This window comes from Geothrix oryzisoli, from assembly GCF_022808865.1.
GTDB classification, from domain to species: Bacteria; Acidobacteriota; Holophagae; order Holophagales; family Holophagaceae; genus Geothrix; species Geothrix oryzisoli.
Genome location: NZ_JAKZLB010000002.1, coordinates 76,019 through 132,177 on the forward strand (window position 1 = coordinate 76,019; position 56,159 = coordinate 132,177).

At 69.8% G+C, this 56,159-nt stretch carries 49 protein-coding genes (1 of these 49 cut by a window edge); 13 read left to right on the plus strand and 36 right to left on the minus strand.

Going from position 1 to position 56,159, the window contains the following annotated elements; translation table 11 throughout:
• Window positions 1–107: 107 nt before the first annotated feature.
• From MLE43_RS05060 to MLE43_RS05075, 4 genes are all read right to left on the minus strand, one after another.
• Window positions 108–803, minus strand: a complete 696-nt coding sequence (locus MLE43_RS05060) for a DUF4339 domain-containing protein (protein WP_243302388.1) — start codon at window positions 801–803, stop codon at window positions 108–110.
• Window positions 804–944: 141 nt separating this feature from the next.
• Window positions 945–1,415 carry a 2-amino-4-hydroxy-6-hydroxymethyldihydropteridine diphosphokinase gene (folK, locus tag MLE43_RS05065; RefSeq protein WP_243302389.1) on the minus strand — a complete coding sequence of 157 codons (471 nt, stop codon included), beginning with the start codon at window positions 1,413–1,415 and terminating at the stop codon, window positions 945–947.
• Window positions 1,416–1,419: 4 nt separating this feature from the next.
• A complete protein-coding gene (gene queF / locus MLE43_RS05070; protein WP_420843175.1) occupies window positions 1,420–1,779 on the minus strand; it encodes a preQ(1) synthase in 360 nt (119 codons plus the stop codon).
• A gap of 97 nt (window positions 1,780–1,876) precedes the next feature.
• A complete protein-coding gene (locus tag MLE43_RS05075) occupies window positions 1,877–3,382 on the minus strand; it encodes a B12-binding domain-containing radical SAM protein (RefSeq protein ID WP_243302391.1) in 1,506 nt (501 codons plus the stop codon).
• A gap of 103 nt (window positions 3,383–3,485) precedes the next feature.
• Between MLE43_RS05075 and MLE43_RS05080 the strand changes: the two genes are divergently transcribed.
• Window positions 3,486–5,237 carry a carbamoyltransferase family protein gene (locus MLE43_RS05080; RefSeq protein WP_243302392.1) on the plus strand — a complete coding sequence of 584 codons (1,752 nt, stop codon included), beginning with the start codon at window positions 3,486–3,488 and terminating at the stop codon, window positions 5,235–5,237.
• Here MLE43_RS05080 and queC read toward each other — a convergent pair.
• From queC to MLE43_RS05110, 6 genes are read right to left on the minus strand one after another with little or no spacing between them, the layout of a single operon-like run.
• Window positions 5,234–5,932, minus strand: coding sequence for a 7-cyano-7-deazaguanine synthase QueC (gene queC / locus MLE43_RS05085; protein ID WP_243302393.1), 699 nt, complete (start codon window positions 5,930–5,932; stop codon window positions 5,234–5,236). The genes MLE43_RS05080 and queC overlap by 4 nt on opposite strands.
• The gene (locus MLE43_RS05090) at window positions 5,925–6,644 is read right to left on the minus strand and encodes a lysophospholipid acyltransferase family protein (protein WP_243302394.1); all 720 of its coding nucleotides are present in this window, start codon (window positions 6,642–6,644) and stop codon (window positions 5,925–5,927) included. The genes queC and MLE43_RS05090 overlap by 8 nt, the downstream gene beginning before the upstream one ends.
• Window positions 6,644–7,480: an Hsp33 family molecular chaperone HslO gene (locus tag MLE43_RS05095; protein ID WP_243302395.1), complete on the minus strand. Its 837-nt coding sequence runs from the start codon at window positions 7,478–7,480 to the stop codon at window positions 6,644–6,646. The genes MLE43_RS05090 and MLE43_RS05095 overlap by 1 nt, the downstream gene beginning before the upstream one ends.
• A gap of 4 nt (window positions 7,481–7,484) precedes the next feature.
• Window positions 7,485–9,260, minus strand: coding sequence for a M2 family metallopeptidase (locus tag MLE43_RS05100; protein ID WP_243302396.1), 1,776 nt, complete (start codon window positions 9,258–9,260; stop codon window positions 7,485–7,487).
• A 47-nt stretch (window positions 9,261–9,307) separates the two neighbouring features.
• The gene (locus MLE43_RS05105; protein WP_243302397.1) at window positions 9,308–10,441 is read right to left on the minus strand and encodes a hybrid sensor histidine kinase/response regulator; all 1,134 of its coding nucleotides are present in this window, start codon (window positions 10,439–10,441) and stop codon (window positions 9,308–9,310) included.
• Between the two features lie 14 nt (window positions 10,442–10,455).
• Window positions 10,456–13,047, minus strand: a complete 2,592-nt coding sequence (locus tag MLE43_RS05110; RefSeq protein ID WP_243302398.1) for an ATP-binding protein — start codon at window positions 13,045–13,047, stop codon at window positions 10,456–10,458.
• Between the two features lie 184 nt (window positions 13,048–13,231).
• On the opposite strand from MLE43_RS05110, the gene modA reads away from it, so the two are divergent.
• Genes modA through MLE43_RS05125 form a run of 3 tightly spaced genes read left to right on the plus strand, consistent with a single transcriptional unit; the run spans window position 13,232 to window position 15,791 of the window.
• Window positions 13,232–14,017, plus strand: a complete 786-nt coding sequence (gene modA, locus MLE43_RS05115; protein WP_243302399.1) for a molybdate ABC transporter substrate-binding protein — start codon at window positions 13,232–13,234, stop codon at window positions 14,015–14,017.
• On the plus strand, window positions 14,017–14,691 hold the full coding sequence (modB, locus tag MLE43_RS05120) for a molybdate ABC transporter permease subunit (protein WP_243302400.1): 675 nt from the start codon (window positions 14,017–14,019) through the stop codon (window positions 14,689–14,691). The genes modA and modB overlap by 1 nt, the downstream gene beginning before the upstream one ends.
• Entirely contained in the window at window positions 14,676–15,791 is a 1,116-nt protein-coding gene (locus tag MLE43_RS05125) for an ABC transporter ATP-binding protein (protein WP_243302401.1), read from the plus strand. The genes modB and MLE43_RS05125 overlap by 16 nt, the downstream gene beginning before the upstream one ends.
• On the opposite strand, the gene MLE43_RS14780 is transcribed toward MLE43_RS05125, so the two are convergent.
• From MLE43_RS14780 to MLE43_RS05155, 6 genes are all read right to left on the minus strand, one after another.
• Window positions 15,792–16,550, minus strand: a complete 759-nt coding sequence (locus tag MLE43_RS14780) for a nuclear transport factor 2 family protein (protein ID WP_338029071.1) — start codon at window positions 16,548–16,550, stop codon at window positions 15,792–15,794.
• Window positions 16,551–16,748: 198 nt separating this feature from the next.
• Window positions 16,749–18,278: an aminomethyl-transferring glycine dehydrogenase subunit GcvPB gene (gcvPB, locus tag MLE43_RS05135; RefSeq protein WP_243302402.1), complete on the minus strand. Its 1,530-nt coding sequence runs from the start codon at window positions 18,276–18,278 to the stop codon at window positions 16,749–16,751.
• Window positions 18,279–18,288: 10 nt separating this feature from the next.
• Window positions 18,289–19,641, minus strand: coding sequence for an aminomethyl-transferring glycine dehydrogenase subunit GcvPA (gcvPA, locus tag MLE43_RS05140; RefSeq protein ID WP_243302403.1), 1,353 nt, complete (start codon window positions 19,639–19,641; stop codon window positions 18,289–18,291).
• Between the two features lie 297 nt (window positions 19,642–19,938).
• Window positions 19,939–22,674, minus strand: coding sequence for a patatin-like phospholipase family protein (locus tag MLE43_RS05145; protein WP_243302404.1), 2,736 nt, complete (start codon window positions 22,672–22,674; stop codon window positions 19,939–19,941).
• Window positions 22,671–23,393: a ribonuclease PH gene (gene rph / locus MLE43_RS05150; RefSeq protein WP_243302405.1), complete on the minus strand. Its 723-nt coding sequence runs from the start codon at window positions 23,391–23,393 to the stop codon at window positions 22,671–22,673. Before rph ends, MLE43_RS05145 begins: the two co-directional genes overlap by 4 nt.
• On the minus strand, window positions 23,393–23,824 hold the full coding sequence (locus tag MLE43_RS05155; RefSeq protein ID WP_243302406.1) for an RpiB/LacA/LacB family sugar-phosphate isomerase: 432 nt from the start codon (window positions 23,822–23,824) through the stop codon (window positions 23,393–23,395). The genes rph and MLE43_RS05155 overlap by 1 nt, the downstream gene beginning before the upstream one ends.
• Window positions 23,825–23,907: 83 nt before the next feature.
• Between MLE43_RS05155 and MLE43_RS05160 the strand changes: the two genes are divergently transcribed.
• From MLE43_RS05160 to MLE43_RS05170, 3 genes are read left to right on the plus strand one after another with little or no spacing between them, the layout of a single operon-like run.
• A complete protein-coding gene (locus MLE43_RS05160) occupies window positions 23,908–27,036 on the plus strand; it encodes a DEAD/DEAH box helicase (protein WP_243302407.1) in 3,129 nt (1,042 codons plus the stop codon).
• Window positions 27,033–28,007 (plus strand): SWIM zinc finger family protein, encoded by a 975-nt coding sequence (locus MLE43_RS05165; protein WP_243302408.1) that lies wholly within the window; start codon window positions 27,033–27,035, stop codon window positions 28,005–28,007. Before MLE43_RS05160 ends, MLE43_RS05165 begins: the two co-directional genes overlap by 4 nt.
• A gap of 18 nt (window positions 28,008–28,025) precedes the next feature.
• The gene (locus MLE43_RS05170) at window positions 28,026–28,400 is read left to right on the plus strand and encodes a RidA family protein (protein WP_243302409.1); all 375 of its coding nucleotides are present in this window, start codon (window positions 28,026–28,028) and stop codon (window positions 28,398–28,400) included.
• Between the two features lie 224 nt (window positions 28,401–28,624).
• Here the strand turns inward: MLE43_RS05170 and MLE43_RS05175 are convergent, their stop codons facing one another.
• The 6 genes from MLE43_RS05175 to MLE43_RS05200 form a co-directional block, all read right to left on the minus strand.
• Window positions 28,625–29,605, minus strand: coding sequence for a PstS family phosphate ABC transporter substrate-binding protein (locus MLE43_RS05175; protein WP_243302410.1), 981 nt, complete (start codon window positions 29,603–29,605; stop codon window positions 28,625–28,627).
• 197 nt (window positions 29,606–29,802) lie between these two features.
• Complete coding sequence (locus MLE43_RS05180; RefSeq protein ID WP_243302411.1) at window positions 29,803–30,786, minus strand: PstS family phosphate ABC transporter substrate-binding protein; 984 nt, start codon at window positions 30,784–30,786, stop codon at window positions 29,803–29,805.
• A 148-nt stretch (window positions 30,787–30,934) separates the two neighbouring features.
• Window positions 30,935–31,666: a LytR/AlgR family response regulator transcription factor gene (locus tag MLE43_RS05185; protein ID WP_243302412.1), complete on the minus strand. Its 732-nt coding sequence runs from the start codon at window positions 31,664–31,666 to the stop codon at window positions 30,935–30,937.
• The gene (locus MLE43_RS05190) at window positions 31,663–32,775 is read right to left on the minus strand and encodes a sensor histidine kinase (protein WP_243302413.1); all 1,113 of its coding nucleotides are present in this window, start codon (window positions 32,773–32,775) and stop codon (window positions 31,663–31,665) included. The genes MLE43_RS05185 and MLE43_RS05190 overlap by 4 nt, the downstream gene beginning before the upstream one ends.
• A 21-nt stretch (window positions 32,776–32,796) precedes the next feature.
• On the minus strand, window positions 32,797–33,306 hold the full coding sequence (locus tag MLE43_RS05195; RefSeq protein WP_243302414.1) for a Spy/CpxP family protein refolding chaperone: 510 nt from the start codon (window positions 33,304–33,306) through the stop codon (window positions 32,797–32,799).
• A gap of 147 nt (window positions 33,307–33,453) precedes the next feature.
• On the minus strand, window positions 33,454–33,927 hold the full coding sequence (locus tag MLE43_RS05200; protein ID WP_243302415.1) for a hypothetical protein: 474 nt from the start codon (window positions 33,925–33,927) through the stop codon (window positions 33,454–33,456).
• Window positions 33,928–34,012: 85 nt separating this feature from the next.
• Between MLE43_RS05200 and MLE43_RS05205 the strand changes: the two genes are divergently transcribed.
• Window positions 34,013–34,387 carry an Hpt domain-containing protein gene (locus tag MLE43_RS05205; protein WP_243302416.1) on the plus strand — a complete coding sequence of 125 codons (375 nt, stop codon included), beginning with the start codon at window positions 34,013–34,015 and terminating at the stop codon, window positions 34,385–34,387.
• Between the two features lie 6 nt (window positions 34,388–34,393).
• On the opposite strand, the gene MLE43_RS14785 is transcribed toward MLE43_RS05205, so the two are convergent.
• The 3 genes from MLE43_RS14785 to MLE43_RS05225 form a co-directional block, all read right to left on the minus strand.
• Window positions 34,394–35,239: a transglycosylase SLT domain-containing protein gene (locus tag MLE43_RS14785; protein WP_275976081.1), complete on the minus strand. Its 846-nt coding sequence runs from the start codon at window positions 35,237–35,239 to the stop codon at window positions 34,394–34,396.
• 258 nt (window positions 35,240–35,497) lie between these two features.
• The gene (locus MLE43_RS05220) at window positions 35,498–38,914 is read right to left on the minus strand and encodes a methylmalonyl-CoA mutase family protein (RefSeq protein WP_243302417.1); all 3,417 of its coding nucleotides are present in this window, start codon (window positions 38,912–38,914) and stop codon (window positions 35,498–35,500) included.
• 72 nt (window positions 38,915–38,986) lie between these two features.
• Window positions 38,987–40,504 carry a tetratricopeptide repeat protein gene (locus tag MLE43_RS05225; RefSeq protein ID WP_243302418.1) on the minus strand — a complete coding sequence of 506 codons (1,518 nt, stop codon included), beginning with the start codon at window positions 40,502–40,504 and terminating at the stop codon, window positions 38,987–38,989.
• Window positions 40,505–40,632: 128 nt separating this feature from the next.
• Between MLE43_RS05225 and MLE43_RS05230 the strand changes: the two genes are divergently transcribed.
• Window positions 40,633–41,814 (plus strand): S1C family serine protease, encoded by a 1,182-nt coding sequence (locus MLE43_RS05230; RefSeq protein ID WP_243302419.1) that lies wholly within the window; start codon window positions 40,633–40,635, stop codon window positions 41,812–41,814.
• Window positions 41,815–41,828: 14 nt separating this feature from the next.
• Here the strand turns inward: MLE43_RS05230 and MLE43_RS05235 are convergent, their stop codons facing one another.
• Window positions 41,829–42,860 (minus strand): hypothetical protein, encoded by a 1,032-nt coding sequence (locus tag MLE43_RS05235; RefSeq protein WP_243302420.1) that lies wholly within the window; start codon window positions 42,858–42,860, stop codon window positions 41,829–41,831.
• A gap of 146 nt (window positions 42,861–43,006) precedes the next feature.
• On the opposite strand from MLE43_RS05235, the gene MLE43_RS05240 reads away from it, so the two are divergent.
• The 3 genes from MLE43_RS05240 to MLE43_RS05250 are packed head-to-tail and all read left to right on the plus strand — an operon-like array spanning window position 43,007 to window position 45,968.
• Entirely contained in the window at window positions 43,007–44,854 is a 1,848-nt protein-coding gene (locus MLE43_RS05240) for a PKD domain-containing protein (protein ID WP_243302421.1), read from the plus strand.
• Window positions 44,855–44,913: 59 nt separating this feature from the next.
• The gene (locus MLE43_RS05245; RefSeq protein ID WP_243302422.1) at window positions 44,914–45,348 is read left to right on the plus strand and encodes a secondary thiamine-phosphate synthase enzyme YjbQ; all 435 of its coding nucleotides are present in this window, start codon (window positions 44,914–44,916) and stop codon (window positions 45,346–45,348) included.
• 2 nt (window positions 45,349–45,350) lie between these two features.
• Window positions 45,351–45,968: a flavin reductase family protein gene (locus MLE43_RS05250; protein ID WP_243302423.1), complete on the plus strand. Its 618-nt coding sequence runs from the start codon at window positions 45,351–45,353 to the stop codon at window positions 45,966–45,968.
• Here the strand turns inward: MLE43_RS05250 and MLE43_RS05255 are convergent, their stop codons facing one another.
• The 9 genes from MLE43_RS05255 to MLE43_RS05295 form a co-directional block, all read right to left on the minus strand.
• Window positions 45,969–46,871, minus strand: coding sequence for a cation diffusion facilitator family transporter (locus MLE43_RS05255; protein ID WP_243302424.1), 903 nt, complete (start codon window positions 46,869–46,871; stop codon window positions 45,969–45,971).
• A gap of 23 nt (window positions 46,872–46,894) precedes the next feature.
• Window positions 46,895–48,124, minus strand: a complete 1,230-nt coding sequence (locus tag MLE43_RS05260) for a bifunctional folylpolyglutamate synthase/dihydrofolate synthase (RefSeq protein ID WP_243302425.1) — start codon at window positions 48,122–48,124, stop codon at window positions 46,895–46,897.
• Complete coding sequence (gene accD / locus MLE43_RS05265) at window positions 48,124–48,978, minus strand: acetyl-CoA carboxylase, carboxyltransferase subunit beta (protein WP_243302426.1); 855 nt, start codon at window positions 48,976–48,978, stop codon at window positions 48,124–48,126. The genes MLE43_RS05260 and accD overlap by 1 nt, the downstream gene beginning before the upstream one ends.
• Window positions 48,979–48,986: 8 nt before the next feature.
• Window positions 48,987–49,856, minus strand: a complete 870-nt coding sequence (locus tag MLE43_RS05270) for a ParB/RepB/Spo0J family partition protein (protein WP_243302427.1) — start codon at window positions 49,854–49,856, stop codon at window positions 48,987–48,989.
• Complete coding sequence (locus MLE43_RS05275) at window positions 49,856–50,635, minus strand: ParA family protein (RefSeq protein ID WP_243302428.1); 780 nt, start codon at window positions 50,633–50,635, stop codon at window positions 49,856–49,858. The genes MLE43_RS05270 and MLE43_RS05275 overlap by 1 nt, the downstream gene beginning before the upstream one ends.
• 114 nt (window positions 50,636–50,749) lie before the next feature.
• Window positions 50,750–51,385, minus strand: a complete 636-nt coding sequence (locus MLE43_RS05280) for a diaminopimelate epimerase (protein WP_243302429.1) — start codon at window positions 51,383–51,385, stop codon at window positions 50,750–50,752.
• 157 nt (window positions 51,386–51,542) lie between these two features.
• Window positions 51,543–51,845, minus strand: coding sequence for an FtsB family cell division protein (locus MLE43_RS05285; protein WP_243302430.1), 303 nt, complete (start codon window positions 51,843–51,845; stop codon window positions 51,543–51,545).
• Between the two features lie 12 nt (window positions 51,846–51,857).
• Complete coding sequence (eno, locus tag MLE43_RS05290) at window positions 51,858–53,138, minus strand: phosphopyruvate hydratase (protein ID WP_243302431.1); 1,281 nt, start codon at window positions 53,136–53,138, stop codon at window positions 51,858–51,860.
• A gap of 82 nt (window positions 53,139–53,220) precedes the next feature.
• Window positions 53,221–54,678 (minus strand): indole-3-glycerol phosphate synthase TrpC, encoded by a 1,458-nt coding sequence (locus MLE43_RS05295; RefSeq protein WP_243302432.1) that lies wholly within the window; start codon window positions 54,676–54,678, stop codon window positions 53,221–53,223.
• 490 nt (window positions 54,679–55,168) lie between these two features.
• Here MLE43_RS05295 and upp point away from each other — a divergent pair, with 490 nt between their 5' ends.
• The gene (gene upp / locus MLE43_RS05300; protein ID WP_243302433.1) at window positions 55,169–55,795 is read left to right on the plus strand and encodes a uracil phosphoribosyltransferase; all 627 of its coding nucleotides are present in this window, start codon (window positions 55,169–55,171) and stop codon (window positions 55,793–55,795) included.
• A gap of 24 nt (window positions 55,796–55,819) precedes the next feature.
• On the opposite strand, the gene MLE43_RS14975 is transcribed toward upp, so the two are convergent.
• Window positions 55,820–56,159 carry the final stretch of a tetratricopeptide repeat protein gene (locus tag MLE43_RS14975; RefSeq protein ID WP_243302434.1) on the minus strand. The gene runs 1,079 nt beyond the window's last position, so the window shows 340 of its 1,419 coding nt (coding positions 1,080–1,419); the start codon falls outside the window, past its right edge; the stop codon is at window positions 55,820–55,822.

A 56,159-nucleotide genomic window follows, 5' to 3' on the forward strand; every position in this document is an offset into this window, starting at 1 on the left:
CCTGGGCTGGGGCGTGCGCGGCACAACTTCCCCCCCCCCGCCCACGAGCAGGGCCCCCGACCGGGGGCCCTGCTCGTGGACGGGCGACGCCTTCCCCGCGGCCCTGGCTAGTGCCCAGCCCGGAAGACGGTGGCGACGACGATGGCGATGGCGATGCCCGCGAGGTAGAGGCACACGAAGAGAAGGGTCAGGATGCCCACATACCGCCAGAAGGCCTTCTGGGCGGCCAGCGCCGCCTGCAGGTCCCCCTGGGACGGGTTCGCCACCAGGTCCCCGATGCGGCTGGCATAGCGGTTGAGGAAGAGGGCCGCCGGAAACTGGAGGCCCGCCATCACCAGGTAGAGGAGCATCATGCCCACGCCGAGGCCCGCCGGCATCCCGCCGCGGGCGAAGGAGCCCATGGCCAGCATGGCCACGGAGGCGAGGAGCATGAACCCGATCCCGACGAAGCCCAGCACCCCCAGCAGCCGCGCCCAGGGCTTGGTCTGACGCAGAACCTCCACCACTTCGGCCGCTACCCCGTCCCCCGGAGCCCCGCCCCCCAGCGCCTCGAGCAGGGCCGCCCGCGGAGGGGAGAACGGGTTCTGGGGCGCGGCCGGCACGGGAGGAAGGTCCAGGGCGATGGGCGCCGGCCCCTGCGACAGGCCCGGCGCCAGGCGGGCGGTGGCCCAATCCGGCATCCCCTCACGCCACACCAGGTCCTCCCAGCTCAGGGATCCCGAGGCCAGCAGGGCCTTCAACTGGTCCTCGGAGACCGGGCCCATCGCCTGTCCCTGCTGGATGTACTTCCACTGGGTCGCCATGCCGTTCCTTTCTGGAACGCCCCGGGTTTGGATTCGGCGGTTCCGGGCCATTCCGATGGGCCGGGCGCGGGGACTGAGGACGGGGCTTCCCGGAATGATCCCACAGAGGCGGCCCCCGGCGGGCGCCCGAGGAGCGCCCGCTCAGCTCCGGGGGATCACTCCGCCGCAGGCTCCGGGGTCGGACAGGGCGCGCCAGGGCTCGAGGACGAAGGCGCGGGCGAAGGCCCGGGGATGGGGCAGCTCCAGGGTCAGCTCGGACCCCAGGGCCCGCAGGTCGGCCGGAGCCTCCCAGGTCCAGCTTCCGGGCGGGCCATCCGTGGTGATGAGGTCGAGATCCAGGGTGCGGGGGGCGTTCCGTCCGGCGTTCCGATCGCGGCCCTCCGCCAGTTCCAGGCGCAGCAGGGCCTCCAGCAGGCGGCGGGGGTCCGCCTCCTCCGTCACCAGGATGGCCACCGTGTTGAGGTAGGCCGGTCCCCGGCCCGATTCGTCCGGCGTCTCCATCACCAGCGGCGAGGGCACCACGGCCCCCAGCGTGCGCAGGGCGGCCAGCCCTCCATCCAGGTGGGCCCGGCGGTCGCCGAGGTTCGAGCCGAGGGCGATGACGGCCTTCATGGGATCACTGCTTCTTCCCGTGCTCCGCCACCACCAGCGTCCGGATGCCGCCGCGGATGAGGAAGTCCCCCTCGATGCGCATCCACTGGGGCTTCGTCGCCTTCACCAGGTCGTCGAGGATCTGGTTGGTGACGGCCTCGTGGAAGGCGCCCTGGTCGCGGAAGCTCCAGAGGTAGAGCTTGAGGGACTTGGATTCGACGCAGAGCTGGTCGGGCTGGTAGAGGATGCGCAGCTTGGCGAAGTCCGGCTGACCCGTCAGCGGGCAGAGGCAGGTGAACTCCTCCGTCTCGAAGGTGATGGTGAAGGGCCGCCCGGGCCGGGGGCTGGCGAAGGTGTCGAGCTGCCCCGTGGGGCGGGTCACCACATACTTCGGCAGCTGGTCGGGGAGCGTGGGCTTCGTGGGCTTCTTGGTGGCCATGGGTCATCCGGGGAAAGGGGTCGCGCGCCTTTCCAGGTTACCCTCACCGGCCCAGGGGCATGGGCTTCAGGCCCACGGGCTGCCGGGGGTGGCGGGTGTAGGTTCCGGCTCCGGCGTCCCCCTTCGAGCCGAAGTAGCGCTTGGCGGCGAGGGCCTGGGGCAGGTGGCGGAGCAGGTGCCAGAGGCTCCACCGGTGCTCCCACAGGCGCCGCCCGAAGCGGTGGCGGTAGCCCTGGCTGCTGTAGAAGCGCGTGATGTGCCTGTTGTAGAGCTCCTCCATCTGGGCCCGCGACGCGAACCCTTCGGGGCGGAAGACCGGGTTGACGCAGTTGAGCAGCCGCCAGTCCTCGATGAAGTCGCCCTCCGCGCCGGAGACGCACTCGGACCAGAGGGGGGCGCCGTGGAGGGGGCTGAACTTGGTGAGGTTCATGTCGTCCAGGTCCAGCGACAGGATGAAATCGCTGGTGCGCTGGAAGGTCTCCGGCGTCTCCCCGGGCAGGCCGAAGATGAACAACCCCTTGGCCCGCAGGCCGGCGGCGTGGACCTTCTCCACGGTGTCGCGCACCGATTCGAGGGTGACGCCCGCCTTGTGGCGCGCCATCATGCCGGGATCGGCGCTTTCCACCCCCAGGCTCACCATGATGCAGCCGGCCCGTTTCAGCAGCCGCAGCAGCTCCACCGAGGTGTGGCCCGTGCGGATGATGCAGTTGAAGTCCATGCCCAGGGGCTCGTCGAGGAGGCGCTGGCACAACTCGGTGATGCGGCCCTGGTGGGCCGTGAAGAGGTCATCGTAGAAGTTGACGTGCCGGACTCCGAAGCGGTCCCGCAGGTGCTTCATGTGGGCGTGGATGTAGGCCGGGCTGTGGAACCGGTACTGGTGCTCGAAGACCGTGCGGTCGCAGAAGGAGCAGGTGTAGGGGCAGCCCCGCGAGGTGATCATCGTGGCCCCGTGCCGCTTCACATAGCTGAAGAGCGGCAGGTGGTAGCCCTGGGGAAAGCCCGCCAGCTTCTCGTAGGCCGGGAACGGCAGGTCATCCAGGTCCAGGAGGCGGGGGCGCCGGGGGTTGGTGACGATGCGCGCCCCGTCGCGCCAGACCAGGTTCGGGATCTCGGCCGGGGGCTTGCCCTCCGCCAGGTCCAGCAGCGGACCCTCGCCTTCTCCGAGGCAGAGGAAGTCGAGCTCGGGGAAGCTCTCCAGCAGCGGCGCCCCGAGGCTCGAGGCGTGCGCGTTCCCCACCACGATGGGGAGGCCGGGCCGGGCGGCCTTCAGCAGCGCAGCCATGTCCACCGCATCCATGAACCCCGAGGTGGTGGCCGAGAAGCCCACGAGATCGGGCTGCGTGGCCAGAATCCGGACCACCTGGTCCTCCAGGCGGGTCGGGGCCTGAGGCCCGAGGCAGTCGTGGACCGCCGTGGGATGGCCATGCCGCTCCAGCCAGGCCGCCAGGGACAGGATGCCCACGGGCGCCAGGCGATTCGCCAGCACCGAGAAATCCGGTTGGCCGGGAACGAAGTTGAACCCCGAGGGGTGGACGAGGGTGACGCGCATGGGTGGTCATGGTCGCAGCACCCTTCCGTGTCCGGGATCACGGTGGAGCTGCCTCGCCAAACGATACCATTGGCCTGGCGACAGCCCTTCCTTCGCGGTGTCCATGCCCTTTCAGCTCGGCCTCAGCGGCCTTCCCGGCCATGACCTCCATCCCTTCCGGCACATCCAGGAGAATGCCCGCCTGCACCCGGATGTCCCCCTGCCCATCGGCGACATCGGCCACGACGCCGCGGCGGTGCTGGTGCGGGGAGGCCAGGCGGTCTTCGCCGTGGAAGAGGAGCGCCTCAGCCGCTTCAAGCACACCATGGGCGTGCCCCGGCGCGCGGCCCAGGCCTGCGCCGAGGCCGCCGGCCTGCCCCTGGCGCAGCTGCCCGCGGCCCACTACCTCGACCTGCACGACGAGCACCTGGACCGCCACCTCCAGGCCACCGGCCGAGGCGATGCCCGGGTGGAGGGGGCCATCCGGGCCGAGTACCAGCGGGCCCGGGAGGCCACCAGCGGCTTCCGCGAAGCCTTCCCGTGCCTGGAGGCCGTGGATCACCACCTGGCCCACGCTGCCAGCGCCTACTACCTCTCCGGCTTCGAGCGCAGCCTCGTCCTCGTCATGGACGGCAACGGGGAATCCGCCTCCCTCAGCCTCTACCTGGGCGAGGGCCCGGACCTCCGCCTGCTCCAGGCCCTGCCCGCCACCAGCTCCCTGGGCCTGCTCTACGCCTTCGGCACGCACTTCCTCGGCTTCGAGCCCATCGAGGACGAGTACAAGGTCATGGGCCTCGCCGCCTACGGCGAAGGCGACGACACCTACCTGCCCTTCTTCGAGGACCAGCTCCTGTGGGAGGGCGACGAGCGCTTCACCATCCCCGCCCTGCTCAGGGATCCCGCCAGCCGCACCCTGCGCTGGAGCCGGCAGCTGGGGGCGGCTCGCCAGCCCGGGGAGCCCATCGAAGCCCGCCACATGGCCCTGGCCGCGGGCCTGCAGAAGGCCCTGGAGCGGGCCGTCCTCCGCCTCCTCGAACCCGTCGAGGCCTCCCACCGCACGCGCCACCTCTGCCTCGCCGGCGGCGTGGCCCTGAACTGCAGCCTGAACGGCGTCCTGGATCGCTGGGGGCGCTTCGACCGCCTCTTCGTCCAACCGGCCGCCGGCGACCCCGGCGCCGCCCTGGGCGCCGCCCTTGTGGCCGAGCGCCGACGCGGACGGACCGTGCCGCAGGGACGGATGGCGACCCCCTACCTCGGGCCGGCCTTCTCCACCGGCGAGGTCGAGGCCGCCCTCCAGACCCACGCTTCAGCCCTGACCTGGGAACGCCCGGCGGATCTCCTGGACCGCACCCTCGACCTGATCGGCGCCGGACAGGTGGTGGGCTGGTTCCAGGGCCGCATGGAGTTCGGCCCCCGGGCTCTGGGCAACCGCTCCATCCTGGCGGACCCCCGGCGTCCGGACATGAAGGACCGCGTGAACCGGGCCGTGAAGAAGCGTGAGGAATTCCGTCCCTTCGCCCCCTCCGTGACCGCCGAAGGCGCGGACGCCTTCTTCCACCTGCGCGGCCTGGACCAGTACGAGCACATGACCGTGGCTGTGAAGACCCGCCCGGAGCGGGCCCCGGAGATCCCCGCAGTGGTGCATGTGAACGGCACTTCGCGGGTCCAGGTCGTGCGGCGCGAGACCAACCCCCGCTACTGGGAGCTCCTCACCCGCCAGGGGCGGCGTACCGGCGTCCCGATGCTCCTGAACACCTCGTTCAATGTGCGGGGCGAGGCCATCGTCTGCTCGCCGGAGGACGCCCTCCGCTGCTTCCTGGGCACCGGCCTCGATGCCCTGGTCCTGGAGGACGCGCTGGTGGTCCGGCGAACCTAGGGCCGCAGCCCTTCAGGGATGAACGCGTAGGGGATGGGGTCGGCGAGGCCGGCCTCCTTGAAGCCGCGCAGCCGCAGGTGGCAGGAGTCGCAGTGCCCGCAGGCCGCGGCCTCGCCCTGGTAGCAGGACCAGCTGAGGTGCAGGGGAGCGCCCAGGTCACGGCCCTTCCGCACGATCTCGGCTTTGCGGAGGTGGATGAGGGGCGCATGGAAGGCGAGCTGCGTCTCGGGCCGGGTGCCCAGGTTGGCGGTCTGCTCGAAGCTGCGGAGGAAGGCCTCGCGGCAGTCGGGGTAGCCGCTGCTGTCCTCCTCCACGAAGCCCACGAAGATGGCCCGGGCCCCCAGCACCTCTGCCCAGCTCACGCAGGTGGCGAGCAGGTGGGCGTTGCGGAAGGGCACATAGCTCACGGGCACGCCCGGTCGGTCCAGCTCGCCCTCGGGCAGGGCGATGGAGGCGTCCGTGAGCGCCGAGCCGCCGATGGCCTTGAGGGTGTCGAAGCCGATGACGAGGCGGCGCGATTCGGGCACGCCGTAGAAGTCCGCGATGTCGCGGAAGGCCTGCTTCTCGCGAGCTTGGGTCCGCTGGCCGTAGTCCGCATGGAGCAGGGCCAGCTCGTAGCCCTCGGCCTTCGCGATGGCGGCGGTCACGCAGCTGTCCATGCCGCCGGAGAGGGAGACGACGGCGAGTTCAGCCACGGTGGAATCCCTCCGCCCACGCTTCCAGTTCGTCCATCTCGCGCTGGAGCCGCACGGCTTCAGCGCCATCGTCCGCCTTCGGCGGAATCTGGTAGGGCGTGCCGTACTTGATCACACAGGTGGCGAAGGGGTACGGGATCACCATGCGGTCCCAGGTCTTCAACTCGAAGCTGTGGTCGAAGGCGAGGCTCACGGGGACGATCCACGCGCCGGTCTTGCGGGCCAGGGCCAGGGTGCCGGGCTTCAGTTCCATGAGCGGCCCGCGGGGGCCGTCCGGCGTGATGCCGAAGTCCCAGCCCTGCCGCACGGCCTGGATCATGCGCACCAGGGCCTTGGCGCCGTCCTCGCTGGCGGTCCCGCGCACGGCGTGGATGCCGAACCAGCGCCAGGTGGCGGCGCTGCGCTCCCCATCCTTGCTGTCGCTGGAGAGGATGGCCACACCCCGGCCCTCGCCACCCGCGTTCCGGCGGTGGAAGGGATAGGAGAGGGGCATCATGAAGAGGCGGCGATGCCAGAAGGCGAGGATGATGCGCTGGTCCCCGGCCACGAGGTCCTCCACGGGTCCGAAGCCCTCGCGGCGCACCCGCAGGGTGTAGGACCAGAGCTTGCTGAGGCCCGCCCCCAGGAAGGGGATGACGCGGAACTGCAGCCACACGGACAGGGGCGAGCCCAGCGGGCGGCCCCGCTCCGCGATGGCGACACGGGCGCCCATCAGGCGCCTCCCGGCAGCAGATCCTCGCGGGTGATGGGGTACAGGGTGCCGCAGTAGTCGCAGCGGACCTCCACGGGGCCCGGCTCCTGGAAGAGGCTGGCCTTCTGCTCCTCCGGGAACCGGCGCAGCGTGTCCAGCAGGGCTTCGCGAGTGCAGCGGCAGCGGTAGAAGATCTCCGTGGAGACGAGATCGTCGGCGCCTTCGCCCTGGGACACCCAGGCGGCCAGGAAGTCCGGCGTGCGCTCCCACAAGGGCACGACCTCCAGCCCCTCGAGGGCCTGGACCAGCCGTGCCAGGCGCTCCGGCGGACAGTCCGGCAGGGGTTCCACCAGCAGGCCCCCGGCCTCGCCCGTGCCCGCATCGCACCAGAGGGTGAGGCTGGCCTGGATCTGTTCCGACTGCTGGAGGTAGTGCTCCACCTGCACCTGGATGCCACCGTCCACGAGGGGCAGGTGGCCCACATAGGGCTGGCCCGTGGCATTGGAGCGCATCACCTGGAAGACACCCGGGCCCAGGACCCAGGCCTCGGCCTCTACCGGCCCCGGGTCCAGCACGCCCCGGATGGTGCCATCGGGCCAGCTGTCGGTCACCACGGCCTTGGCCCGGCCCGAGCCCTTCACCAGCAGCTGCAGCCGCTCGGCGAAGAGGGTGCGGCCCTGCAGCAGGGCCGTGGCCGTGAGCAGCTCCGTGAGGCAGGCGCAGGCGGCCGGCTCCAGGTGCGGGTGGCCGCGACGGACGCCGTCCCACAGGGGGCTGGCCTCCACCGAGGACAGGCGGACGTGGCGGTCCCGGGTGAGGGACTTGACGACCCGGGCCTGGGGAACGGATTCCGTCATCGCTTCAGTCCCACCCGATCTGGCGGCCCTTGTTCTGCTGCTCCAGCCAGGCCATCAGGGGCTTGAAGTAGTCCATCATGGCGCGGGTGGAGAGGTCCTCGCCGGTGGCCTCGTTCAGCACCTTCCGCCAGTCCTCGGTGGCGCCCTTCTCGAGGATCTTCTTCAGGAAGGCGCCCACCTCCTTGTTCCCTGCGTAGTTGCAGCTGCGGGGATCCTGGTGGAGGATCTTCCGCGCGATGTGGTCGTGCATCTGGAACTTGAAGACCGTGGCCCAGCCGTAGCTGTAGTAGTAGGCGGGGTTGTCGTTGATGTGGGTCTTGGTGGCGGCGTCGCAGAACTGCTCGCCGCGCGGGCTGGGCGGCTCCACCCCCTGCTCGTCGCGCACGAGCTTCCACCAGCGGGCGTTCAGCTGGTCGGCGGGCATGGCCTTGCCGTAGAACTCCGCCTCCCACTCGGGCATGGTGCCGCAGGCCCAGTACATGAAGGGGATGGCCACCTCCAGCGCGTCGTTCAGCAGCACCTGCATCTGGTCGACTTTGTAGTCCGCCGGCAGCACGCCCGCGGACTTGAGGTACGGGATCTGCCGGGTGGCCATGGCGATGAGCTCGCCCACACCCTCGTGGAAGCTGGGGTTGGCGCCGTCCCGCAGGAGGGGCGGCACGTCGGGGCGGGTGTAGCTCATGAAGTAGTAGCCGTGGCCCAGCTCGTGGTGGACGGTCTCGAACCACTCGGCGTTGGGTTCCACGCTCATGAGCGAGCGGATGTCGTGATCCAGATCCAGGTGCCAGCAGGAGGCGTGGGCGTTCTTCTTGCGGGGGTCGCCGGCCTTCACGGGGTAGAGGTCGGACTTGACCCAGAAGCTGGCGGGCAGGGGATCGAAGCCCAGGCCGGTGTAGAAGGCCTCGGCGGTCTTCACGATGCGCTCGGGCTGCCAGCCCTTGAAGTAGGGATCGAAGTCCACGGCGGTGACGAAGCCGGTCCAGTTCTGGCTCCAGCGGTTGTTGATCCAGTGGGCGGGGATGGCCTTGGGCACGGGCTGGCCGTACTTCTTCGCCATTTCGTACTTCACCCAGGTGTGCAGCTGGAGGTAGAGGGGCTTCAGCTCGGCCAGGAACTTCCGGTTGAAGGCCATCATCTCGTCGGTTGTCAGGCCGTAGCGGGCCACCTGGAGCGCGAAGTAGTCGGGGTAGCCCAGCTCCCGGGCCACCCCGTTGCGGAGGTCGCGGAGGCGCACCAGGCCATCCTTCAGGGGGATCCCGATCTCCTTGCTGGCCTCCCACCACATCCGGCGCTCGGCCAGGTCGCGGCTGGCGGCGAGCTTGTTGTCGATGTCGTTGGCGCTGACGGGCCGGCCGCCCACCTTGAACTGGTAGCCGTTCATGAGGGAGACCTGCTTCGTCTCCGCCTCGATGCGGGCAGCCACCAGTTCGGGCCTGGTCATGGGCCCCTCGGCCCCATAGGGCATGAGCAGCACCCGCTCCAGCTGGCGCACGGTCTTCTCGTCGAGCTGGGCGCGGTGCTTGAGCAGCTCCTTGGCCTCGGTGATGACCATGGGGTTGCCGTTGAAGGCGGCGAAGGCCTTGCCCGCCCACTCCGCGGCGGCGTCATGCTCGGGGGTCACGTCCGTGGAAGCCAGCCAGGTGGCCTGCTGGCCCACGTAGTAGAGGGACTGGTAGCCCGCGTTCACCAGCTTGAGGAAGCGGTCCGCGCGGTCCTGCACAGGAGAGAGAGCCTGGGCCATGAGGGGGACGCTGAGGAGGAGGGACGGGAGGAGGCGCATGTGGGGCTCCGGGGAACCCTCTATTGTGCCTTCGGGACGGGTGGCCGTCAGCAGGGGAGGAGGACGCTGAAGCTGGAGCCGAAGCCCACCTGGCTCTGGGCCCGGATCTGCCCCTTGTGGGCCGACACCAGGCGCTGGACGATGGCCAGCCCCAACCCCACGCCCTGGCTGGCATCGCTGCGCTCGGACTGCCGGAAGGGGTCGAAGATGTAGGGGAGGTCGCCCGCCGGGATGCCGCGGCCCGTGTCGATGACCGACACGCGGAGGAAGCGCAGGCCCGCCTCGACGCCGGAACCGAACTCCACGCCCGCTTCCACGCGCACGGCCCCGCCCCGGGGGGTGAACTTGAAGGCGTTGTCCACCAGGTTCACCAGGGCCCGGTCCAGCTTCAGCTGGTCGCCCCGGATCAGGGGCAGGTCGTCAGGGATGGCCACCTGGAACTCCAGCCCGGCGGAGGTCGCGCGGAGATGGTAGGGGCCCATCAGGGCCGTCAGCCAGGAGGCCGGGGTGATCTCGCTGAACTCGATGGGGATCTGGCCCGAATCGCTCCGGTAGATCTCCAGCATCTCGTCGAGCAGGGCCTTGATCCGGGTGACGGAGGCCTCGGCCTTGTCCAGGCTGCCTTCGCTGGCGGACCCGCCCCCCCGCATCCTTTCCAGGACCAGCCCGAGCACAGTGAGGGGCGAGCGGAGGTCGTGGACCAGCATGGTGGTGAAGTTGGTCTTGAGGGTGTTGACCTCCTTCAGCTTGAGGTTGGCATCCAGCAGGTTCTGGTTCTGAATCTCCAGTTCCCGCTGAAGCCGGCCCAGGCTCACCTGATGCTCCACCCGCACCAGCACCTCCTCCGCGCTGAAGGGCTTGGTGACATAGTCGCGGCCCCCGACATGGAAGGCCTTCACCTTGTCGAGGGGATCGTCCAGGGCGCTGATGAAGATGATGGGGATGCGGGCCAGCGCCGGATCCTGCTTGAAGGCCTCGCAGGTCTCGTAGCCGTCCATGCCGGGCATGTTCACATCGAGCATCACCAGTTCCGGCGGGTGGCGGCGCGCCGCGGCCAGGGCCATCGCCCCGGAAGGCACGGCCCGCACCCGGTACTGCCGCTCCCGCAGCACCGCCCCCAGCAGGTCGAGGTTGGCCGCGTTGTCGTCCACGATGAGGATGTCGCCCTGGGGCACCAGCATGTCGATCTCCGAAGTCATCGGTTCAGTGCGTCGAGCAGTTCCTGGAGCTGGTAGGCCCGGAGCAGGCGCCGGAGGCCCTCGGCCGCGGGGTGCGGTCCCAGCCGGTCCACCACGGCCAGGGCGGCCTCGGTGTCGCCCATGAGGACCGCATCCTTCAGATCGGCTCGCCAGACCTCGGGCTGAAGTGTGAGACCGGACAGGTCGACCGGAGCCGAGGGCGCCTCGGGCTCCCGGGTCAGGAAGCGCAGGCCCAGCAGGCGGCCGGCCACCTCGAAGAGCTGCGCCTCCCGGAAGGGCTTGCCAAGGAAGTCGTCGAAGCCGGACTTCCGGAGGGTCTCCCGATCCAGGTCGATGACGCTGGCCGAGATCGCCACCACGAAGGTGTGGGCGAGGTTCTGCTCCAGTTCCCGCCCGCGGAGGACCTGGAGCGCCTCGAACCCACTCATGCGGGGCATGCGGAGATCCATCCAGACCAGGTCCGGACGGTGGCGCTCCCAGAGCTCGAGGGCCTCCAGGCCGTCGGCCGCCGCGTGGACCGTGAAGCCCACGGAGACCAGCAGCTGGGCCAGGAGATCCCGGTTCTCGGGGCGATCGTCCACCACCAGCATCTTCACAGGCCGCTGGCCCGGCTCCAGGCCGAGCACCTGGCGCTCGCCCTCCAGTTCCATCGGCGGCTCCCCTTCGGCCATGGGCAGCGTGAAGCTGAACCGGCTCCCCTCGCCGAGCCGGCTGTCCAGGCGCAACTCTCCGCCCATCAGGTGCACCAGCGACCGGCTGATGTGGAGGCCCAGGCCCGTCCCCTCCGCCGCCAGGGGCTGGCTGGCGGCCTGGAAGAAGGCCTGGAAGAGCTGCCGCTGGTCGTCCTCGGAGATCCCGGGACCCGTGTCCTCCACGGCGAAGGTGGCTTGCCCGGAGGCGTAGCCGGCCCGCAGGGTCACCCGCCCGTCCCGGGTGAACTTCACGGCGTTCCCCAGCAGGTTCACCAGCACCTGTCGGAGCTTCGCGGCATCGCCCTCGAGGTAGGCCGGAAGCGCGGGGTCCGCCTCGAGCCTCAGGGTCAGCCCCTTGGCCTCGGCCCGGATGCGCTGCATGTCCAGCACGCCCTCCAGCAGGACGGCCGTCCGGAAGGAGGCGGTCCGCAGCTCCAGGCCACCGGATTCGATCTTGCTGAGGGACAGCACGTCGTTGATGAGGGCCAGCAGGTGCTCGCCGGCCGACAGGATGCGCCCCAGCTGATCGTGGTCCTCCGCGCTGCGGCCGGGCCGGCGCGCCAGGAGCTGGGTGTAGCCGAGGATGGCGTTCAGGGGCGTGCGCAGCTCATGGCTCATGTTGGAGAGGAAGGCGCTCTTCGCGCGGTTGGCCGCCTGGGCCTTCGCCTCGCTGGCCCGCAGGTCGGCCTCCAGGGACTTCCGCTCCGAAAGGTCCGAAGCCACGCTCAGGTACCCGATCCGCTCCCCTTCGGCCCCCACCACCGGGGAAAGCGCCACCAGCATGGGGATGACCCGGCCCTCCCGGGACCGGTAGGTCCACTCCCGCTGGTCGGGCCCGGCTTCCGTGAGTTCGCGGATGATCTCGATCTCCGAGGCCACCGGCCGCCCCACCTGCCGACTCAGGTCCCGGGCGCGGGTTTCCACTTCCTGGGCGTCGAGCCAGACCGCCGAAGGCCGGCCGAGCACCTCCTCCGCCCGATAGCCGAGCAGGTGCTCGGCGTACGGGTTGAAGCGCACCACGGTCCCCTCATTGTCCCGGACCACGATGGCCACCTGGGCGTTCTCCAGCACCGCCCGCTCGCTGGCCTCCCGCTCGGCCAGGGCGAGGATCGTCTCCCGGAGCCGGACGATCATGCGGTTCAGCTCCCGGCCCAGGTCCGCGAGCTCGTCGCGGCCCTTGATCTCGACCCGGGCCACCAGGTCCCCTCCCGCCGCCCGGCGCACCTGGGCCACCATCCGCTGGACACTTCCGGAGAGGTCCCGGGCGATCAGGTAGCCCAGGACCAGGGCCGTGACCAGGCCGGCCAGGATCATGAGATAGGACAGCCTCCGGGTCCGGATGGAACGGGCGGCCATGTCTTCCATGCTCTGCTGGGCCGCGTCCTCCTGGGCCTGCACCAGGCTGGCGAGAAGGTGGGTCAGCGGCAGGATCTCCGGCAGCAGGTCATCGTCCACGAAGCGGCCGAGGTCCGGCAGCCGCCCTTCCGCCAGGAGCGATTCCAGGCGATCGAGGTCCCGCGCCACGTAGGTCGTGAGCGCGTCCACCCGAGCCAGCGCATCGGCGCCCGAAGCAGGTGCGGAGGCCTTGAAGGCGGCCCACTGGCGGCCCGCCTCCCGCCGGGCGGACCGCACCTGGGCCAGACCCTCCGCGGCATCCAGGGTGCCACCCCGCACCTGGCGGGCCGCGAAGAGGATGCGGATGCCGTAGGCGTCCGACATGACCTTCAGCTGCCGGACCGGCACCATGCGGTTCTCGAAGATCCGGATGGCCTGATGCTCCTCTTGGTGGAGGAGACCGAGCTGGACCAGGGCCAGTCCCGCCAGGATCGCGGCCACGGCGCTGTAGCCCAGCCAGAGCTTGGCGGCGATTCGGAACCGGCTGAGAAACACGGGCATGCGGCATCCCTTCAGAACCCGAAGAGCCGAAGTCGAAGCGTGCAAATCGGGGGATCCGATCAGCGGAGTCATGGTGATTCCGCTGAATGATGACGGACCCTCTGACCCGTCGCAATCCTTCAGCGGCTTCCAGCTTAGAATCGGGCAGGCGCCCTGGCGCCCCCTGTCCCCGCCCGGAGTCGCCATGCCCGGTTTCCGCCGCCCCCTTCGAGCCGTCCTGGCCGCCCTGTGGCTGCTGGGCTCCGGGGCGGCCGCACGCTCCGCCCCGCCCCTGGCCATCGCCGCCGCCGCGGACCTCCAGTTCGCCCTGACGGAAGCGAAAACGGCCTTCCTCAGGACGAACCCGGGAATCGAGGTCACCATCACCTACGGATCCTCGGGCAACTTCTACACCCAGCTCACGAACAAGGCCCCCTTCGACCTGTTCCTGTCCGCGGATCTCAGCTACCCCAGGAAGCTGGTGGAGGCCGGGCTGGCCGAGGAGGCCACGGAGTTCCGGTACAGCCGCGGCCGGCTGGTGCTCTGGGTCCCGAAGGCGTCGCCGATCCCCGTGGAGCAGGGCATGACGGCGCTCCTGCACCCCGCAGCCCGGAAAGTCGCCATCGCCAACCCGCGCCACGCGCCCTATGGCCGTGCCGCCGAGGCCGCGCTCGCCAAGCTCGGGCTGCTGGAGGCCGTGAAGCCCCGCCTGGTCTTCGGGGAGAACATCGCCCAGACCGCCCAGTTCGTGCAGACCGGCGCCGCGGACATCGGCATCCTCGCCCTCTCCCTGGCCAAGGCTCCGACGATGGCCGCCGCGGGCCGCTTCTTCGAGGTGCCCCTGGACGCCTACCCGCCCCTGGACCAGGGGGGCGTGGTCCTGACCCATGCCCGGAACCGGACCGCCGCCCTCGCCTTCCGGGCCTTCCTGGGTTCGCCGGCGGGGACGGCCATCCTCCGCCGCTACGGCTTCACGACGGAAGGCCGCTGATGGACTGGGAGGCCATCCGCCTGAGCCTCTGGCTGGCCTCGCTCACCACCGCGACGCTGCTGGTCCTGGGCCTTCCCTTGGCCTACTGGCTGGCCTTTTCCCGGCGCCGCTGGAAGTTCCTGGTGGAGGCCGTGGTGGCCATGCCCCTGGTGCTGCCCCCCACGGTACTGGGCTTCTACCTGCTCCTGGCCATGGGCCCCCGCAGCCCGCTGGGCCGAGCCTGGGAGGGGCTCTTCGGAAGCACGCTGCCCTTCTCCTTCGAAGGCCTCCTCATCGCCTCGGTGCTCTACAGCCTGCCCTTCATGATCCAGCCCCTGGCGGCGGCCTTCGCTGCCGTGGATCGCGGCCTCATCGAAGCCTCCTGGTGCCTGGGCCAGTCCCGGGCCCGCACCTTCCTCCGCGTGATCGCTCCCCTCTCCTGGGCCGGCATCCTCACGGGCCTGGTGCTCACCTTCGCCCACACCCTGGGGGAATTCGGCGTGGTGCTCATGGTGGGCGGCAACCTGCCGGGCCGCACCCGCACCGTGAGCATCGCCATCTACGACCAGGTGCAGGCCATGGACTACGCGCCGGCCGCCCGCACGGCGGCCCTCCTGCTGGGCGTGTCCTTCCTCGTGCTCGCCTTCACCTACGCGCTGCGGCGCCGCCAGAGGAAGCCGTGGACGCTCATCTGACCCCTGCCGCTCCCTACCTGCAGGCGGAGGCTGAGCGCCGGTTCCCGAGCGGCGCCACCGTCGAGGCCCGCTTCGACATCCCGGAACCGGGCTTCTCCGTGACCGTGCTCTTCGGTCCCTCGGGCTCCGGCAAGACCACGGCCCTGCGCCTGCTGGCCGGGCTGGAGCGGGCGGATCGCGGCTCCATCCGCGTGGCTGGCGCCGTGTGGTCCGAAGCCGCGCGGCACCTGCACCGGCCGCCCCAGGCCCGGGACCTCGGCTTCCTGCCCCAGGCCTACCACCTCTTCCCGCACCTCAGCGTGGCCGCGAACCTGGGGTACGGCCTGACCGCCCTGTCCGCGCCGGAACGCGCGGCCCGCGTGCGCGAGCTGCTGACCCTGCTCGACCTCGAGGGCCTCGGGGACCGGCAGCCCGGCGAACTCTCCGGCGGGCAGCAGCAGCGCGTGGCCCTGGGCCGCGCGCTGGCACGGAAGCCCCGCCTGCTGCTGCTGGACGAGCCGCTGTCGGCCCTGGACCGGCCCTCCCAGCTGCGCCTCCGCAAGGACCTCCGCGAGCTGCTCCGCACCCTGGGCGTTCCCACGGTCCTCGTCACCCACGATCGGGCGGAGGCCCTTCAGCTGGGCGACCGCCTGGTGGTGATGGACCAGGGCCGGGTCTGCCAGAGCGGCGACATCCAGCAGGTCTTCGACCGGCCGACAGATCCCGCCGTGGCGCGGATCCTGGGCGTGGAGACCGTCGTCCTCGGCCGGATCGACGCCATCATCGATGGCATGGCCACCATCGCCGTGGGCTCGGCCCAGATCCACGCGGCCGATCCCGGCGGCCTCGATTGGCAGGTCTTCGTCTGCATCCGCGGCGAGGATGTGGCCGTGGAGCGCGGCAGCGGCCCCGGCGCGGGGTCCACCGTCCGCAACCGCCTGCCGGCCCGCATCCTGGCCCTGCATCCCGAGGGCTCCCTGGTCCGGATCGCCCTCGATGCGGGCTTCCCCCTGGAGAGCCTCGTCACCCGGCAGGCCTGCGCGGATCTGCACCTGGCCGAAGGGGACCAGGTCTGCGCCATCCTCAAGGCTGCCGCCGTGCACCTGATTCCGCACGACTGATCAGGGCCGGCCCACCTCCGGCAGGGCCACGTCCATGGCCCGGCGCCAGCCGGCGTCCGCCTGCCGCCAGACCTGCAGGACCACGCTTCGGGCCCCCGCCCGGCCACGCCGGCCCCAGCGGAAAGCCAGGTCCCGGCTGGCCGCCACCTCCGCCCCCAGGGGCTCCCAGCCAGCGGCGCCGGCCTCGCCCGCCGCCAGGGTCGCGAGGTTGCCCGGTCGCACCGCCTGCCCCTGCCGGTAGATCCGCAGGTCCGGATCCCCGGCCTCCCCCAGTGCCGCCGCCAGATCCCGGCCCGCGGTCCGGTCGAAGGCGGCCCAGGCGGCCTCGGGTCCCGGGGCCGAGGCCGCCGGAGGCCCGTGGAGGACCAGCCTCAGAGGCGCCTCCTCCTGGGCCGGATGGGACACGCCGATGTCCAGCCGCACCTGCCAGCGCCCTCCGCGACGGACCCACAGGCTGAGGAAGTGGCCGAAGGCCGTGGGTTCGGCCCCGTCCTTCGCGCGCCAGGACCAGGGTCCCGTGCTCACGGCGAAATCACCGCTGGCCGCGGCCTCCACGAAGGCGGGACCCCAGCGCAGCTGGCTCCCGTCCTCCTTCCGGGCCCCGTGGTGGGCGCGACCGTTCTTCGGCTCGGGCGTGAAGACCAGGCCGTCCGCGGCCAGGTGGGCCAGGAAGGCCGCCGGCGTGCCGCGCCGGACGGCGTCGGCGGCGAAGGCGCGCTCCGCTTCGGCCACGGCCGCCGCCGTGGAGGGCGGAGCCACGGGAATCGGCGGGGGCTCAGGAACGGGCAGCATGAAAGCAGGATGGGGCCCGAGGCGGATCGCGCAAGGCGCTAGCGCGGGGGCGCCCCGGCATCGCCTCCACCCAGACCCTGCTGGTGATGGCCGCGCGCTTCGACCGGCGTTGAAGCTGAAACGGAACGGGCCCCGACCGGGGCCCGTTCTCCGGGGAACCCTGGGTCAGCCCCTGGTCCAGCGCAGCACAGGCTTCCGGGCCGCCGTGGTCTCGTCCATGCGGCGCAGGGGGGCGAGGGTCGGGGCCTGGTGCAGGGTCTCGGCGTCTGTCTCGGCCTCCTGGGCAATGGCCAGCATGGTGTCGCAGAAGGCGTCCAGCTCGGCCTTGTCCTCGCTCTCCGTGGGTTCGATCATCAGCGCCCCGGGCACGATCAGGGGGAAGTAGATCGTGGGCGGGTGGTAGCCGTGATCGATGAGGCGCTTGGCGATGTCCAGGGTGTGGACGTCGTGCTTCGCCTGGAGCGTGTCGCTGAACACCACCTCGTGCAGGCTCGGCGAGTCGATGTGCAGGGCATAGGCACCCTTCAGCCGGGCGCGGATGTAGTTGGCGTTCACGATGGCACGCAGCGTGGCCTCGCGCAGGCCGTCGGAGCCATGGCTCAGGCAGTAGGTGAGCGCCCGCACCAGGATCCCGAAGTTGCCGTAGAAGGTGTGCACCTTCCCGATGCTCTGGGGCCGGTTCCAGTCCCAGCGGTAGCTGTGCCTGGACACCTCGCCCTCGCCCACCTTCACGGTGTCGCGCACCACCACCGGCACGGGCAGGAAGGGCAGCAGCTTCTCGCCGACGCACACGGGGCCGGCGCCGGGGCCGCCACCGCCGTGGGGCGTGGAGAAGGTCTTGTGCAGGTTCAGGTGCATGACGTCCACGCCGAAATCGCCGGGGCGCGCCACGCCCACCAGGGCGTTCATGTTCGCGCCGTCCATGTAGACCAGGGCGCCCACGCTGTGCAGCAGGTCGCTGATCTCCTTGAAGCGGTACTCGAAGACGCCCACGGTGTTCGGGTTGGTGATCATGGCGCCCGCGATCTCCGCGCCCAGTTCGCCCACCAGGGTCTTCAGGCCCTTGCGGACCTTGCCGTTCACGGGGTCGGTGACGTCCTCGAAGCTGATGGTGCCATCGGGCCGCGAGGGCAGCTCCACCACTTCGTAGCCCGCCATGGCGGCGGTGGCGGGGTTGGTGCCGTGGCCGCTGTCGGGGATGAGGATCACGCGGCGCTTGGCGCCCTGGGCCACGTGGTAGGCCCGGATGAGCATGACGCCCGTGAGCTCGCCGGCGGCGCCGGCGCTGGGCTGCAGGGTCACGCCGGGGAGGCCGGTGATCTCCTTCAGCCATTCCTGCAGCGTGAAGAGCATCTCCAGATTGCCCTGAACGAGGGCCTCAGGGGCCATGGGGTGGCTGTCCGTGAAGCCCGGCAGCCCGGCGACCTTCTCGTTCAGCCGGGGGTTGTGCTTCATGGTGCAGGAGCCCAGCGGGTAGATGCCGTCGTCCACGCCGTAGTTCCACTTGGAGAGGCGCGTGAAGTGGCGGATGACCTCCACCTCGCTCAGCTCGGGCAGGGCGTCGAAGCCCTGGCGCTTGAGGTGGGCGGGGCGGGTGTCCCGGGCGGCGGGCACATCGAGCCTGGGCAGGTCCATGCCCCGCTTGCCGGGGACGGAGCGCTCGAAGGAGAGGGGTTCGCGCTGACGAAGGAACATGTCGCTCTCCTTACACAGTGGCGGGGACGCGGGCCAGGATCTCGACGAGGCTCTCGATCATCCGGCGGGTGTGGAGTTCCGTGGCGCACCAGAGGATGCAGCCCTGGTATTCGGGGTAGAAGCGGCCCAGGTCCAGGCCCGGCAGCAGGCTCTCCGCGAGGCAGGCCTCCTGCAGGGCGGCCATGTCGCCCTTGTAGCGCAGCACGAACTCGTTGAAGAAGGGCTGGTCGAGGACCGGCTCCATGTCCGGCAGGTCCAGCAGGCGCTGGCGCAGGTACTGGGCCTTGGCGGCATTCTGCTCGGCCAGGCCCCTCAGGCCCTCGGGGCCCGCCAGCTGCAGGAAGAGGTTGGCCCGCAGGGTCACGAGGCCCTGGTTCGAGCAGATGTTGCTGGTGGCCTTGTCGCGGCGGATGTGCTGCTCGCGGGCAGTGAGCGTCAGCACGTAGCCCGTGCGGCCATCCAGATCCTTCGTCTGACCCACCACGCGACCGGGGATCTCGCGCTTGTGGGCGTCCTTGACCGCCAGGAAGCCGAGGTAGGGCCCGCCGAAGGTGGGCCGGTTGCCGAAGGACATGGCCTCGCCGCAGGCCATGTCGGCGCCCACCTTGCCGGGCGCCTCCAGCCACCCGAAGGCGAGGGCCTCCTGGGTGACGCTCACCAGCAGGGCACCGGCCGCATGGACGGGACCGGCCAGGGCGGCGAGGTCCTCCACGGCGCCCAGGAAGTTGGGGTAGCCCACCAGCACGGCGGCCACGTCTCCGTCGAGCTTGGCCTGGAGGTCAGCCAGGTCGGTCACGCCGTCCTTCAGGCCCACTTCCACCAGCTTCAGGTCGTCGTGGGGCGCGAAGTTGGTCTCCAGCACCTGGCGATAGAGTGGGTGCAGGCCCTGGCTCACCAGCACGGTGTGGCGCTTCTTGGCCACGCGCACGGCCATGAGCGCCGTCTCCACGCAGGCCGTGCCCCCGTCGTAGAGGCTGGCGTTGGTGACATCCAGGCCCGTCAGGTCGCAGATGAGCGTCTGGTACTCGAAGAGGTGCTGGAGCGTGCCCTGGCTGATCTCGGGCTGGTAGGGCGTGTAGGCCGTGAACCACTCCTGGCGGCTGACCATGGCATCGATGGCCGCGGGCACGAAGTGGTCGTAGGCGCCGGCGCCGAGGAACTGGGCGCAGAAGCGGGTGTTCTTGTTGGCCAGGTCCAGCATCTGCCAGGCCACTTCCTGCTCGGAGCCCTGCGCGGGCAGGTCCAGCCCTCCCTTCAGGCGCAGGGCCTCGGGAATGCCCGTGAGGAGATCCTCGGCGCGGGCGACGCCGATCGTGTCCAGGAGGGCCCGATCTTCGGCAGGGGAGGAAGGCAGGTAGCGCATGGCAGCCTCGGCAAGGAAGCGGATGGAATCGCAGCTCTTCAGCGTATCAGCCTGGAATGCCGGGGCCTCCTGTGCAGGCGATCACAGACCGCCTCCCCGCAGACCACTCGGGTGCAGGGGCGCGCCGGGAGGGCCGGGTCCGACCGCCGTGCAGGCCCCGGAGCGTTCAAGTGAGGACCGGCTCTGCCGGGCCGTGCGCGGGGTCCGGGGGTGGGCGCGCAGCGCGGCCTGAACCCTGGCAACGCATGCGCTGCCAGGGGAACCCCCGGAGAGCTTCGCGCAACCCCCTGGGCAGCCTTACCGCCGCTTCCAGAGGTCGAAGGGCTGGGTTCCGATGAGGACGTCGAAGCTGCCAGAGGCCGGGCTGGTTCCCTGGGGGCGCGCCAGCCGGAGGAAGCCGTACGACAGCTCCAGGTAGAACTTGGAGAGGAGGGTGGTGCGCAGCAGGAGACCCGCCCCCTGGGCCCGGAGGCCGCCATCGGCATGGAAGAGCGTGTCCGGCTGCTCGGACATCCAGGCCAGGTCGAAGCGGGGCACCACCTCCAGGGTGAGCCCCAGGCCCCCGTAGATCCTGAAGGGCATGCCGAACCGCGCGGCGCCGAAGTTGGGCGCCAGGTAGCCGGCCGGCCGGGACCCGATGACGAAGGAGGACCCTCCCAGAACCCACCAGCGGTCGAGGGGCAGATGGCGGCCCTGGCCCCACTCCAGGTCCAGATCGGCTCCCAGGAACTCGTTGAAGGCATGCAGGCCCCGGGCCCGGAAGGAGGCCTGCTGGAAGCTGCCGCCGGGGAGGAGGCCCGGCTCCACCTCGCCGGCGCCGCCCCGGGCCCGCAGCAGCAGGCCCTCCCGGGGGAGGGTGTGGCGATCGAAATTGTCCCACTCGGCGGAAAGGAAGACCGCGTCCTGGGCCTGGGTCTGGCGCAGCCCGCCCTCCTTGAACGCCACGTTCCGGCGCGCCAGATCGAGGCTCACCTTGCCCGTGCCCAGGTTGCTGAAGCGGAGGTAGGTCCGCAGGACCAGGTCCGAGGCGCTGATGCGGGCTTCCGCCCCGCCAAGCGGGAATTGGGGGGCGGGCCAGGCGAGCGGCGCTTCCAGGCGCTGCTGCCAGTAGTTCCCGCTGAGCTCCAGGCCGGCGCCCGGCGAGAACCCGAACGGCACCCGCAGGGCCATGGTCGCCTGCTGCTGCAGCCGGTTCCTGGCGGCGCTCAGCTCCAGTTCCGAGCCGTTGAAGCCCAGGTTCAGGGCATGGTAGGTCAGGCCCAGCTCGCCGCCCAGGGTGCTCTCGTAGCCCAGCGACACGTCCAGCCGGTCCTGCTGCTGGGGCACGGGGATGAAGGTGAGGATGGTGCCGCCCTGGCCATCGGGCCGGGTGAGGTAGTGCAGTTCCGCGAGGTGGAAGCGGTGCTCCGCCAGCGCGATGCGCTGCTGGAGGTCCCTCGGCCGGAAGGGGCGCCCCTCCAGGTGGCCCAGGAGCCGCCGCAGGTGGGCCTCGTCCACCTCGGGCCCCGGCACGGTCCACACTTCCACCCGGGAGACCCGGGGCTCCCGGAGGACGACCCGCAGGTGGCCGGTGGCCTCCTCGAAGCCAGACCCGCGGGCGTCCACCAGGGGACTGTCCTCCATGAGCAGGCGATAGACCAGCTGGGACATCAGGCTGCCGAAGACCTGGGGGTTGAAGGCCGTGCCGAGCTTGATGTCATCGGCCAGGACCTGGTTCACGAGGGGCAGCCAGGCAGCAGGGGCCTCCACGTCCATCCCCGTCATGACCGGATAGGGCCGCATGTGGATGGTCAGCGTCCGGCCGGCGTCCACGGTGGCCCAGGCCTCCCGGGCGAGCCCGTGGACGAGGATCTGCTGGAGGAGGATCTGGACGTCCACGAGGCGGAAGCTACCCCGCAGGCGGGTCAGGGTGGTGGCCAGCGTGCCTTCCAGGGAGTCCCCCAGGGGCACGGGGCTTTCGAAGACCACCCGGTCCGCGTCCAGGGTTTCCTGGCCCCCCGTCTTCCCGCGCAGGAAGATGCCCAGCTCCTCCACCCGCGCATCGAAGGCCTCGCGGCCCTGGAGCACCAGCTTGGGCGCCAGGCTCCCGTACTCTAGGAAGGGGGCGTCGCGGATGTCGGGCCGGATGAGGAAGTCCGCCGCCGCCCGGCTCTCCCACTGGCGGCGCTCCACGACCAGGTCCAGGCTGCGGGAGGCCACGGAGAAGATGTTCGTGGCCTGGCGGTGCATCAGGGGGTTGCTGATGTCCACGGCGATGACCACGTCCGGGTGGAAGGCCTCCTTCGCGGTGAAGACGGGCAGGTTCTCCACCAGGGCGCCGTCCACATACTGCTGCCCGTCGATCACCACGGGCCGGAAGCCGCCGGGGACCGCCATGGAGGCTCGCACGGCCTCCACCAGGTCCCCCTTCCCGAAGACCCGGCCCTGCCCCGTCTCCAGGTTGGTGGCCAGGACCCGCAGGGGCCGCTGCAGCTGATCGAAGTCGCCACCCGAGAAATAGGCGCCCCGGGCCAGGAGGACCTGCAGGGTGCGCTGCACCTCCAGGCCGCTCCGCAGACCCTGGGCCAGGGTGGTCTGCCCGTTCTTCCGCTCGATGGACATGAAGGTGGATTCGCGGTCCTCCTGCTCCCCCAGGGTCTCGCCGGGATTGCGGAGCAGCGGCTCCAGGAAGGCGCGGGTCAGGTCCAGGCGGCGGAAGAGGTCCTCGATCTCGCGGCCCGAGAACCCGCTGGCGTAGAGGGCCCCCACCAGGGCCCCGGCGCTGGTGCCGGTGACGCTGTCCAGGGGGAAGCCCACCTCCTCCAGGCGCTGGAGCACGCCGATGTGGGCCAGGCCCCGGGCCCCGCCACCGCTCAGGGCCAGGCCCACCCGCGGCATGCCCGGGATCACCACCCGGGGCACGAAGCGGAACACCATGTCCGGCGGCTGGACGGTGACGTCGATGCGCCGGGGAAGGGCGGGCGGCGGGTCCGGCGGGACGGCCTGGGCTGCCAGCAGGGCTGGCAGGGCCAGGACCAGCAGGCCCCGTCTCATGCGAGGGCCGCCCGCTGTGCCTCCATCAGCGCCGCGCAGCCTGCGAGGCCCAGGTCCACCAGCCCATCGGCTTCCGCGCGGCTGAAGGGGCGGCCTTCGCCCGTGCCCTGGAGCTCCACCAGCATCAGCTCGCCGCCGGCCCCCGTCGCCGCCCGGGCCGCCACCAGGTTGCAGTCCACCGCGGCCAGGTGGTCCTCTTCGTATTCCAGGTCGAGCACCAGGCCCTGGCGACCCTCGCCAGATTCCACGATGCCCGCGCTGACCGCGGCCACCTGGCGGACCAGCGCCGCCCCCAGGCCCCGGGACCGCAGCGCCAGCGACGCGGCCACCCAGGCTCCGGTGATGGCGGCACAGCGGGTGCCCCCATCGGCGTTCAGCACGTCGCAGTCCACCGTGAGGGTGCGCTCCCCCAGGGCCGCCAGGTCGATGGCCTGGCGCAGGCTGCGGCCGATGAGCCGCTGGATCTCCACCGTGCGGCCCTGCTGCTTCCCTTTCGCGGCCTCGCGGTCAGACCGCGTATGGGTGGCCGCAGGCAGCATGCCGTACTCGGCCGTGAGCCAGCCCGTACCCCGGCCCTTCATCCAGCCCGGCACCTTCTCCTCCAGGCTGGCCGAGCACAGCACATGGGTGCGGCCCACCTTCACCAGGCAGCTTCCGGCCGCGTGGAGCTGGACGCCGGTTTCAAATTCCAGGCCTCGGAGTTCGTCGCCGCGGCGCATCAGCAGCCCTTCCATTCGATCTTGTCCACGCGCCCCTGGTGCCGCCCTCCTTCAAAAGGTGTTTCCAGGAACAATTTCAGGTAGTATTCCGCCTTGAGCGGATCCGTCAGCCGCTGGCCGAAAGCGATGGCGTTTGCGTCATTGTGCTGCCGTGCCAGTGCCGCGTGCTCAGGGGAGGTCACCAGCGCGCAGCGGATGCCAGCATGGCGGTTGGCCGCGATGCTGATGCCGATGCCGGATCCGCAGACCAGCACCAGGCGCTCCCACCGGTCCCGGCCCTCCGCCGCCCGATGCGCGAAATCCGGGTAGTCCACCGAGGCCGCTCCATCCGTGCCGAAATCCACCACCTCATGTCCCTGACCCAGCGCCCAGGCCTTGAGCCGTTCCTTCAGGTCGAACCCCGCATGATCGCTTGCAAACCCGAGTCTCATCGTCCCGCTCCCTGGCCCCCAGCCTACATCGGGCGCACGCGCCTCCCGATATCTATCGTCCGCCCCCGGCCGAGCGACGCTCCATGCTGAACCTCTTCCTCCAGTACCGTCCCCAGGATCGGGGTTTCCTGCTCTGCATGCCCGAGGCGGTGGAACCGGCGGAGTGGGCCCGGGCGCTGCGCACCCTGCCGGGCGAGCTGCAGGGCCGCGAACGCCTCACCCCCGCCAAGGCCCAGATCTTCCTGCCCGATGCCTCCCTGGTGGAGATGCACGCCCTGCCCCTGCGGTGGCAGCGGGCCTACCCCTGGCTCTCCTCCCTGGCCCTGCGGCCGGGGAACGCCGGGCCCACCCTCCGCTACTGGGCCGCAGCCCTGCGCCTGCTCCAGTCCCTCGTCGTCCGCGGCGCCCTGCTGCCCCAGCTGGACACCCGCGGCAACCCCTGGAAGGCCCGCTGGGGCGTGAGCCTCACCAGCCCCTCGGACCGCACGGCCCTGCGGCAGCTGGCGGAAGCCATGCCCCCGGCCGCCCTGGCCTTCCCCGAGAACGACACCTGGGCCTTCACCAAGACCGTGGCCCTCGGCGAACTCGACGCCTTCGACATCGAGGATGACCTGGCCATGCCCCCTTCCGTCGACGCGGTGCTGGGCGCCTTCCTCGAGGATGGGGCCGACTTCATCATGCGCTTCGTGGCCGGCGGCCTGCGGGCGGGCGACGACCCCCGCCTGGGCCTCATCCACCGGCTGCGGGGGCACAAGCGCGACCGCCTGCCCTGGGACGAGCGCCTCATGGTGGCCCTGTCCCACCAGCTGCCCGAGTTCCCCACCATCGGCATCACCGAGCGCACCCTGGGCGAGCAGCTGGTCCAGTGGAGCGAAGGGGCGCGCCCCCAGTGGGTGCGCCCCAGCCTGCGTCTCGAGGCCCCGCCCGTGCCCACCCACAGCCAGGAGGTCCAGGAGGCCGACCGGCTGGCGGAAGAAGGCTGGATCCTCAAGGTGGGCCTGGAGACCGAGGCTGGCGCGGACATCGGCGTGACGAAGCTCTGGGAGCCCAGCACCGAACCCGAGGTCCTCCAGGCCCGCCAGGTGCTGCTGCGCGGCCTGGCCCGGGCCGTGCCCTTCTTCCCCGCCCTGGAGCGGGCCCTGGCGGGCCAGCGGCCCGAGGATCTGCTGCTCCGGCCCACGGAGGCCTGGGGGTTCCTGACCCGGGGCGCGGCCCAGCTCAAGGAGGCCGGCTTCCTCGTCCACATCCCCGAGGGCCTGGCCGACTTCGGCGGCGCCAAGCGCCTCCGCGCCAAGGTGCGCCTGGGCGCCCGCAGCGTCGACGAGACCGCCACGACGGCCCAGGCCGGCCTGGAAGGCAGCGTGAGCGCCGACTGGTCCCTCATGCTGGGCGATGACGCCCTCAGCGTGGAGGACTTCGCCCAGATGGCGAGCCTGAAGCACCCGCTGGTGGCCTGGAAGGGCAAGTGGGTGGCCCTGGATCCCGAGACCCTCAAGCAGATCTCCACGGTCCTGCAGGCCAGCCGCGGCGCGGGTTTCGAAAGCATGACCAAGGGCGAGGCCCTGGCCGCCGCCCTCACGGGCACCGCCCACATCCCCGGCGTGAGCGAGGCCATCGAGGTGGAAACGGCTGGCGATTTCGGCGCCGCGCTCGACGACCTCAAGATCCTCCCGGACAAGCCCATCACCCAGCCCGCCAGCTTCCACGGCCAGCTCCGCCCCTACCAGCTGCGGGGTCTGGCCTGGCTGGAGGGCTTGGCCCGCCTGGGCCTGGGCGGCATCCTGGCCGACGACATGGGCCTGGGCAAGACCATCCAGGTGCTGGCGCTGCTGCTCCACCGCCAGGAGCAGGACCCCAAGCACGGGCCCGCCACGCTGCTGGTCTGCCCCACCTCCCTGCTGGGCAACTGGGAGCGCGAGCTGGCCAAGTTCGCGCCCAGCCTGCCGGTGTTCGTGCACCACGGCAACAACCGCGACCGCCTGCCCACCACCTTCAAGCCCCACACGCTGGTGCTCACCACCTACGGCGTGGTGCGCCGGGAGGAGGACACCTTCGCCACCCACGCCTGGGGCATGGTGGTGGTGGACGAGGCCCAGGCCATCAAGAACGCCGGCTCCGCCCAGGCCAAGGCCGTGCGGAAGCTCCGGGGGAACTTCCGCCTGGCCCTCACCGGCACCCCCATCGAGAACCGCCTCACCGAGCTCTGGGCCATCATGAGCGCCGGGCTGCCCGGCTACCTCGGCAGCGAGTCCCAGTTCAAGGAGCGCTTCGCCACGCCCATCGAGAAGTACCGGGATCCGGACGCCGCCGCCGAGCTGCGCCAGCGCATCGGCCCCTTCATCCTCCGCCGCCTCAAGAGCGACCGGACCATCATCCAGGACCTGCCGGACAAGCAGGAGATGAAGGTCTTCACCACGCTGAGCCGCGAGCAGGCCGAGCTCTACCAGTACCGCGTCGAGAAGATGGACGAGGAACTGGACGCCGCCACGGGCATCGAGCGGCGCGGCCGCATCCTGGCCCTGCTCACGCACCTCAAGCAGATCTGCAACCACCCCAGCCAGTTCCTCAAGGCCCAGGGGCCCTACCGGGGCCGCAGCGGCAAGCTGGACCGCCTCACGGAGATGCTGGAGGAAGTGGTCGAGGCCGGGGAACGCGCGCTCGTCTTCACCCAGTTCAAGGAGATGGGCGACCGGCTGCAGGTCCACCTCCAGGACGCCCTCGGCTTCGAGCCGCCCTTCCTCCACGGCGGCACCACGCGGGAGGGCCGCGATGAGCTCGTGCGCAGCTTCCAGGAGGATCCCGACTCGCCGCCGGTGCTGCTGCTCAGCCTCAAGGCCGGTGGCGTGGGCCTCAACCTCACGGCCGCCACCCACGTCTTCCACTTCGACCGCTGGTGGAACCCCGCCGTGGAGGACCAGGCCACGGACCGCACCTACCGCATCGGCCAGACCAAGAACGTGCAGGTCCACAAGCTGGTCACCATCGGCACCCTGGAGGAGAAGATCGACGCCCTGCTGGAATCCAAGCGCGACCTCGCGGACCGGGTGGTCGGCACCGGCGAGGGCTGGCTCACCGAACTGGACGACGACGCCCTCCGCCGCCTGGTGGCGCTGGATCCCGATGCGGAGCTGATGGATCCCGATGAAGGCAACGGCGAGGAGCCCCCTGCGCCGAAACCTGCGCGCCGGAAGGCCAAGGAGGTGGCGCCATGATGAGCCACACCGACCGCTTCGGCGCCACCTGGTGGGGCCGCCTGTGGATCCAGGGCCTCGAGAAGCTGGGGGACGACTACGAGAACCGCCTGCCCCGCGGCAAGAAGTACGCGGAGGACGGCCACGTGTCCCACTTCGGCGTGCAGCCCGGCGAGATCCAGGCCCGCGTCCACGGGCGCAAGACCTACAACGTGACCCTGGGCCTGCCCGCCCTCACCCCTGCCCAGTGGGAGAAGGCCCTGGCCCGCATCGCCCAGGAGAGCCGCTTCGTGGCCTCGCTGCTGGCCGGCGAGATGCCCCAGGGGCTCGACGAGACCTTCCGCGAAGCGGGGGCCAGCCTCTACCCGCGCGTGCCCAAGGAGCTGCAGACGCACTGCGACTGTCCCGACTGGGCCAACCCCTGCAAGCACGTGGCCGCCGTCTGCTACGTCATGGCCGAGGCCCTGGACCGCGACCCCTGGCTGCTCTTCGACCTGCGGGGCAAGAGCCGCGACGAGGTGATGCAGGCCCTCCAGTCCGCCCTGGAGGCCGCCGCCGTGGCCGCCCCCAAGAAGCGCGGACGGCCCCCGAAAAAACAGCAGACCGTGGCCGATCTCCTCAAGCGGGAGCAGCCCCAGCCCGAACCCTGGCGCCATCTGCCGGAGGAGGCCTACGATGCGCTGCCCATGCCGCTTCCCGAGATCAGCATCCCCCGCGTGATCCCGCCGGACCCCTCGGTGTTCACCCAGCTGGGCCCCCTGCCCCACGCCCGTATCGAGACCAGCCTCTGTCTGGCCGCCCTCATGCACCGCACCGCCCAGTGGGTGCTGCAGCAGATCGAGGAGGGCCCCCGCCGCCTGGATGACGGCGAGACCGAGGGCGACTTCGAGCAGCCCGCCTCCCCCTTCGACACCCCCCTGCCCCCCACGGCCCGGCCAGGACGCAACTGGCGTCACAAGAAGCGGCGCTGGGGAAAAAAGGGCGGACAATAACCGGTTTCAGGAGTTTCCATGCGCACCATCGCCACCCCGAACGCCCCCGCCGCCATCGGTCCCTACAGCCAGGCCCAGATCTCCGGCGGCCACCTGTTCACCTCCGGCCAGATCCCCCTCGTCCCCGAGACCATGGAGATGGTGACGGGCCCCATCGAGGCCCAGGCCGCCCAGGTGCTCAAGAACCTCTCCGCCGTCCTCGCCGCCTCCAACACGGGCTGGGACCGCGTGGTGAAGACCACCGTGTTCCTCACGGACATGGCCGATTTCGCGGCCTTCAATGCCGTCTACGAGGCCGCCCTCGGCGGCGCCAAGCCCGCCCGCAGCACCGTGCAGGTGGCCGCCCTGCCCCGCGGTGCGAAGGTCGAGATCGAGCTCATCGCCGAAGTCTAGGCACGGACTCTCCCTTGGCCGCTGGGCGCTCGGCTGCGCCTCGACGCACGCGGCCCTGGCAGCCCACGAACGCACAGGGCCCCGCCCTGTGCTCCCACTCGCCTCCGGCTCGCGGAGTGGGGCCCCCGGTCGAGATCGAGCTCATCGCCGAAGTGTAGGGTTCATCGGCCCCAACAAAGGAAAGGCGCGGGGGGTCCCGCGCCTTTCCCGTGGATCGCCTCCCGTCAGTTGCTGCGCAGGCGCTTCCGGTAGAGCTGGGCGATGTCGGCGGGCAGGGGGTAGAGGGAGGCCTGGGTCACGGCCATCTGCCCCTGGCGGGAAAGGATGTACTGCAGGAACTCCGCGACCGCCGGGGACAGGGACTTGCCGGGCGCCCGGTTCACGTAGAAATAGTAGGTCCGGGCCAGGGGGTACTTGCCCGAGACCACGTTCTCCTGGGTCGGGGGGACCGGATCCTTGGCCTGCAGCGGCGTCACGGCCAGGGTCTTGTTGCGGGCCAGCCAGTTGGAGAGCGTGGCGATGCCGATGCCGTTGGCATCCGTCATCACGGCTTCGGCGATGCTCGGCCAATCCACCTCGTCGTGGACGGTGGGCTTGTACTTGCCCTTCAGGAGCACCAGGTCGCGGATCCCCGACCGCGCCGCCGTGCCCTCCGCGCGCATGTAGGGATGGATGGGGCGCTTGGTGTAATCGCCCCGGACGCCCATGTCGCCCCAGGTGTCCACGGGCGCATCCTTCTTGTAGCCGGCGAGATGGGTCGTGGAGAAGGCCGCATCCAGCTGATCCATCCCGATGTCCTTGATGGGGTTGCCGGCATTGACGAACACGATGAAGGCGTCGTAGCAGACCACCAGCTTGGTGGGGGTGTAGCCGAACTTCTTCTCGAAGGCCTGGTGCTCGTCGAGGGTGAGTTCCCGGGCCATGTGGATCATGGGGGCCGTGCCGTCCATCAGCGCCTTCACGGCGGTGGTCGACAGGCCCTGGGTGACCTTGAACTGGGCCTGGGGCTGCAGGGCCTTGAAGCCGGTCTTCCACTCCTCCCAGACATCCGTCAGGGAGTCGGCGCCGATGCTCTCGATCACGGCATTGACCCCCTGGACCGGCGCGTAGGCGGGCAGGTTCGGGTCCAGCTTGGGAACATGTTGGACGACCCCCTGGCTGAGCAGCAGGGTGCTGGCCGCGAAGGCGAGGAAGAGCGAGCGCATGGGGAGACTCCTGAGGACGAGGAGGACGAGCCCCCGGGCAAAGTCAGCCGGGTACTCGTCCGAAAGCAGAACACTCCCCAAGTCTAGTATCTTTTAATTAAATTGCTATAATATTTACCAATCCATTCGTTCGTACAACTCGATTCATTGCTTTGTTTTAGTTTCCGGGTGACCTTCACCCGTGGCTTGGAACCGACCTAGTTGGCCCGGAGGCGCTTCCGGTTCATCTGGGCGATCTCCATGGGCAGGGGATACAGCATGGCCTGGGCCACGGCCAGCTGGCCGTCCCGGGACAGGGCGAACTGCAGGAACTCGGCCAGGGCGGGGGGCAGGTCCTTGCCGGGGGCACGATTCACATACAGGTAGTAGGTCCGCGAGAGGGGGTACCGGCCGGAGATCACGTTCTCCTGGGTCGGGGCCACAGCTTCCTTGGCGTGAAGGGGCGTCAAGGCCAGGGTCTTGTTGCGGCTCAGCCAGCTCGCCAGGGTGCCGATGCCCAGACCGGAGGCATCGGTCATGACCGCTTCCGAGATGCCCGACCAGTCGGGGCTTTCCATGACCGTGGGCTTGTACTTCCCCTTGAGCAGCACCATCTCCTGGATGGTGACCCGGGAGGCGAGGCCTTCGGCACGCATGTAGGCATTGATCGGTCGCCGGCTGTAGTCCCCGTTGCGAACCCCCAGATCACCCCAGGTATCCACCGCGGAATCGGACCGGTAGCCCGCGAGCTTGGTCGTGGAATAAGCCGCGTCCAGCTGATCCATGCCCATATCCTTGATGGGATTTGCCGCGTTCACGAACACGATGAAGGCGTCGTAGCACACCACGAGCTTGATGGGCTGGTAGCCGAACTTCTTCTGGAAAGCCTGGGCCTCCTCCACCTTCATTTCCCGGGGTAGGTGGAGCAGGGGCGCACCCTCTTCGAGGAAAGCCTTCAGCGCGCGGGGCACGGGGACATGGGCCACCTTCAACTGGACCTTGGGCTGGGCCCGCTTGAATCCGACCCGCCACTCCTCCCAGACATCGGCGAGCGAATCGGCCCCGATGCTCTCCACCGTGCCATCCACCTGGGCCGTGGGAGCGTAGGCCGGGAAGCTCGGATCCACCTTGGGGGCGTACTGGACCACGCCCTGGCCGAGCAGGGCGCTACAGACGGCGAGCGAAAACACGAGTTGGCGCATGGTGACCCCTGGCATGTGAAACATCAGATTCACTGGGGCGCGTCGGTGCACAGCCGGAGGCTGGAATGGGCGCCCTTCGGATCCTGCAGACACAGGTTAATTTACCACTGCATCCTTTACTGCTTGGCAAAATTCTCCCGAGAATCCGTCAAGCCAACCCCAACCGGGCCTTGAGTGCGGGGGCGGCCCCCCGGCTGACCTCCAACTCCACCCCGCCGGCCAGGCGCACGAGGAGGCGGCCCGAGTCCCCGGCCCGGACGCCGAGGACGGCCTCCGGCCGGATCAGCAGATGGCGGTGGCCTCGGACCACCCGGGCCCCCAGGGCCAGCTCCGCCTCCGCCAGGGTCTTCCAGGTGGTTCGCAGCCGCTCGCCCACGAAGGCCCACACGGCCCCGTCCTCGAACAGAAAGTGGGTGGTCTTCGCGAGATCCACCAGCACCAGACCCGCGCCCGCCCTCACGGGGAACCGGAAGGGCCCGGTGGGGTGTGGCGCGGTCTCCCGCCCGAGCCCATTCCCCGCCGCGGCGTGCAGGCGCTGCAGGGTTGCGGAAAGCCGGTCCGCCGTCACGGGTTTGAGCAGGTAGTCCGTGGCGGCCTGCTCGAAGGCGCGCACGGCGTGCTCTGCATAGGCCGTCACGAACACCACGGGGACGGGCCGCGGCAGGTCCGCGGTCACATCCAGCCCGCTGAGCCCAGGCATCTGGATGTCCAGGAACAGGGCGTCCACGCCTTCTCCGCGGGCCAGCCAGGCCAGCACGGAGGGTCCGTCCTCCAGCTCGGCCACCACCTCACAGCCCGCCTCCCGAAGCAGCCGCGTCAGCCGGCGCAAGTTGAAGGGCTCATCCTCGGCCACCAGCACGCGCAGCGGACGCCCGCTCATGCCTTCACCTCCAGCCTCAGCTCGGCCACGGTCCAGTCGCCTTCGCGGCGGAGCCGCAGCGCGTCCGCCGGAGCCCCCAGGAGGCGAAGGCGCTCCCGCAGGTTCCGCAGGCCCAGCCCCGGCCCATCCTCCCCCGTCGGCGCCGGTCCCGTATTGGCGACCCGCACCCGAATCCGGCCGTCCTCCCGGGCGACCTCCACCGCCAGATCGCCGCCTCCCAGGGCCATCGACACGCCGTGCTTCAGGGCGTTCTCCACCAGGGGCTGGATCATGAGGGGCGGAACCTCCACGCCATCGAGGGCCTCGGGCCAGGCCCAGGTCTCGCGCAGGCGGCGCCCCAGGCGCAGGCGCTCCAGGGCCAGGTGCTGCTCCACCAGGCGGCGCTCGTCGCCGAGGGGAGCCCGCAATCGCGAGCCGTGGTCGAGCAGGGAGCGGAGCAGCTCTGACAGGTTCACGAGGGCCGCCTCCGCCGCGGCCGGGTCTTCCCGCACCAGTTCCGTCAGGCCGCTGATGGCATTGAAGAGCACGTGGGGATTCATCTGGCCCTGGAGGACGCGGGCTTGGGCCTCATCCGCAGCCCGCCGGTACGCCGCCTCCTGGAGCTCGGCGCGTTCGCGGTCCGCCAGGACCCAGCCCAGTAGCAGCCCGAAGCAGAGGTGCGCCACGCCGAGGATCCACAACCGTGGATGGATCGGCAGGAACCTCGGCTCTTCCCGGCGCGGCCCCAAGCCCCGATGCGGCCCCCCGCGCTCCATCAGGACCGGGCCCGGCCCTGGGCCCCGGCCGGGGGTCAGGGGTCCGCCGGCCAGACCCAGGAGCAGGAGGACGCCCAGGGTCAGGGCCGCCATCCAGGGCAGGGCCTGCGCCGCACCCCGGAGGGTGCCCGCCATCGGCCGCTCATCCCCGGTCCACTGCCAGGGCAGCGGGGCGAGGGTGAGGAAGAGGGCCACCCAGAGCGAGGGCGCCAGCAGGTCGATGAGGCCGGGCCAAGGCAGGCCCATCAGACCCCGGGTGCCGTTCCACACCAGCCCGAACAGCAGCGCGGCACCCCAGGTCCGGGGGCGCCGCGTCCGCTGCCAGGTGGCCTGGAGGACCGTGGAAGCACGCATGAGCCGTCAGGATAGCCGGGACTATTTCGTCGGCGGCCCGTCCGGGCTCATGCCGGGGCCGGCGCCGGGACCCCGGCCGTCCCGCGGGGCCCAGCCCGGACCGAAGCCGGGGCCCATGCCCCGCTTCTCGAACTGGGCCTTCTGCTCGGCGGTGAGGATGGGCAGGATCTCCTGCTGGGCCGCCCGATGCTCGAGCAGCAGGTCGAACTGGGCCGCCGAGGCCTTGTCATGCAGCGCCTGGAGGGTCTTGGTGTCGGTGGCCAGGTCGGCCATGGCCTCCCGCAGGGCCTTGTGGGCGGCTCCCGCGGCCTCGCCCTTGGTCTTGAAGGCCGCCTGGTGGCGTTCGTGGATGGCCTTCACCTGGGCCTGCTGGGCCTCGGTCAGGTGCAAGCCCATGAGGCCCCGGCCGGCGCCACGGCCATGGCCATGGCGGAAACCGGGCCCAGGGCCGGGATCCTGGGCCGAGAGGGAGGCGCCCAGGGCCAACAGCGCCCCAACGAGGGCCGCGAAACGAAGGGGTTGGGTGTTCATGGAAGGCTCCGGGTGTCGGGGGCGGATCATCCGTCCACCCCAGGAGATGCGCTTCGGGCGCCCGGGGTTGGCGGCCTTCTTCGAACAGCAGATTCGGGGTCCTGAACGGCGGCCCAGGGCTGTCGAACCGGAAGCCGGAAAAGCGCCCTACTCCTCCTCCGTCTCCCCGATGTCCTCCTCGATGGCCTCCCAGCGGTGGTGGGCCTGGAACGCCGGGTCCTCCAGGCGGGTGAGGAAGTCCGTCATGCGGGGACCCCAGGCCGACCCGGTCACACAGCCCTCCGGCGCGTGGGGCAGCAGTTCTGCCGGAGCTTCCTCCAGGCAGAGCTGGGTGAGGATCAGGCTCTGGCGGTAGCTTTCCCCCACGGGGGTGAGGTTGGCGGCCAGGGTCTCCAGGACCTCGGCCAGGGGGGCATCCTCCGGCAGGCCCTCCGCCTCGGCCTCGAGCAGGGCCACGGTCTTGAGGCGGGCCGCCAGGAGTTTGAGATGCAACCGCTCCAGGTCCCGGCGGACCGCTCCCTTCGCCAGGGCGTGGGCGGCATCCTCCAGGTGGGGGTGGAGCTTCCGGAACAACAGCGACAGGGCGGTTTCGGCCGGTGACAGGGGAACGGATTCGGTCATGACCCCAGCCTACTACCGCCCGGGGTGGGCGCCCCCCATTGGACGGACGGGCCTCCCTGGTTCAGCATGGAGGCCAGGAGTTCTCGTGGCCCCTTCGGACCTGCTCGACCTGACGACCCTCCAGAACCTGGTGGAACTGGATGACGGCAGCCATGGCCTGGTGCAGGAGATGATCGGCATCTTCCGGGAGGATACCCCGCACCGGATCGAGGACATCCTCGCCGCCGCGGCCCGCCAGGATGCCGAGGAGTTCTCCCGCGCCTCCCATGCCCTCAAGGGCGGCTCCGGCGCCCTGGGTGCCAAGACCCTGCGCGCGCTGGCGGCGGAGCTGGAAGCCCTGGGCCGGGGCGGTTCCGTGGAGGCTGGGCCCGACCTGAGGGCCCGCCTGGAAAAGCTCTTCCAGGACAGCCTGGCGGCCCTGGAGGCCTATGTGCGCGAAGGCGAATCCCGGCGGGGCTGATCCCGCTCAGGGCGCCCCGTAGGGCTTCACGCCGCTCGTGCCCTTCGGCGGCGGCTGGTCGCTGATCTGGACCCGGCCGTTGGCGTCGGTCCACTGGTAGATGCGGGTGGCGGCCCGCTGCTGGGGCGTGGGCTCCGCGACCGTCTTCTGCTCCTCCACCTCGAAGCCGCCGCGGCCCTTCTTCAGCAGGGCCATGCTGCCGGCCAGCTTCGGATCGGGCTGCACGGCCCTGCGCTGATAGAGGTCGAGGACCTTCGGCACGTAGGCCCGGGTCTCGCGGAACGGCGGGATGCCCTTGTAGCGGTTCACCGCGCCTTCGCCGGCATTGTAGGCGGCCACCACCTTGTTCAGGTCGCCCTCGTAGTAGCCGTGGAGCCACTTGAGGTACTTCACGCCGCCGCTGATGTTCTGCCGTGGATCGAAGGGATCCAGCACGCCGAAGCGTTCTGCCGTGGACGGCATCAGCTGCATGAGGCCCAGGGCCCCGGCCTTGGAGCGGGCCCGGTAGTTGAAGGCGCTTTCCGCCTGGATGATGGCCCGTGCCAGGTGGACGTCCACCCCCTCGGCCTGGGCGATCTCGTCCACCAACGCGATGAGCTCGGGGCTCCGGAGGGCCTTGGCCATCTCCGCGGGGGTCACGGCCAGGCGCACCTTGCCCACGCCCACGTGCTTGAGGATCAGCCCCTGTCCCTTCATGTAGCTGGGCGGCAGGTTGTTGATCACCAGGCGGCCCTGCCGGTCGTAGTAGGTGTAGAGGTAGGTGACGCCCGGCTTCCCCGTCCTCGAGGCCTTCGGCATCCCGGCGGTCAGGGCCAGGGAGGCGAGGGAGAGGATCAGAATGGGGCGCAACATGGGCGTCCTAATGATACGGCCGGGTGGCTTGGAGGGAGGCGCGTGGCATGAGCTCCTCGCCGGGTCCCGGCTTCGCAGGCTGCCTCGCAGCCTGCTTTTCCCCTTGGCGGTCTCGTGGCATGAGCTCCTCGCCGGGTCCCGGCTTCGCAGGCTGCCTCGCAGGCTGCTTTTCCCCTTGGCGGTCTCGTGGCATGAGCTCCTCGCCGGGTCCCGGCTTCGCAGGCTGCCTCGCAGCCTGCTCCGCCACCCGGCGGTCGCTCACATGTTTCTCCGGTACTGGCCGCCGACTTCGTAGAGGGCTTGGCTGATCTGGCCGAGGCTGCACACTTTGGCCGCATCCAGGAGGGCGTCGAAGAGGTTGCCGCCGGCGCGGGCCACCTCCTTGAGCCGGGCCAGGGCCGCGGGGGCCTTGTCGGCGTTGCGGGCATGGAAGGCGGCGAGGTTGTCGATCTGCTGCCGCTTCTCCGCCTCGGTGCTGCGGATGAGCTCCGGGGCGCCCAGCTCCTTCGGCGCGGGATTCAGGAAGGTGTTCACGCCCACGATGGGCAGCTCGCCGCTGTGCTTGAGGTGCTCGTAGTGCATGGACTCTTCCTGGATTTTGCCGCGCTGGTACATGGTCTCCATGGCCCCCAGCACGCCCCCGCGGTCGGCGAGGCGGCGGAACTCCGTCAGCACGGCCTCCTCCACCAGCTCGGTCATTTGTTCGATGAGGAAGGCGCCCTGGAGCGGGTTCTCGTTCTTCGCCTCACCCAGCTCGCGGTTGATGATGAGCTGGATGGCGATGGCCCGGCGCACGCTCTCCTCGGTGGGCGTGGTGATGGCCTCGTCGTAGGCGTTCGTGTGCAGGCTGTTGCAGTTGTCGTAGATGGCGTAGAGGGCCTGCAGGGTCGTGCGGATGTCGTTGAAGTCGATCTCCTGGGCATGCAGGGAGCGGCCCGACGTCTGGATGTGGTACTTCAGCTTCTGGCTGCGGTCGTTGGCGCCGTACTTCTCCTTCATGGCCACGGCCCAGATGCGCCGGGCCACGCGGCCGATGACGCTGTATTCGGGGTCGAGGCCATTGCTGAAGAAGAAGCTGAGGTTCGGCGCGAAGTCGTCGATGTGCATGCCGCGCGACAGGTAGTACTCGACGAAGGTGAAGCCGTTGGCCAGCGTGAAGGCCAGCTGGGTGATGGGGTTCGCCCCGGCCTCCGCGATGTGGTAGCCGCTGATGCTCACCGAATAGAAGTTGCGGACCTTCTCCTCGATGAAGGTCTGCTGGATGTCCCCCATAACCTTGAGGCTGAACTCCGTGCTGAAGATGCAGGTGTTCTGGGCCTGGTCCTCCTTGAGGATGTCGGCCTGCACCGTGCCCCGCACAGTCTGGAGAGCCTCGGTCCGCAGCTTGGCATAGACCTCCGGCGGCAGCACTTCGTCGGCGGTGGCGCCCAGCAGCGCCAGGCCCAGGCCCTGGTTGCCTTCCGGGAGCGTCTCCCCATAGTGGGGGCGGGTCAGGCCCTTGGCGGCGAACTTCGCATCGATCTTCGCCTGCGCCGCCTCGAACTGCCCGTGCTCCTTCAGCCACAGCTCGGCCCGCTGGTCGATGGCCGCGTTGAGGAAGAAGGCCAGCATGGTGGGGGCGGGCCCGTTGATGGTCATGCTCACGCTGGTGGTGGGGCAGAGCAGGTCGAAGCCGGAGTAGAGCTTCTTGGCGTCATCCACTGTGCAGACGGACACGCCGCTGTTCCCGACCTTGCCGTAGATGTCAGGACGGACGTGGGGATCCTCGCCGTAGAGCGTCACGCTGTCGAAGGCGGTGCTGAGGCGCACCGCCGGCTGGCCCTTGCTTACGTAGTGGAAGCGCTTGTTGGTGCGCTCGGGCGTGCCCTCGCCGGCGAACATGCGGGTGGGATCCTCACCCACGCGCTTGTACTCGAAGACGCCGGCCGTGAAGGGGAAGCGGCCCGGCAGGTTCTCCAGGAGCTGCCAGCGGAGCAGCTCGCCCCAGCCGGTATAGGGGGGCAGCGCGACCTTGGGCACCAGGGAGCCGCTGAGGGACACGGTGTAGTTGGCGGTCCGGATCTCTTTGCCACGCACCACGTAGATGTTCTCGGGTTCCGTGTAGCTGCGCTTCAGCTCGGTCCAGTCGTGGATGAGGCGGCGGCTTTCGGCGTGCAGTTCGCCCAGATGCTCCTGGTAGCGCTGCCGGAGCAGGAGGATGGCCACGCCCTGATCGCCTTCGCCGGCTTCGGCCAGGTGCGCCGAATCGTAGAAGGCGCCGGCGGGCGGCACCTTGTCCCCCAGGGCCAGGAGGCTGGTCCGGAGGGCGTGGGCCAGCTCGGCGGTTTCCGCCTGGCGCCGGGCCCAGGCCTTGTAGCCCTGCACGGTGTCGGCGATCTCCGCCAGGTAGCGCACCCGCTCGGGCGGGATGATGGCGGCGCGGCGGGGACTCCCGGCCTCGGCCGCCAGCTGCGACGCCCAGCCCACCCCGGTCTTCGTGGCCAGGGCCTTCACCAGGTTCACGAACAGCCAGTTGGTGGCGGGGTCGTTGAACTGGCTGGCGCAGGTGGCATAGACCGGCATATCCTCGCTGGGCTCGCTGAACCGCTTGTGGGCACGCTGGTACTGCTTGCGGACATCGCGCAGGGCATCCTCGGCGCCGCGCTTGTCGGCCTTGTTCAGCACCACGAGGTCGGCGAAGTCCAGCATGTCGATCTTCTCGAGCTGGCTGGCCGCACCATACTCGGGCGTCATCACGTACATGGACAGATCCACCAGGTCCGCGATCTCGCTGTCGCTCTGGCCGATGCCGGCGGTCTCCACGATCACCAGGTCGTAGCCCTCGGCCTTGGCCGCGGCGATGCTGGCGACGAGGGCCTCGCTGGTGGCCCGGTGGGCGGCGGCACGGGTGGCGAGGCTGCGCATGAAGACGCGGTCCCGGAGTTCGGGATGGTAGAGCGAGTTCATGCGGATGCGGTCGCCCAGCAGGGCGCCGCCCGTTTTCCGTTTGGTCGGGTCCACGCTGAGAACCGCGACGCGGTTCTCGGGAAAATCCACCAGGAAGCGACGGAGCAGCTCGTCAATGAGGGAGGACTTGCCGGCACCGCCCGTCCCTGTGATGCCAAGAACGGGCACTTTCTTCGTGGGCTTTTCCGAGATGCCCGCGGCGCCAAGCTCGATCTCGGTGATCTTGCGGGCCAGGGGCAGCGCTGCAGGTTTGAGGCGCGGGTCGAAATCGCAGCGCTCGACCATGTCGTCGATCATGCCCTGGAGGCCCATGTGGCGGCCGTCCTCGGGGCTGTAGATGCGGGCGACGCCGTAGGCTTCCAACTCCCGGATCTCCTCGGGCACGATGACGCCTCCGCCCCCGCCGAAGACCTGGATGTGGTCCGCGCCCCGCTCCCGGAGCAGGTCCACCATGTACTTGAAGAACTCGACGTGGCCGCCCTGGTAGCTGGAAAGGGCGATGCCCTGGGCGTCCTCCTGGATGGCCGTCTCGACGATGTCCTGCACCGAGCGGTTGTGGCCCAGGTGGATCACCTCGCAGCCCGTGGCCTGGATGATGCGCCGCATGATGTTGATGGCGGCATCGTGGCCGTCGAAGAGGCTGGCGGCGGTGACGAACCGGACCTTGTGCTTCGGCGTGTAGCCGTCGGCTGCATGGGCAGTGGTGTCAGGCGCGGTGGCTGTGGACATGGATCCCCCGATCGGGCGAACCCTCAGTCTACCTGGGCTTCCGCCCTGCCGAAATCACGGTTCACCCCCGGGTCAATTATCCTCCAGCAACCCGACGGGGAAGCGGTCCTCCATGAGGCTCTGCCGCTCTTTCAGGTGTTGCATGAGCGCCTTCCACTTGGGCAGGCTCCGCAGGGGCTCCAGCATGGGGCTGCGCTCGTACCAGGCGGTGCAGCCGAACCCGCGCGCGAAGGCCCGACCCGCCATGTCCATGGCGCTGGCCCGATCCCCGATCAGCGCGTAGGCCTCGGCCAGCCGGAGCGTGAACTCCCCGTCGGGCTCACGCATCCCGATGCGCTCCTGGTCGTACTCGCGCAGCCGCCTCCAGGCCTCGTCCTTCTGGCCCTCCAAAATCAGCTCGTAGATCTGGCTCAGACGGAGGATGTTCGGGTAGCCGTGGGCCAGGATGCCGGCGGCCTTGAACTCCCGCTGGGCCAGGCCGCGGTCGCCCCGCACCAGGGCCAGGTAGCCCCGGTAGAAGGGCAGCACGCCGGAGGTGCTGCGCAGGTGCCCGGGCTGCTCCTGGAGGCTGGCCTCGAAGCGCTCGATCTCCCCGGTGTACAGGCAGGTGATGTCCACGGCTTGGGGTTGCAGGCTGGTGAAGGCCAGCTGGTCCCTGAGGTCCATGGCCCGCCGGGCCAGGGGCAGCAGGCCCGCACCCCGGGCCGCGTAGGCGATGCCGGTCAGCAGGGTCGGGTTGTAGGGTTGCCGGCGTCGCGCCTGCATGAGCAGGGTCAAGGCCTCGGACTGGTTGCCACCATCCGCCTTGAGCAGCGACAGGAGGAAGGTCCCCCGGGGATGGAACGGCGCCATGCTCAGTCCGCGCTGGATCAGGCCCTCGGTCTCCGCCTGCTCCTGCCGGAAGGCGGCCGGACTGTTCAGCATGCGACGGTAGCGCAGGTTGCCGAGGAGGATCCAGGGACTGGCGCAGGTGGGCTCCGCCGCGGCGACCCGGTCCGCGAGCAGCATGGCCTCTTCCAGGTTCTCGTTCCTGAGGCGCCGGGCATTCGCCCCGATCAGGTCCCAGAAACGGGCGGGCTGCCGGGGTACCAGCCAGGGACCGCCCGCCATGCTGATGGGCTTCGGGAACCCGCCGAGGAAAGCCTCGAAGGCCTGCGCCGGAGCGAGGGGCTGCCCCTGGCTCCAGGTCCAGGCCGGGGGGGCATCCTTCGCCAGGGCGTCCCCCCAGACATGCCGATAGGAAAGGACCAGCGACTCGCCCTGCCGGGAGGGCTCCAGCTGCACCAGCAGGACCCGGGGCTGGGAGCGCAGCACCTCCAGATTCCCGGGCAGTTCCGTGACGCTGGTGACTGCGGCCTGGCCGAAGGCCTCCAGGTGATCCTGCACCAGGGCCCCGATGGCCCGGCAGGTGGCCGAATCGAGCCCCCCGGAACCGCCCTGCGAGGGGGTGATCAGCAGGATGCGCAGGGGGCTGCGCAAGCCCCGCGCGGCCAGCAGCCAGGCCAGACCGCCCCCGGCCCCCAGGACCAGGAAGAGCAGCAGGGCCAGGACCAGGGCCGGCCGCCGGGGGCGTGAGGTGGAGTCGCTCATCAGGTCCCCTCAGGTTACGGGGTTTCCAGGGGGCCCCATAGGGGTGAAGGTGGCCGTCCGCGCGGTCCGGCCCGAACCCAGGTTGGCCCGGCCCACCAGGGAGGCCGCATAATCACCCTGGAGCCGCCATGAACCCCAGCCCCCGAAGCTTCCATCCGGGCCTCGCCATCCTCATGGCCCTGCCCCTTCTGGCCCAGACCGCCGCCCAGCCTCCCAGCGAGGAGACCGCCATCCAGCGGTTCCGGGCCCACGCCACTCCCCGCGCCGTGGCGCAGCGCCCGCCCCTCAGCGCCGAAGAGCGGAACACCATCCGGCGGTTCAAGGAAGCCAAACCCAGCGTGGTGTATGTGTCCGCCATCGCCCCCGTCCAGGATCTCCGGACCCTCGACATCACCAAGATCCCCACCGGCACGGGCACCGGCTTCGTGTGGGACGAGTGGGGCCACGTGGTCACCAACCACCACGTCATCACCTGGGATGATCAGGGGAAGCGCATCGGCGAGGTGGACGAGGTCGAGGTCACGCTCGCGGACGGCAAGACCTACAAGGGCCGCGTCATCGGCACCAGCTTCGCCTATGACATCTCCGTGCTGCAGGTCTTCGCGCCCCTCAGCGCCATGCGGCCCATCCCCATCGGGCGCAGCTCCGACCTCCAGGTCGGCCAGTCCGTATCGGCCATCGGCAACCCCTTCGGCCTGGACCACACCCTCACGAAGGGAGTCATCTCAGCCCTGGGCCGCGAGATCGGCACGGGCTACAGCACGCGGATCCTGAATGCCATCCAGACGGATGCCGCCGTGAACCCCGGCAACTCCGGCGGTCCGCTGCTGGACAGCGGAGGGCGCCTGGTGGGCATGAACACCGCCATCGCCGCCGCCACGGGCGCCTCCGTGGGCATCGGCTTCGCCATTCCCGTGGACACCTTGAACCGCGTGGTGCCGCTGCTCATCGCCCACGGACGGCTGGAGCCACCCCGCATGGGCTTCGTCACCATGGGCAGCTACGAGGCCCAGCAGGTCTTCGGGATCACCCGGGGTCTGGTCGTGAGGGAGGTGGAGCCCAACACCCCCGCCAGCCGGGCGGGGCTCCGCGCGCTCGAGGTGGACGCCCAGGGCCGAGTCAAGACCATGGGCGACGTCCTGCTGGGCTACCAGGGCCGGCAGATCGAGAATGAGGGCCAGTTCATGGCCATGCTGGAGCTCGAGTCGCCGGCGGACGAGGTGGTCTTCGACGTCCTCCGCGACGGCCGGATCATCAAGATCAAGCTGCAGCTCAAGGAGCCCGGCAAGGCCGTGCCCGCGAGCATCTGAGACCCGCCCCCGGGCTAGTGGTGGTGGGGCTCCTCGGCTGGCAGGGGGGGCGGGACGGCCCCCTTTTCGGGCCGGGCCCTGGGATCGAGGTAGCGCAGGGGCACCTGGAGCGGCTCGTCCAGGTTCGAGCAGTGGACCAGCAGGAGCGCCTCCTGCGCGGAGCCTGTGCGCCGGATCCGCAGGACCTGCCGGACGGCCTCGGTCCCGGGTGCGTCCAGCACCTGGAAGCCGCGGCCCTGGACCTCGGTTCGAAGAACGCGGAAGGGCTTCCCATCCCGGGAGCGGAGCTCCAGAGCCAACAGCGTGGTCTTCGGCTCCGTGAACACCAGCCGTGAGGGCTCTGGAACCACCGGCCGCGCGATCCGCCAGTCCAGGTACAGGGTGAAGAGGGGCTGCTTCGGGGCGTTGGTGGCCACCTTGAGCACCTCGAGGCCCGCGGCGACCCCCGGCTTCAGGCGCCGGGGCCGCAGGGTGGCCCGCAGATCCGTGCCCCCGTCTTGGGGGATGAACTCCACCTCGAGGTAGGGCGGCATCTCCATGGCCAGCGCCAGCTTGAGGGCATCGCCCCCTTCGCGCCGGAACCGGAAGGTCAACTCGGGGCTCTCGTGGGGCGCCACCTCCCCGAGGCTCTTGCGCTCGGCATCCACCGTCACCTCCGGCCGCACCATCATGTCGTAGCGCAGGATGTAGTTGGGCTGGCCCGGATCGTCCGTGCCCAGGCGCACGGCCCCCTTGATGGGCCCGACCAGACCCGTGGGATCGACCTTCACCGTCACCATGCGGACCTCGCCGGGCTGCAGGGGCGCGGCCAGCTGCGCCTCGTCCAGGCTGAGGCCCAGGGACAGGTCGAGCACCCGCAGGTGGAAGGGCCGGTCGTGGCGGCTCTTGATGCCGTAGGCGGCCTCGCGGACCTCGCGCGGGCCCACGCTGCCCAGGTGGACGGGGAAGGGCGTGGTGAGCTCGATGCGGGCGGGGGGCACCGGATCCGGCTTGGCCGGTGCCGGGGGCGTCTGCATCAGGAGGAGGAGGGCGGGCAGGAGCAGCATGTCGGATCCTGGAGGAGTCCTTCCAGTGTGCCGCGAGGGGGGGGCGCCACCGGGATGTTAATTGTTGTTAAGTGCAGCAAATTCACCTCGCAGTCACGCCCGGTCTGGGTGGAATGGGGAGAACCCTAATCTCCCGCGAGGTGATCATGCGCATGTTCCGCGTCCTCCTGAGTCTGGCCCTGGCGCTGGCGCTCGGGGCCCAGACCCCCAAGAAGATCCTGTTCGACCACACCCGCCATGAGGAGGCCGGGACCTCGGCCGAGTGGGTGATCTGCTCCGCCAGTGAGCCCGATCCGAGCCCCGCGGCCCCCGCCTCCGAGACCGACTGGAACGGTGGCATCAGCGCCTGGGCCTTCGACCTCTACAAGGCCGGCTACAAGGTCCAGACCCTGCCTCCGGGTGGTCGCGTCACCTACGGCGACGCCACCAATGCCCAGGACCTCTCCAGCTACGCGGTCTACATCATCCCCGAGCCCTACCTGCTGTTCACCGCCGCCGAGAAGCAGGCCATCCTCAGCTTCGTCCAGAACGGCGGGGGGCTGTTCATCGTGTGCAACCATCCCGGCGCCATCCGCTACAGCGGCACCGGCGGCACCGACGCCTACACGGTGTTCAACGACCTGGTGTCGGTGAACGGCGGCAACCCCTATGGCTTCACCTTCGTCCCCGGCCATGGGCCCGGCGACACCCTGGCCAACACCACCAGCACCGCCTTCGCCACCGGCACCAGTCCCGCCGAGCAGGCCATCATCCACGGCGCCTACGGCGGCCTCGGCCTGATGGACTTCCACTCCTACTCGTACCTGAACTTCAACACGGCCCAGAACCCCAACGTGCAGGAGATCCTCCACACCCAGATCAGCGGAGACACGGGCTCCTTCATCGTGACCTGCACCGTGGGGGCCGGCCGGGTGGTCGCCATCAGCGACAGTTCGCCTTCGGATGACGGCACCACCACCACCACGGGGAAGTCCCTCCACGCCAGCTACGGCATCAACAGCAACCGGGCTTTCTACCTGAACGCCACCACCTACCTGGCCGGCACCGGCACCGCCCCGGTCCCCTCGGTGAGCATCGTCTCCCCGGCCTCCAACCCCACGCTCCTCGCGGGCGGCTCCGTGAGCTTCCAGGGCAGCGCCACCATCGCGGACGGCAGTGCCATGACCTACAGCTGGTCCTTCGGGGATGGCGCCACGGCCGCCGTGCTGGGTCCGATCAGCCACACCTACGCCGCCGCCGGCACCTACGCCGCCACCTTCACGGCCACCAGCAACCAGGGCAAATCCGCCTCGGCCACCCGCACGATCACCGTGAACCCGGCCTCCTACACCCTCACGGCCAGCGCGGGCAGCGGTGGCAGCATCAGCCCCTCCGGCGCGGTCACCGTGGCCAACGGCGGCAGCCAGACCTTCACCATCACTCCCTCCGCCGGCTACGCCATCAGCAGCGTCACCGTGGACGGTGTGAACCAGGGCGCCCTCGGCTCGTACACCTTCAGCAATGTCCTGGCCAGCCACACCATCGCCGCCGCCTTCGCCGCCAGCTCCGGCAGCAGCCTGAAGGAGACCTTCGACACGGGCACCAAGACCGCCTATGCCACCGGAACCGTCACCCTCTCCACCGGCACCTGGACCCTGAACGACGCCCTGCTGGGCAACACCACGGCGGATCCCAAGGTCGGTGCCCAGAGCGTGCGCACCCGGAACAGCGGCAAGGTGACGATGGCTTTCAACTTCGCCACCGGCGCCAAGACCGTCTCGGTCAAGCACGCCAAGTACGGCACCGACGGCAGCTCCACCTGGGGCCTCTGGTACTCCACCAACAGCGGCTCCACCTGGACCCAGGCCGGGGGCTCCGTGACCACCTCGTCCACCACCCTGGCCACGGCCTCCTTCACGGTGAACGTGGCGGGCGCCATCCGCTTCGAGCTCCGCAAGACGGATGGCACCGCCAACCGGGTGAACTTCGACGACTTCCAGATCGCCGGCTACTGACCGGCCCCGATACCGAGAACCCCGGGCCCCGGCCCGGGGTTTTTCGTTATGCTCGCCCCATGAAGAGCCACCGGAAGGTCCTCACGCTCCACCTCCCCGCCCGCACCGGCTTCGTGAACCTCACCGCGGAGGTCGCCGCCGCCGTCCGGGAGAGCGGCGTGCAGGAGGGGCTCTGCCTCGTGAACTCGATGCACATCACCTCCAGCGTCTTCATCAACGACGAGGAGTCCGGCCTGAAGCAGGACTACCTGCGCTGGCTCGAAAAGCTGGCCCCCTTCAACGCCGGCAGCGACCCGGCCACGGGGGGCTACCTCCATAACCGCACGGGGGAGGACAACGGCGACGCCCACCACAAGCGCCAGGTCATGGGCCGCGAGGTGGTGGTGGCCGTCACCGGCGGCCAGCTCGACTTCGGCACCTGGGAGCAGATCTTCTACGGGGAGTTCGACGGCCGCCGGGACAAGCGCGTCCTCATCAAGATCATCGGGGAGTGAGCATGATCACCCGCGACCTCGCTTCCCTGCCCAAGCGCGATGTCTACCGCATCCTGTCCAGCCTGGTGATCCCGCGCCCCATCGCCTGGATCACGACGGTGGATGAGGCGGGGAGGATCAACCTGGCCCCCTTCAGCAGCTTCATGGGCATCTTCGGCCCGCCCATGCTGGCCTTCACCGCGGGCCGCCGCCGGGACGGCTCCCTCAAGGACACCCACCGCAACCTGAAGGCGAACGGCCAGGCCGTGGTCCACCTGGCCGACCTGCCCCTCCTGGCGCCCCTCCACGCCAGCGGGGCCGAGGCGGAGCCGGATATCAGCGAAGTCGAGCGCCTGGGCCTGTCCACCGAACCGTCCCTCCAGGTGGCGCCGCCCCGCCTGAGGGATGCGCCGGTGGCCCTGGAGTGCCGACTGAACCGGGAGTTGGACCTGGGCCCCACCAGCACCCTCATCCTGCTGGACGTGGTGGTGGCCCACGCCGCGGCGCGCATCTGGAATGCCGAGCATGACTGCGCAGACGCCAGCCAGTGGACGCCCGTCGTCCGGCTGGCCTCCGTGGCGGGGCCCAACTATGGGGCCCTGGGGGAGACCTTCCGCCTGGGGCCGTCCGAGCTGCCCTGATCAGGCCTCGTCGGGCTCCACGAAGAGGTGCTGGATCTGGGGGAAGCGCTGGTGGAGGTCCCGCTCCAGGGCGTTGATGGCCGCCACCAGGGCCGCCCCGCTGGGCTGGTCCCGGAACTGGACCTGGAGGGCCACCATGAGCCGGTCGCTGCCCACCACCACGGCCACCAGGTTCAGCACCCGGTCCACCGCAGGGTCTTCCTCCACCGCGGCCCGGAGGGCGGCCCGCAGGGCCAGGGGTGGCGCCTCGTTCATGAGCAGGCTCGAGACCTCCACGCCCACGAAGAGGGCCACGGCGATGAGGAGGAGGCCGATGGCCACGCTGCCGATGCCGTCCCACACGCCATGGCCCGTCGCCATCGTGAGCAGCACCGCCAGCAGGGCGAACACCAGACCCACCAGGGCCGCGATGTCCTCCGCCAGCACCACCACCAGTTCCGTACGGCTGGACTGGCGCAGGTAGCGCAGCAGGGACCGGCCTCGCCGCTCGGAGCCGGCGGCCCGGAGGGCGCCGCGCAGGGAGGCGCCCTCCAGGCCGATGGCGAAGACGAGCAGGGCCACGGCCCAACCCAGGTGATGGGGTTGCTCGGGATGGCGGATCTTGTGGAGGCCCTCCACCAGCGAGTAGAGGCCGCCCACCGAGAAGAGCAGCAGGGCGACGAGGAAGCTGGCCACGAAGGCCGCCTGGCCGTGGCCCAGGGGATGCTTCGGTCCTGCGGGCCGCGCGCCTTGGCGCAACCCGATGAAGAGCAGCACCTGGTTGGCGCAGTCGGCCGCCGAATGGATGGCCTCCGTCAACAGGCTCGAGCTGCCCGTGAGCAGGAACACTCCGAACTTGGAGAGGGCGATGCCGCCGTTCGCGGCGAGGGCCAGGGCGATGGCGCGGGTGGATCCGGTGGACATGCCTCCAGGGTAGCCCGGTCGCTTCAGAAGGCCTGGATGCCCAACTCCCGCAGGAGATCCCCCAGGAGATAAAGGGAACCCGTCACCAGGCGGGGGCCGTCCGCCGGGCCCCGCAGGAGGTAGGCTGCCTCTCGCAGATCGAACAGCGGCGCCTCGAGACCCCAGGCCTCCTGCAGGGCCGAAGCCTTCGCATAGCGCGGAGCGTCCCCCTGGATGAAGCTGACGGACAGGGGGCGCATGCGCTTCAGTTCCCGGGCGACGCCGGCCAGATCCTTGTCGCCCATGGCGCCGAAGAACAGGTGGGGCCGCACGCCGCAGGCCAGGGCATGGTCCGCCAGAGCGCGGGCGCCGTCGGGATTGTGGGCGCCATCCATCCACACCCCCTGGAGTTCCGGCGCAGCCCACAGGCGACCGGGCCAGCGGGTGGTGGCCACGCCCTCCCAGAGGTGCTCCTCGGGAATGGGGAAGCCCAGTCCCCGCAGCTGGCGGATGGTCTCGAAGGCCGTAGCCAGATTGTCCAGCTGGTGGAGGCCCGCGAGGCCCACCCGGCGCCCCCCCACACGGGAGTGGTCCCAGCGGATGTCCGCGGGCCCCAGTCGCTGGGCCGGGCAGAGCACCGGGTCGTTCGACAGGAGCGGGCGTATCCAGTCCGGGTCGAGGGTGGGACCGAGCACCAGGGGGCGTCCATCCCGGGCGGTGCAGAGTTTCTCCCGGGCGATGGCCTCCCGGGTGTCCCCCAGGAACTGCTGATGATCCAGACCCACGCTGGTGAGCACCGTGAGGATGGGATCGGTGGCGTTGGTGGCGTCCCAGCGGCCCCCCAGGCCCACCTCCACGAGGGCCACCTCGACGCCGGTCATGCGGAAGGCGGACAGGGCGGCCGTGATCATCAACTCGAAATAAGTGGCGGTCACGCCGGTGCGGGCCTCGGAATCGAAGGCCTCCCCCAGCAGCAGCTCCAGAGCCCCCGCACCGATGGGTTCGCCATCCACCCAGATCCGCTCGGTGACGTCCACCAGGTGGGGCGAGGTCGTCCACCCGACGACGAACCCCGCGGCCTTCAGCATGTGGGCCAGGAAGGCCCCGGTGCTGCCCTTGCCGTTGGTGCCGGCGATGAGGATGACGGGAAAGTTCCCGTCGGGGCGGCCCAGGCCTTCGAGCAGGGCGTGGATGTTGTCCAGGCCGTACTTGATCCCGAGGTGGCCGCGCGCCTGGAGGCGCGGGATGTAGACAAGGTCCTGATCGTCGCGCATCAGTCCCTGGGCGAGGGCGTCATCCAGGCCAGGCAGGCGGCGATGAAGTCCTTGAGGTGGTCGCGCGTGACGACCTTGTCCACCATGCCGTGGGTCTGGAGGAACTCCGAGCGCTGGAAGCCCTCGGGCAGGCTCTGCTTGATGGTCTGCTCGATGACGCGGGGACCCGCGAAGCCGATGAGGGCCTTGGGCTCGGCGATGTTCAGGTCGCCCAGCATGGCGTAGCTGGCGCTCACGCCCCCCGTCGTGGGGTCCGTCAGGATGCTCAGGTAGGGCAGGCCCGCCTTGTCCAGCTTGGCCAGGGCCGCGCTGACCTTGGCCATCTGCATGAGGGACAGGGTGCCCTCCTGCATGCGGGCGCCGCCGCTGCAGCTGACGATGAGGTAGGGGCACTGCTTTTCCAGGGCCCGCTCGGCGCCCAGGCGCAGCTTCTCGCCCACCACGCTGCCCATGCTGGCGGCCAGGAAGTCGAAGTTCATGACGGCCGTCACCACCGGCTGGCCGGACAGGGTGCCCTCCACCACCACCACGGCATCCTCGGTCTCCCCCGCCTGCTCCAGCTTCTTCAGCTGGTCTTTGTAGCTCTTGGTGGAGACGAACCCGAGCGGATCGCCGCTCCGGAGTTCACTGAAGAGCGTCGTCCAACCCTCATCCATCAGGTTCTCGAGCCGCTCCTCCACGCCGATGCGGAAGTGGTACCCGCACTTGGGGCAGACATTGTGGGTGTTGACCAGCTCCTTGCGGTAGATCAGCTCCTTGCAGGCCTCGCACTTGATCCAGAGGCCCTCGGGTACCCGGACGGTCTTCTCTTCGACAGCCGTCTTCTGTTGACGCTTCTTGACGAACCAGGACATGACGACTCCTACCGGCCCTTGGCCGGACCGTGCTTGAGGGCCTCGAAGAGCCGGTCGAGCTCCGCTTCGCTGCCGTAGTGCATCACCAGGGCGCCCGCCTTGCCCTTGGCCTTGATCTCGACGCGGGTGCCCCAGGACTGGGTCAGTTCTTCCGCGGCGGCCTTGATGAACAGCTCCTGGGGATGCTTCTTCCGCCCCCCCTTGGCCTTGGCCTGTTTCTGGATCTGCTGGATGCGGGCCTCCAGGGCGCGCACGCTGAGCTGCTGCGCCACCACCTCGTGGGCCAGTTGCTCCTGGAGGCGGGGGTCGGGCACGCCCAGCAGGACCTTGGCGTGGCCGGTGCTGAGCCGGCCGTGGGCCACGTCGGCCTTGAGTTCCGCGGGCAGGCGGAGCAGGCGCAGGGTGTTGGCCACCTGTGGGCGGGACTTGCCTACGCGATCGGCCACCTGCTCCTGGGTGAGCCGCAGGTGCTCGCCCAGCTGCCAGTAGGCCGTGGCCTCTTCGATGGGATTGAGTTCCTGGCGCTGGATGTTCTCCACCAGCGCGAATTCCAGCAGGCGGTCATCCGGAACTTCCTTGATGACCACGGGAGCCATGGCGAGTCCGGCCAGGCGCGCGGCCCGCCAGCGGCGCTCGCCCGCGATGATCTCGTACTGCTGGCCCACCTTGCGGACCACGATGGGCTGGACCATCCCGTGCTGCTTCAGGCTCTCGGCCAATTCGGCCAGGGCCGTCTCGTCGAAGTGCGTGCGGGGCTGGGCCCGGTTGGGCACCAGGCTGCCCAGCGGGAGCTCCCGCTGGTTGGCATCCTCGGGCGCCATCTGGCTCATGAGCGAGGTGAGTCCGCGGCCCAGGGCCGGACGCTTCAGCTGGGTCATCAGGCTTCCCTCCTCGCGGGGATCTCCAGGCCCAGCCATTCCTTCGCGAGGCTGAGGTAGGCCTGGGCGCCCTTGGAGCGCAGGTCGTAGAAGGCCACGGGCTTGCCGTGGCTGGGCGCCTCGGCGAGCCGGATGTTGCGCGGGATCATGGTCTGGAAGACCTTCCCGGGGAAGGCGTGCCGCACTTCGTTGGCCACCGCAGCGCCCAGGTTGGTGCGCTCCTCGGCCATGGTGAGCAGGATCCCCCCGAGCTGCAGGCGCGGGTTCGGTCCCGCCTGGATGCGGCGCAGGGTCTCGGTCAGTTCCGCCAGGCCGTCCAGCGCGAAGAACTCGCATGGCATCGGGACGATCACCTCGTCTGCGGCGGTCAGGGCGTTCAGGGTGATCATGCCGAGACTGGGCGGCGGATCGATGAGGATGTAGTCGAAGCGGTCCATGAGCGGGGCGAGGCTCTGCTTCAGCACCTGGAGCTGGGGCAGCTCGAAGAGTTCGAACTCCAGCTGGGCGAGGTCCTTGCCGGCGGGAATCACCTGCATCATCGGCACTTCGGTACTCAGGACCAGAGCCTCGGCGGGAGCTCCCTTCATCAAGGCGTAGGCCCCGGCGCGATGGTCGGGCTTGGGGAAGCCCAGGCCGGTGGTGCTGTGGCCCTGCGGATCGAAGTCCAGCAGCAGGACCATCTTCTCCATCATCGCGAGAGAGGCGGCCAGATTGATGGCCGTGGTGGTCTTGCCCACGCCGCCCTTCTGGTTCGCCAGTGCCACCACCCGGGCGCGCATCAGGCGGCCCTCATCATCGCGCAGGCGCTGGTCAAACCACGCATCTCGGCATCCCCTCGGGTGTGGAACACGCCAGTCTAGCAGGTCGGGTTCCACGGCGAAGAGGCCGTGTGATCAAGGCTGGAGCGAGGGATCGGGCTGCACGCGGCCTAACCGGCGCACGGGGCCGGAAAGCCACAAGTCGCGCCATGCGCCGCCGGCTTCCGGGACGAGGGAGGCCGACACGTCCTCTCCGCCCGCCGTATGGAGGCACCACTCGGAGGGGCCCCCGGTGTGCGCCAGCCAGGCCGCGGCCACGGCGCACCCGGTCCCGCAGCAGAGGGTCTCGCCTTCGACGCCGCGCTCCCAGGAGCGGATCCTCGCCTCGCCGGGCGCGATCACCTCGACCACATTCACGTTCGTGCCGCCGTGAATCGCCGCGTGATGGCGGAGCGGCGGCGCGAAGGCCGGGAGGTCCACCGCCGCCACCGACGGCACCTTCAGCACCAGCTGGGGATTCCCGATCCATCCGAAGCCCGCGGGCAGGTCCGTGGCGATCGGAACGGCGCACAATCCGAACCCTTCGCCCTCGGGCATGCGGATGCCGACCTCGCGATCTCGACGGCGAAGGAGGATCCGCTCGCCGTTGGAGAGCACCTCGACCTGCGCCTCTCCGGGGGCCCCGGGAATGGCCAGCGCCGCCCTGCTACCATTGGAACAGAAGGATTTAGTTCCGTCCGTATCCCAATGCTCCAGGATCCATGGGCCCATTCCAGGCCTTTGCATCAAAAAAAGGCCATCTAAACCGAACCCACGCCCCCGAGGACAGAGGGTTCTGGCCCAATCCGAGCCGGTACAGTCTTTAACCTCATCCACCCAGAGGTAGCCGAACACATTGCCGGCTGCGGAGGCGAGGAAGAGTTCCAAGCTACTTCTCGCGGTTGCCGAAGGTGTACACGGTCTCGCCGGGCCGCGCATAGCCCTGGCGCCGGGCCAGGGCCTCCATCAGTTCGGGGTCCTTGGCCGCGAGGCGCTGGACCTCCTCCAGCAGCTCGCGGTTGCGCCGGTTCAGTTCCACCAGGCGGGCGCGGGTCGCGACCAGCTCGCCCTCGCGCTTCCGCAGCTCGGGCAGCCCCCCCTGGGAGAACAGCAGGGCCATGAGGGACAGGAAGCCGGAGGCCCCGAGCACGCCCCACAGGGTGGAGGACTTCAGGAGCCAGTTGGCGTTCATGCCGGGGACCTCCTAGTTGAGGCGGGACCCGAAGGCCTCGCGGCCCGCAAAGCGGGCGGCGGCCCCCAGCTCCCACTCGATCTGGAGCAGGCGGTTGTACTTGGCGATCCGGTCCGTGCGGCAGGGGGCGCCGGTCTTGATCTGGCCCGCCCCGGTGGCCACGGCCAGGTCCGCGATGAAGCTGTCCTCGGTCTCGCCGCTGCGATGGCTGATGATGGCCCGGTAGCCGGCCTTGTGGGCCATGTCCACGGCCCGGAGGGTCTCGGTGACGGTGCCGATCTGGTTCAGCTTGATGAGGATGGCGTTGGCCACGCCCTCCTGGATGGCCTTGGCCAGGATGACGGGGTTCGTGACGAAGATGTCGTCCCCCACCAGCTGGGTCTTGCCCCCCATGGCCACGGTCTGGGCCTTCCAGCCCTTCCAGTCGCCCTCGGCAAAGCCGTCTTCGATGGAGATGACGGGATGCCTGGCGACCAGCCCCTCGTAATACTGCACCAGCTGGGCCGGAGTCTTGTTGGCCCCGTCCAGGGCGTAGGCCTTCCCGGTGTGGAATTCGCTGGCGGCGCAATCCAGGCCCAGGAAGACATCCTTTCCGAGCTTGTAGCCGGCCTTCTTCACGGCCTCCCCGATGAGCTCCAGGGCCTCCTCGTTGGATCCCAGGTTGGGCGCGAAGCCGCCTTCGTCCCCGACTCCCGTGGTCAGCTTCCGGGCCTTCAGGACCCCCTTCAGGGCGTGGTAGACCTCGGTCCCCCACCGGAGGGCCTCCCGGAAGGTGGGAGCGCCTACGGGCAGGACCATGAACTCCTGGATGTCCACGTTGTTGTCGGCGTGGGCCCCCCCGTTGAGGATGTTCATCATCGGCACGGGCAGCAGCCGGGCTGAGGCTCCGCCGAGGTAGCGGTACAGGGGAAGCCGGGACGCCTTGGCCGCGGCATCCGCCAGGGCCATGGAGACGCCCAGAATGGCATTCGCGCCCAAACGGGCCTTGTTCTCGGTCCCGTCCAGGTCGCACATCAGCTCGTCGAGCTCGGCCTGCTGGAAGGGATCCATGCCGTGGAGGGCCTGGGCAAGCTCCACGTTGATCGCGTCGACGGCGCCGAGGACCCCCTTGCCGAGGTAGCGCTTCTTGTCGCCGTCGCGCCGCTCGAGGGCCTCCCGGCTGCCCGTGGAGGCGCCGGAGGGAACCAGGGCTTGGCCGACCGTCCCATCCGAGAGTTCCACCCGGGCGAGAACCGTGGGATTGCCCCTGCTGTCGAGGACTTCAAGGGCAGAGACGCGTTCGATGGTCATCATGGCGGCACCCGGCTCAGAGAGGCGCGCTGGCGCGCCTCTCTGATATTAACCAGGTTGGGTAGATGGATTCGCTGGAATCCGTCTACTTCTTCGCGGCCTTCTTCGGCGCGGCCTTCTTCACGACCTTCTTGGCGGCCGGCTTCTTGGCAGCGGCCTTCTTTGGCGCGGCCTTCTTCACGACCTTCTTGGCGGCCGGCTTCTTGGCGGCGGCCTTCTTCGGCGCGGCCTTCTTCACGGCCTTCTTCACGACCTTCTTGGCAGCGGCCTTCTTCGGCGCGGCCTTCTTGGCAGCAGCCTTCTTCGGCGCGGCCTTCTTCACGGCCTTCTTCGGCGCGGCCTTCTTGGCAGCAGCCTTCTTCGGCGCGGCCTTCTTCACGGCCTTCTTCGGCGCGGCCTTCTTGGCGGCCGGCTTCTTGGCGGCGGCCTTCTTCGGCGCGGCCTTCTTGGCAGCCGGCTTCTTGGCGGCGGCCTTCTTCTTCGGCGCAGCCTTCTTCGCAGCCGGCTTCTTGGCGGCGGGCTTCGCGGCCGCGGGGGCGGCGGGGGTGGCGACCATGTTGGTCAGTTCGGCCATGGGTGGCTCCTTTACGCCCTTTTGGGCGAGGTTGGAAGGGGTCGTGCGGGAAGATGGCTTACCAGTAGCACCTTTCGTGCCAAGTAAAGCCGTGTCTTTCCGCTGGGTGGATATGCGTTCCTTGGCTGCGGCAGCAGCCGCGGGGGGATGCGCCGCATCGGCGGCAGAGCCGGTCTTGCCCTTGGGCTTCACGGCTTTTTTCGGGGGCTCGACGCCTGCCAGGATCTGCGCGAGGCGCTTGCCGGGATAGTAGTCATCGAGAAGGGCGTCGCCGATCAGCACCCCGTGGATGCCGAGGGCTTCCATCTGCTTGATCTGCTCCAGGCGGTGGATGCCGCCTTCGACCAGCTTCAGGCAGCTCTTGGGGATTTTCTTGACGAGCGCCACGGCGAGATCCCAGGAGGCCTCCCAGGTGTCGAGGTTGCGGCCCACGGCGCAGATGATGTCGGCCCCGGCCTCCACCGCCCGCTGGAGTTCGGCTTCGGAGGTCGCTTCGACCACCACGTCGAGGCCCTTGCTGGTGGCGAACTTCAGGAGCGTCTCCAGCCGGTCCTGGCTGAGGAGGGCGGGCATGAGGTAGATCGCGTCCGCGCCGAGGATCTTGCTTTCCTCGACCTGGTATTCCTCGAAGATGAAATCGCGCCGGATCAGGGGCAGCTTCACCTGGCTGCGCACCTCGGAAAGGTGCTTGTCCTCGCCGTGATAGAGGAACTTGTCCGTGGCGATGGACAGGACCCGGGCTCCGTTTTCAGCCAGGCTCTTGGCGTGGGTGGAGGCCTTGTAAGCCTCCCGGACCTGCCCTCGGCCGGGATCGCCCCCGGCAACTTCACCCAAAATAGTGATTCCAGGCTGGCTGAGCTCTTCCTTCAGGGAGTGGTGACCCTTGTAGGCATCTTTGACCGCCACAGGGCCCCTCTGCTTCTTGATTTCCACGTCGAGGGCCTTGAAGATGGCGACTTTCTTTAGCATTTCCCACGCTCCAAATCTCAGATACCTCGCTGCTGGCCCTATGGGGAAGATGATCGGTCGTTTTTCCTCTGATTCAACATCAAACCAGTGATTTGGAGTAGGTCAACAGAGAAATCTTCAAAATCTTCATTTTTTTTGACGCTACCTCCCCACCTGCCCACCATTCGTTTCCGCCTCCGCAAGCCCGCCTGCCGGCGAGATCCGAACCCGCTGCCGGCGACGAGAGCCTGCGATCGCGGGGGCGGACACGGCGATCCGGATCCTCGTGAACCCTCGCCAATCCTGATCCTGCGGTTCCCCGTGATCGCCTGATTCATCCGCTTCCCGACTCCGATCGCAGCGCTCGTACGCCCTTCCTCCGCACCGTCCGGTCCGGAGGGTTCGTGCTCCGCGTTGCCGGCTCCGCCTGCTACGCTTCCCATGCGCCTTCCGCCCGCGGGCCCAGTGCACACGGCCCTCGGGATCCTGCCGGAAGCGACACGAGGCCCCCATGACGATCCATGTGCTCGACCATCCGCTGGTGCATCACAAGCTCTCCCTCATCCGCGACCGGAAGACCCCCGGCAGTCTCTTCCGCTCACTCATCGAAGAGGTCGGCCTGATCCTCGCGACCGAATCGACGCGCAAGCTGCCAGTGGAGTCGGTGGTCGTGGAGACACCGCTGGAGCGGACCGGCACCCTCCGGCTGAAATCGCTGGATCCCGTGCTGGTGCCAGTGCTGCGGGCGGGCCTCGGCTTGCTCCCCTCCTTCCTCAAGCTGCTGCCGACCGCGAAGGTCGGCCACCTCGGCCTCTACCGCGACCACGATTCCCTCGTCCCCGTCCCCTACTACCGGAACTTCCCGCCCATGCTGGAGGCCCGTCCCGTGTTCGTGCTGGACCCCATGCTCGCCACGGGGGGCAGCGCCTCGGAGGCCGTGCGGCAGCTCAAGAGTGCAGGGGCGGTGAACCTCACCCTCGTGGCACTGCTTGCGGCCCCCGAGGGTCTGGACCGTCTCCATGGCGACCATCCCGACCTGACCATCGTCGTCGGCGCGGTGGACCGCCAGCTCAACGAGAAGGGCTACATCCTTCCGGGCCTCGGAGATGCGGGGGATCGGCTCTTCGGAACGGCCTAGCCGCTTCCGGGATGAACCGCGGGATCACCCCTTCTCCCGCCCCAGCATGGCCCGCAGGCGACCCATGATCCCGCCCTCGCCCCGGGCCGCCTCCGCTGCGTCTTCGGCGCCATAGTCGGAAGGCACCGCCACCGAGGGATCCAGTTCCAGCGCACGGCGGAAGCAGCCCTGGGCGTTGGCGTGGAAGCCCTTGCGATGGTAGAGCTCGCCCATCAGGGCCCAGGGCTCGGCAGCCTTGGGCCGGATGCGCGAGGCCACCTGGAGGGCCTCCACCGCCCGCGTGGACCAGGCCGGATTGCCCAGCCGCAACCGGCCGAGGAGCAACCAGGCTTCGTAGGCCGCCGGGGAATCCCCATCCAGCTTG

Coding starts and splice junctions, on each gene's coding strand:
- MLE43_RS05145 (WP_243302404.1), bottom strand. CDS start 22,674: ATGAGACGGGGCCTGCTGGTCCTGGCCCTGCCAGCCCTGCTGGCAGCC.
- MLE43_RS05095 (WP_243302395.1), bottom strand. CDS start 7,480: ATGACGGAATCCGTTCCCCAGGCCCGGGTCGTCAAGTCCCTCACCCGG.
- MLE43_RS05255 (WP_243302424.1), bottom strand. CDS start 46,871: ATGTCCACCGGATCCACCCGCGCCATCGCCCTGGCCCTCGCCGCGAAC.
- gcvPA (WP_243302403.1), bottom strand. CDS start 19,641: ATGCGCTACCTGCCTTCCTCCCCTGCCGAAGATCGGGCCCTCCTGGAC.
- MLE43_RS05090 (WP_243302394.1), bottom strand. CDS start 6,644: ATGGGCGCCCGTGTCGCCATCGCGGAGCGGGGCCGCCCGCTGGGCTCG.
- accD (WP_243302426.1), bottom strand. CDS start 48,978: ATGTCCTGGTTCGTCAAGAAGCGTCAACAGAAGACGGCTGTCGAAGAG.
- MLE43_RS05185 (WP_243302412.1), bottom strand. CDS start 31,666: ATGAGCGGGCGTCCGCTGCGCGTGCTGGTGGCCGAGGATGAGCCCTTC.
- modA (WP_243302399.1), top strand. CDS start 13,232: ATGCCCGGTTTCCGCCGCCCCCTTCGAGCCGTCCTGGCCGCCCTGTGG.
- MLE43_RS05285 (WP_243302430.1), bottom strand. CDS start 51,845: ATGAACGCCAACTGGCTCCTGAAGTCCTCCACCCTGTGGGGCGTGCTC.
- MLE43_RS05295 (WP_243302432.1), bottom strand. CDS start 54,678: ATGCTAAAGAAAGTCGCCATCTTCAAGGCCCTCGACGTGGAAATCAAG.
- MLE43_RS05275 (WP_243302428.1), bottom strand. CDS start 50,635: ATGCGCGCCCGGGTGGTGGCACTGGCGAACCAGAAGGGCGGCGTGGGC.
- MLE43_RS05060 (WP_243302388.1), bottom strand. CDS start 803: ATGGCGACCCAGTGGAAGTACATCCAGCAGGGACAGGCGATGGGCCCG.
- MLE43_RS05175 (WP_243302410.1), bottom strand. CDS start 29,605: ATGCGCTCGCTCTTCCTCGCCTTCGCGGCCAGCACCCTGCTGCTCAGC.
- gcvPB (WP_243302402.1), bottom strand. CDS start 18,278: ATGTTCCTTCGTCAGCGCGAACCCCTCTCCTTCGAGCGCTCCGTCCCC.
- MLE43_RS05250 (WP_243302423.1), top strand. CDS start 45,351: ATGATCACCCGCGACCTCGCTTCCCTGCCCAAGCGCGATGTCTACCGC.
- MLE43_RS05160 (WP_243302407.1), top strand. CDS start 23,908: ATGCTGAACCTCTTCCTCCAGTACCGTCCCCAGGATCGGGGTTTCCTG.
- MLE43_RS05105 (WP_243302397.1), bottom strand. CDS start 10,441: ATGCTGGTGCCCCAGGGCGACATCCTCATCGTGGACGACAACGCGGCC.
- MLE43_RS05110 (WP_243302398.1), bottom strand. CDS start 13,047: ATGCCCGTGTTTCTCAGCCGGTTCCGAATCGCCGCCAAGCTCTGGCTG.
- MLE43_RS05240 (WP_243302421.1), top strand. CDS start 43,007: ATGCGCATGTTCCGCGTCCTCCTGAGTCTGGCCCTGGCGCTGGCGCTC.
- MLE43_RS05280 (WP_243302429.1), bottom strand. CDS start 51,385: ATGGGCCCATGGATCCTGGAGCATTGGGATACGGACGGAACTAAATCC.
- MLE43_RS05270 (WP_243302427.1), bottom strand. CDS start 49,856: ATGACCCAGCTGAAGCGTCCGGCCCTGGGCCGCGGACTCACCTCGCTC.
- MLE43_RS05220 (WP_243302417.1), bottom strand. CDS start 38,914: ATGTCCACAGCCACCGCGCCTGACACCACTGCCCATGCAGCCGACGGC.
- MLE43_RS05190 (WP_243302413.1), bottom strand. CDS start 32,775: ATGCGTGCTTCCACGGTCCTCCAGGCCACCTGGCAGCGGACGCGGCGC.
- MLE43_RS05200 (WP_243302415.1), bottom strand. CDS start 33,927: ATGACCGAATCCGTTCCCCTGTCACCGGCCGAAACCGCCCTGTCGCTG.
- MLE43_RS14785 (WP_275976081.1), bottom strand. CDS start 35,239: ATGTTGCGCCCCATTCTGATCCTCTCCCTCGCCTCCCTGGCCCTGACC.
- MLE43_RS05170 (WP_243302409.1), top strand. CDS start 28,026: ATGCGCACCATCGCCACCCCGAACGCCCCCGCCGCCATCGGTCCCTAC.
- MLE43_RS05180 (WP_243302411.1), bottom strand. CDS start 30,786: ATGCGCCAACTCGTGTTTTCGCTCGCCGTCTGTAGCGCCCTGCTCGGC.
- modB (WP_243302400.1), top strand. CDS start 14,017: ATGGACTGGGAGGCCATCCGCCTGAGCCTCTGGCTGGCCTCGCTCACC.
- MLE43_RS05260 (WP_243302425.1), bottom strand. CDS start 48,124: ATGCGCGACGATCAGGACCTTGTCTACATCCCGCGCCTCCAGGCGCGC.
- upp (WP_243302433.1), top strand. CDS start 55,169: ATGACGATCCATGTGCTCGACCATCCGCTGGTGCATCACAAGCTCTCC.
- MLE43_RS05235 (WP_243302420.1), bottom strand. CDS start 42,860: ATGCTGCTCCTGCCCGCCCTCCTCCTCCTGATGCAGACGCCCCCGGCA.
- MLE43_RS05245 (WP_243302422.1), top strand. CDS start 44,914: ATGAAGAGCCACCGGAAGGTCCTCACGCTCCACCTCCCCGCCCGCACC.
- MLE43_RS05230 (WP_243302419.1), top strand. CDS start 40,633: ATGAACCCCAGCCCCCGAAGCTTCCATCCGGGCCTCGCCATCCTCATG.
- MLE43_RS05155 (WP_243302406.1), bottom strand. CDS start 23,824: ATGAGACTCGGGTTTGCAAGCGATCATGCGGGGTTCGACCTGAAGGAA.
- MLE43_RS05165 (WP_243302408.1), top strand. CDS start 27,033: ATGATGAGCCACACCGACCGCTTCGGCGCCACCTGGTGGGGCCGCCTG.
- MLE43_RS05100 (WP_243302396.1), bottom strand. CDS start 9,260: ATGCGCCTCCTCCCGTCCCTCCTCCTCAGCGTCCCCCTCATGGCCCAG.
- rph (WP_243302405.1), bottom strand. CDS start 23,393: ATGCGCCGCGGCGACGAACTCCGAGGCCTGGAATTTGAAACCGGCGTC.
- MLE43_RS05075 (WP_243302391.1), bottom strand. CDS start 3,382: ATGCGCGTCACCCTCGTCCACCCCTCGGGGTTCAACTTCGTTCCCGGC.
- MLE43_RS05080 (WP_243302392.1), top strand. CDS start 3,486: ATGCCCTTTCAGCTCGGCCTCAGCGGCCTTCCCGGCCATGACCTCCAT.
- folK (WP_243302389.1), bottom strand. CDS start 1,415: ATGAAGGCCGTCATCGCCCTCGGCTCGAACCTCGGCGACCGCCGGGCC.
- MLE43_RS05225 (WP_243302418.1), bottom strand. CDS start 40,504: ATGAGCGACTCCACCTCACGCCCCCGGCGGCCGGCCCTGGTCCTGGCC.
- eno (WP_243302431.1), bottom strand. CDS start 53,138: ATGATGACCATCGAACGCGTCTCTGCCCTTGAAGTCCTCGACAGCAGG.
- MLE43_RS05195 (WP_243302414.1), bottom strand. CDS start 33,306: ATGAACACCCAACCCCTTCGTTTCGCGGCCCTCGTTGGGGCGCTGTTG.